50 protein-coding genes and 1 riboswitch (2 of these 51 cut by a window edge) are annotated in these 56,802 nt (G+C 61.9%); of the genes, 20 read left to right on the top strand and 30 right to left on the bottom strand.

What is annotated here, in order from left to right:
- On the bottom strand, positions 1-1,078 hold the 5' portion of the coding sequence (gene cckA, locus LPJGGPFB_RS11835; protein WP_173420081.1) for a cell cycle histidine kinase CckA. Its footprint begins 1,544 nt before the window's first position; 1,078 of the gene's 2,622 nt are visible here — the first part of the coding sequence; it begins with the start codon at positions 1,076-1,078; the stop codon falls past the left edge of the window.
- A gap of 276 nt (positions 1,079-1,354) precedes the next feature.
- On the opposite strand from cckA, the gene LPJGGPFB_RS11840 reads away from it, so the two are divergent.
- Positions 1,355-2,311: a flagellar biosynthetic protein FliO gene (locus LPJGGPFB_RS11840; RefSeq protein ID WP_173420082.1), complete on the top strand. Its 957-nt coding sequence runs from the start codon at positions 1,355-1,357 to the stop codon at positions 2,309-2,311.
- A gap of 103 nt (positions 2,312-2,414) precedes the next feature.
- On the opposite strand, the gene dksA is transcribed toward LPJGGPFB_RS11840, so the two are convergent.
- The gene (dksA, locus tag LPJGGPFB_RS11845; protein WP_025427181.1) at positions 2,415-2,834 is read right to left on the bottom strand and encodes an RNA polymerase-binding protein DksA; all 420 of its coding nucleotides are present in this window, start codon (positions 2,832-2,834) and stop codon (positions 2,415-2,417) included.
- Positions 2,835-3,247: 413 nt separating this feature from the next.
- On the opposite strand from dksA, the gene LPJGGPFB_RS11850 reads away from it, so the two are divergent.
- The 3 genes from LPJGGPFB_RS11850 to LPJGGPFB_RS11860 all read left to right on the top strand — a co-directional run bounded on the left by LPJGGPFB_RS11850 (position 3,248) and on the right by LPJGGPFB_RS11860 (position 6,469).
- On the top strand, positions 3,248-3,769 hold the full coding sequence (locus LPJGGPFB_RS11850) for a SixA phosphatase family protein (protein WP_173420083.1): 522 nt from the start codon (positions 3,248-3,250) through the stop codon (positions 3,767-3,769).
- Positions 3,770-3,893: 124 nt separating this feature from the next.
- Positions 3,894-5,387 carry a YcjX family GTP-binding protein gene (locus tag LPJGGPFB_RS11855; RefSeq protein WP_173420084.1) on the top strand — a complete coding sequence of 498 codons (1,494 nt, stop codon included), beginning with the start codon at positions 3,894-3,896 and terminating at the stop codon, positions 5,385-5,387.
- Complete coding sequence (locus LPJGGPFB_RS11860; protein WP_173420085.1) at positions 5,384-6,469, top strand: YcjF family protein; 1,086 nt, start codon at positions 5,384-5,386, stop codon at positions 6,467-6,469. The genes LPJGGPFB_RS11855 and LPJGGPFB_RS11860 overlap by 4 nt, the downstream gene beginning before the upstream one ends.
- 9 nt (positions 6,470-6,478) lie before the next feature.
- Here the strand turns inward: LPJGGPFB_RS11860 and LPJGGPFB_RS11865 are convergent, their stop codons facing one another.
- Positions 6,479-7,270, bottom strand: coding sequence for a molybdopterin-binding protein (locus tag LPJGGPFB_RS11865; protein WP_173420086.1), 792 nt, complete (start codon positions 7,268-7,270; stop codon positions 6,479-6,481).
- Complete coding sequence (locus tag LPJGGPFB_RS11870; protein ID WP_173421024.1) at positions 7,267-8,130, bottom strand: cytochrome b/b6 domain-containing protein; 864 nt, start codon at positions 8,128-8,130, stop codon at positions 7,267-7,269. Before LPJGGPFB_RS11870 ends, LPJGGPFB_RS11865 begins: the two co-directional genes overlap by 4 nt.
- 246 nt (positions 8,131-8,376) lie before the next feature.
- Here LPJGGPFB_RS11870 and LPJGGPFB_RS11875 point away from each other — a divergent pair, with 246 nt between their 5' ends.
- Positions 8,377-8,928, top strand: coding sequence for a hypothetical protein (locus LPJGGPFB_RS11875; protein ID WP_173420087.1), 552 nt, complete (start codon positions 8,377-8,379; stop codon positions 8,926-8,928).
- Positions 8,929-8,998: 70 nt separating this feature from the next.
- Here the strand turns inward: LPJGGPFB_RS11875 and folK are convergent, their stop codons facing one another.
- From folK to folP, 3 genes are read right to left on the bottom strand one after another with little or no spacing between them, the layout of a single operon-like run.
- Complete coding sequence (folK, locus tag LPJGGPFB_RS11880) at positions 8,999-9,523, bottom strand: 2-amino-4-hydroxy-6-hydroxymethyldihydropteridine diphosphokinase (protein ID WP_173420088.1); 525 nt, start codon at positions 9,521-9,523, stop codon at positions 8,999-9,001.
- Positions 9,513-9,881: a dihydroneopterin aldolase gene (folB, locus tag LPJGGPFB_RS11885; RefSeq protein ID WP_053247535.1), complete on the bottom strand. Its 369-nt coding sequence runs from the start codon at positions 9,879-9,881 to the stop codon at positions 9,513-9,515. The genes folK and folB overlap by 11 nt, the downstream gene beginning before the upstream one ends.
- A gap of 14 nt (positions 9,882-9,895) precedes the next feature.
- Complete coding sequence (gene folP / locus LPJGGPFB_RS11890; RefSeq protein ID WP_173420089.1) at positions 9,896-10,747, bottom strand: dihydropteroate synthase; 852 nt, start codon at positions 10,745-10,747, stop codon at positions 9,896-9,898.
- A gap of 105 nt (positions 10,748-10,852) precedes the next feature.
- Between folP and LPJGGPFB_RS11895 the strand changes: the two genes are divergently transcribed.
- Positions 10,853-11,482, top strand: a complete 630-nt coding sequence (locus LPJGGPFB_RS11895) for a DUF922 domain-containing Zn-dependent protease (protein ID WP_173420090.1) — start codon at positions 10,853-10,855, stop codon at positions 11,480-11,482.
- 463 nt (positions 11,483-11,945) lie between these two features.
- Here the strand turns inward: LPJGGPFB_RS11895 and LPJGGPFB_RS11900 are convergent, their stop codons facing one another.
- Both LPJGGPFB_RS11900 and LPJGGPFB_RS11905 read right to left on the bottom strand, forming a co-directional pair.
- Positions 11,946-12,266: a 2Fe-2S iron-sulfur cluster-binding protein gene (locus LPJGGPFB_RS11900; protein WP_025427192.1), complete on the bottom strand. Its 321-nt coding sequence runs from the start codon at positions 12,264-12,266 to the stop codon at positions 11,946-11,948.
- 178 nt (positions 12,267-12,444) lie between these two features.
- On the bottom strand, positions 12,445-12,813 hold the full coding sequence (locus tag LPJGGPFB_RS11905; protein WP_173420091.1) for an Hpt domain-containing protein: 369 nt from the start codon (positions 12,811-12,813) through the stop codon (positions 12,445-12,447).
- Between the two features lie 616 nt (positions 12,814-13,429).
- On the opposite strand from LPJGGPFB_RS11905, the gene LPJGGPFB_RS11910 reads away from it, so the two are divergent.
- Complete coding sequence (locus tag LPJGGPFB_RS11910) at positions 13,430-20,110, top strand: apolipoprotein A-IV repeat region-like domain-containing protein (protein WP_173420092.1); 6,681 nt, start codon at positions 13,430-13,432, stop codon at positions 20,108-20,110.
- Positions 20,111-21,292: 1,182 nt separating this feature from the next.
- Here LPJGGPFB_RS11910 and LPJGGPFB_RS11915 read toward each other — a convergent pair.
- The 5 genes from LPJGGPFB_RS11915 to LPJGGPFB_RS11935 form a co-directional block, all read right to left on the bottom strand.
- Positions 21,293-22,162, bottom strand: coding sequence for a cytochrome c1 (locus tag LPJGGPFB_RS11915; protein ID WP_173420093.1), 870 nt, complete (start codon positions 22,160-22,162; stop codon positions 21,293-21,295).
- A 32-nt stretch (positions 22,163-22,194) separates the two neighbouring features.
- Positions 22,195-23,475 (bottom strand): cytochrome b, encoded by a 1,281-nt coding sequence (locus tag LPJGGPFB_RS11920; RefSeq protein WP_077503654.1) that lies wholly within the window; start codon positions 23,473-23,475, stop codon positions 22,195-22,197.
- Between the two features lie 14 nt (positions 23,476-23,489).
- Positions 23,490-24,068, bottom strand: coding sequence for a ubiquinol-cytochrome c reductase iron-sulfur subunit (gene petA / locus LPJGGPFB_RS11925; protein WP_173420094.1), 579 nt, complete (start codon positions 24,066-24,068; stop codon positions 23,490-23,492).
- Between the two features lie 352 nt (positions 24,069-24,420).
- A complete protein-coding gene (locus tag LPJGGPFB_RS11930; protein WP_173420095.1) occupies positions 24,421-26,286 on the bottom strand; it encodes an ABC transporter ATP-binding protein in 1,866 nt (621 codons plus the stop codon).
- 119 nt (positions 26,287-26,405) lie between these two features.
- On the bottom strand, positions 26,406-28,259 hold the full coding sequence (locus tag LPJGGPFB_RS11935; RefSeq protein WP_173420096.1) for an ABC transporter ATP-binding protein: 1,854 nt from the start codon (positions 28,257-28,259) through the stop codon (positions 26,406-26,408).
- 402 nt (positions 28,260-28,661) lie between these two features.
- On the opposite strand from LPJGGPFB_RS11935, the gene LPJGGPFB_RS11940 reads away from it, so the two are divergent.
- Positions 28,662-29,225 carry a GNAT family N-acetyltransferase gene (locus tag LPJGGPFB_RS11940; protein ID WP_173420097.1) on the top strand — a complete coding sequence of 188 codons (564 nt, stop codon included), beginning with the start codon at positions 28,662-28,664 and terminating at the stop codon, positions 29,223-29,225.
- Positions 29,226-29,240: 15 nt separating this feature from the next.
- Entirely contained in the window at positions 29,241-29,702 is a 462-nt protein-coding gene (locus tag LPJGGPFB_RS11945; RefSeq protein ID WP_173420098.1) for a TrmH family RNA methyltransferase, read from the top strand.
- Between the two features lie 75 nt (positions 29,703-29,777).
- On the opposite strand, the gene LPJGGPFB_RS11950 is transcribed toward LPJGGPFB_RS11945, so the two are convergent.
- Positions 29,778-30,353 carry an NADPH-dependent FMN reductase gene (locus tag LPJGGPFB_RS11950; RefSeq protein WP_173420099.1) on the bottom strand — a complete coding sequence of 192 codons (576 nt, stop codon included), beginning with the start codon at positions 30,351-30,353 and terminating at the stop codon, positions 29,778-29,780.
- 101 nt (positions 30,354-30,454) lie between these two features.
- Between LPJGGPFB_RS11950 and soxR the strand changes: the two genes are divergently transcribed.
- Positions 30,455-30,910, top strand: a complete 456-nt coding sequence (soxR, locus tag LPJGGPFB_RS11955; protein ID WP_427857952.1) for a redox-sensitive transcriptional activator SoxR — start codon at positions 30,455-30,457, stop codon at positions 30,908-30,910.
- A 37-nt stretch (positions 30,911-30,947) separates the two neighbouring features.
- Here the strand turns inward: soxR and LPJGGPFB_RS11960 are convergent, their stop codons facing one another.
- Positions 30,948-31,208, bottom strand: a complete 261-nt coding sequence (locus tag LPJGGPFB_RS11960; RefSeq protein WP_173420101.1) for a hypothetical protein — start codon at positions 31,206-31,208, stop codon at positions 30,948-30,950.
- Between the two features lie 298 nt (positions 31,209-31,506).
- On the opposite strand from LPJGGPFB_RS11960, the gene hemF reads away from it, so the two are divergent.
- Complete coding sequence (gene hemF, locus LPJGGPFB_RS11965) at positions 31,507-32,418, top strand: oxygen-dependent coproporphyrinogen oxidase (protein ID WP_173420102.1); 912 nt, start codon at positions 31,507-31,509, stop codon at positions 32,416-32,418.
- Positions 32,419-32,873: 455 nt separating this feature from the next.
- A complete protein-coding gene (locus tag LPJGGPFB_RS11970; protein WP_173420103.1) occupies positions 32,874-34,346 on the top strand; it encodes a S41 family peptidase in 1,473 nt (490 codons plus the stop codon).
- Between the two features lie 71 nt (positions 34,347-34,417).
- On the opposite strand, the gene LPJGGPFB_RS11975 is transcribed toward LPJGGPFB_RS11970, so the two are convergent.
- Positions 34,418-34,594, bottom strand: coding sequence for a hypothetical protein (locus tag LPJGGPFB_RS11975; protein WP_173420104.1), 177 nt, complete (start codon positions 34,592-34,594; stop codon positions 34,418-34,420).
- A 156-nt stretch (positions 34,595-34,750) separates the two neighbouring features.
- On the opposite strand from LPJGGPFB_RS11975, the gene LPJGGPFB_RS11980 reads away from it, so the two are divergent.
- Positions 34,751-35,029 carry a BON domain-containing protein gene (locus tag LPJGGPFB_RS11980; RefSeq protein WP_173420105.1) on the top strand — a complete coding sequence of 93 codons (279 nt, stop codon included), beginning with the start codon at positions 34,751-34,753 and terminating at the stop codon, positions 35,027-35,029.
- A 1-nt stretch (position 35,030) separates the two neighbouring features.
- Here the strand turns inward: LPJGGPFB_RS11980 and LPJGGPFB_RS11985 are convergent, their stop codons facing one another.
- The 4 genes from LPJGGPFB_RS11985 to LPJGGPFB_RS12000 form a co-directional block, all read right to left on the bottom strand.
- Positions 35,031-35,648, bottom strand: coding sequence for an ABC-type transport auxiliary lipoprotein family protein (locus LPJGGPFB_RS11985; RefSeq protein WP_173421025.1), 618 nt, complete (start codon positions 35,646-35,648; stop codon positions 35,031-35,033).
- Positions 35,649-35,741: 93 nt separating this feature from the next.
- Positions 35,742-37,112, bottom strand: a complete 1,371-nt coding sequence (locus LPJGGPFB_RS11990; protein ID WP_173420106.1) for an MlaD family protein — start codon at positions 37,110-37,112, stop codon at positions 35,742-35,744.
- A 92-nt stretch (positions 37,113-37,204) separates the two neighbouring features.
- A complete protein-coding gene (locus tag LPJGGPFB_RS11995; protein ID WP_077503668.1) occupies positions 37,205-38,014 on the bottom strand; it encodes an ABC transporter ATP-binding protein in 810 nt (269 codons plus the stop codon).
- Positions 38,015-38,027: 13 nt separating this feature from the next.
- On the bottom strand, positions 38,028-39,182 hold the full coding sequence (locus tag LPJGGPFB_RS12000) for an ABC transporter permease (RefSeq protein WP_173420107.1): 1,155 nt from the start codon (positions 39,180-39,182) through the stop codon (positions 38,028-38,030).
- 138 nt (positions 39,183-39,320) lie between these two features.
- Here LPJGGPFB_RS12000 and dgcA point away from each other — a divergent pair, with 138 nt between their 5' ends.
- Complete coding sequence (dgcA, locus tag LPJGGPFB_RS12005; protein ID WP_173420108.1) at positions 39,321-40,304, top strand: N-acetyl-D-Glu racemase DgcA; 984 nt, start codon at positions 39,321-39,323, stop codon at positions 40,302-40,304.
- Here the strand turns inward: dgcA and LPJGGPFB_RS12010 are convergent.
- Complete coding sequence (locus LPJGGPFB_RS12010; protein ID WP_173420109.1) at positions 40,256-41,476, bottom strand: MFS transporter; 1,221 nt, start codon at positions 41,474-41,476, stop codon at positions 40,256-40,258. The genes dgcA and LPJGGPFB_RS12010 overlap by 49 nt on opposite strands.
- A 104-nt stretch (positions 41,477-41,580) precedes the next feature.
- Positions 41,581-42,420 carry a UDP-2,3-diacylglucosamine diphosphatase gene (locus LPJGGPFB_RS12015; RefSeq protein ID WP_173420110.1) on the bottom strand — a complete coding sequence of 280 codons (840 nt, stop codon included), beginning with the start codon at positions 42,418-42,420 and terminating at the stop codon, positions 41,581-41,583.
- A gap of 175 nt (positions 42,421-42,595) precedes the next feature.
- On the opposite strand from LPJGGPFB_RS12015, the gene LPJGGPFB_RS12020 reads away from it, so the two are divergent.
- The 4 genes from LPJGGPFB_RS12020 to LPJGGPFB_RS12035 all read left to right on the top strand — a co-directional run bounded on the left by LPJGGPFB_RS12020 (position 42,596) and on the right by LPJGGPFB_RS12035 (position 47,883).
- Entirely contained in the window at positions 42,596-44,908 is a 2,313-nt protein-coding gene (locus tag LPJGGPFB_RS12020; RefSeq protein ID WP_173420111.1) for an NADP-dependent malic enzyme, read from the top strand.
- Positions 44,909-45,076: 168 nt separating this feature from the next.
- Complete coding sequence (locus tag LPJGGPFB_RS12025; RefSeq protein ID WP_173420112.1) at positions 45,077-45,814, top strand: helix-turn-helix transcriptional regulator; 738 nt, start codon at positions 45,077-45,079, stop codon at positions 45,812-45,814.
- 155 nt (positions 45,815-45,969) lie between these two features.
- Positions 45,970-46,614, top strand: a complete 645-nt coding sequence (locus LPJGGPFB_RS12030) for an acyl-homoserine-lactone synthase (RefSeq protein ID WP_173420113.1) — start codon at positions 45,970-45,972, stop codon at positions 46,612-46,614.
- Positions 46,615-46,803: 189 nt separating this feature from the next.
- A complete protein-coding gene (locus LPJGGPFB_RS12035; RefSeq protein ID WP_173420114.1) occupies positions 46,804-47,883 on the top strand; it encodes a DUF2865 domain-containing protein in 1,080 nt (359 codons plus the stop codon).
- Here LPJGGPFB_RS12035 and bluB read toward each other — a convergent pair.
- The 3 genes from bluB to LPJGGPFB_RS12050 all read right to left on the bottom strand — a co-directional run bounded on the left by bluB (position 47,792) and on the right by LPJGGPFB_RS12050 (position 51,052).
- Positions 47,792-48,583 carry a 5,6-dimethylbenzimidazole synthase gene (gene bluB / locus LPJGGPFB_RS12040; RefSeq protein WP_173420115.1) on the bottom strand — a complete coding sequence of 264 codons (792 nt, stop codon included), beginning with the start codon at positions 48,581-48,583 and terminating at the stop codon, positions 47,792-47,794. The genes LPJGGPFB_RS12035 and bluB overlap by 92 nt on opposite strands.
- A 45-nt stretch (positions 48,584-48,628) precedes the next feature.
- A riboswitch (cobalamin riboswitch) is annotated at positions 48,629-48,836 on the bottom strand.
- Positions 48,837-48,948: 112 nt separating this feature from the next.
- Positions 48,949-49,770, bottom strand: a complete 822-nt coding sequence (locus LPJGGPFB_RS12045; protein ID WP_173420116.1) for an SDR family oxidoreductase — start codon at positions 49,768-49,770, stop codon at positions 48,949-48,951.
- Positions 49,771-49,858: 88 nt separating this feature from the next.
- The gene (locus tag LPJGGPFB_RS12050; protein WP_173420117.1) at positions 49,859-51,052 is read right to left on the bottom strand and encodes a phytanoyl-CoA dioxygenase family protein; all 1,194 of its coding nucleotides are present in this window, start codon (positions 51,050-51,052) and stop codon (positions 49,859-49,861) included.
- A gap of 100 nt (positions 51,053-51,152) precedes the next feature.
- Here LPJGGPFB_RS12050 and LPJGGPFB_RS12055 point away from each other — a divergent pair, with 100 nt between their 5' ends.
- Positions 51,153-52,178 carry a LacI family DNA-binding transcriptional regulator gene (locus LPJGGPFB_RS12055; protein WP_173420118.1) on the top strand — a complete coding sequence of 342 codons (1,026 nt, stop codon included), beginning with the start codon at positions 51,153-51,155 and terminating at the stop codon, positions 52,176-52,178.
- 49 nt (positions 52,179-52,227) lie between these two features.
- Here LPJGGPFB_RS12055 and LPJGGPFB_RS12060 read toward each other — a convergent pair whose 3' ends face one another.
- Together LPJGGPFB_RS12060 and LPJGGPFB_RS12065 are read right to left on the bottom strand one after the other, a co-directional pair.
- A complete protein-coding gene (locus LPJGGPFB_RS12060; protein ID WP_173420119.1) occupies positions 52,228-53,193 on the bottom strand; it encodes a quinone oxidoreductase family protein in 966 nt (321 codons plus the stop codon).
- A gap of 12 nt (positions 53,194-53,205) precedes the next feature.
- Positions 53,206-53,694 (bottom strand): 2,4'-dihydroxyacetophenone dioxygenase family protein, encoded by a 489-nt coding sequence (locus LPJGGPFB_RS12065; RefSeq protein WP_112834168.1) that lies wholly within the window; start codon positions 53,692-53,694, stop codon positions 53,206-53,208.
- 111 nt (positions 53,695-53,805) lie between these two features.
- On the opposite strand from LPJGGPFB_RS12065, the gene LPJGGPFB_RS12070 reads away from it, so the two are divergent.
- Entirely contained in the window at positions 53,806-54,477 is a 672-nt protein-coding gene (locus LPJGGPFB_RS12070; protein ID WP_173420120.1) for a helix-turn-helix domain-containing protein, read from the top strand.
- A 4-nt stretch (positions 54,478-54,481) separates the two neighbouring features.
- Here LPJGGPFB_RS12070 and LPJGGPFB_RS12075 read toward each other — a convergent pair whose 3' ends face one another.
- Positions 54,482-56,002 carry a diguanylate cyclase domain-containing protein gene (locus tag LPJGGPFB_RS12075; RefSeq protein ID WP_173420121.1) on the bottom strand — a complete coding sequence of 507 codons (1,521 nt, stop codon included), beginning with the start codon at positions 56,000-56,002 and terminating at the stop codon, positions 54,482-54,484.
- A 163-nt stretch (positions 56,003-56,165) separates the two neighbouring features.
- A protein-coding gene (locus LPJGGPFB_RS12080; protein ID WP_173420122.1) for an ankyrin repeat domain-containing protein crosses the window boundary here: on the bottom strand, positions 56,166-56,802 show its 3' portion. Its footprint extends 1,097 nt past the window's final position; the window shows 637 of its 1,734 coding nt (coding positions 1,098-1,734); its start codon lies off the right edge, out of view; its stop codon occupies positions 56,166-56,168.

Consider the following 56,802-nt stretch of genomic DNA (forward strand, 5'->3'; position numbering starts at 1 on the left):
CCATCGGCGTGTTGTTGAAAAAGCGGGTGAAGCGCATCGCAGCGCTCGACGCCGACTGGTCCTCGTCCTCGCCGCCGTCACGCGACATGACGATCGTCCGGCTTTCGCCCGGCGCGCCGTCGCGTGCCGACGACACTCGGTGCACCATGCGCACCGGCAGGCTCTGGCCGTTGGACCTGCGCAGATCGAGGTCCAGAACCTTGGTCTTCTTCAGGCCAGGTTCGGCCTGCACCGACTGCACCAGCGTCAGCCCCTCGCCGGCAACGAGGTCGCCGATGCTCATCGAGCCCGGCTGGAACTTCGTCAGATCGATGCCGAGCCAATCCGCAAGCGTGGCGTTGATGTAGAAAATCTCGCCCTTTCGGCCGGCGGAGAAGAATCCGGCAGGCGCATGGTCGAGATAGTCGATGGCGTTCTGCAATTCCTTGAAGAACCGCTCCTGATCGTCGCGTTCGGTGGTGATATCGGCGATCTGCCAGAGGTAGAGCGGATTGCGGTCGTTGTCTTCGAGCGGCAGCACGCGGGCCTTCAGGCGGAACCAGTGGGCACCGGAGCCGCTGGCGGTAGCGCCCGTGGCCAGCGGCTTCAGCAGGCGAAATTCTTCGTGCCCCTGCTTGCCTTCGTGCAGGCCGTTGGTGAGGCGGTAGATCGCTTCGGTCGCCTCGCGGTTCCGCGACAGGATCGTTTCAAGCGACTGGATGCCGGCGGCGTTCTTCGCGCCGGTCAGTGCGCCGTAGGCGGCGTTGGCATAGATGATACGGCCCTTGCGGTCCGTTACGATCGTGCCGTCCTCGTGGCCGTCGAGAAAGGCGCGCGCCAACTCATCCGGCCGCGATTGTGGCATCACCTCGATGAAGCCGATGACCGAGGAAACGAGGAAAAAGATCCCGACCATGGCGAGAACGCCAAGAATGCCGAGAACGATCTCATTCTCCAACTCGTTCTTGAAGACCACGAAGGCGATCGCAGAGACGGTCAGAACGATCGCAAGCAGGACGATCCGCATGACGGTTCCTGGCCTGACACCACGGTCAACAACCGGCATCTGGTAGTCACCTGACTGCCGCAATTTCGTCATCGGGTCCTCATCTGCCGCCAATACCGCCCGGCGCAAAACCGATACGGTCCGGCGCTCCGGCCGGCATCCGCGCAATCCGCCAGGTGAATTCGGCCAATACCGACACGCCCTCGATCATTCGGATAGGAATCATCTTTAACGATCAGAGATAACAGCAAAAAGCACCTGTGCGGAAGCGTAGCGCTCAATTCACAGGGAATGTCGGCGAAGTCCTTGTCCAGGCCCGAAAAAAGCCGTCAAATACTGCCACTCGAAAGGCTACAAGGAGTTCAGCCTATGATGGAAACGATCGTCGGAGACAACGGTAGCCGATTCATTATCGCCGCCGGCGCCGTTGCGATCGGGCTTCTCTGCCTCGTAGCGGTGCTCTGGATCATGCGCAACCGGCCGTCTTCGCCCTTCATCCGCGGCGGCAAGAACAGGCAACCGCGCCTTGCGGTGCTCGATGCCGCGGCGGTCGACACGCGCCGTCGCCTGGTGCTGGTGCGTCGGGATGACGTCGAGCATCTGATCATGATCGGCGGGCCGACGGATATCGTCATCGAAAGCCGGATTGCACCGATCGACGAGAGCGCTTCCGTGAATGACGGCCCCGCTGTCGTCGAGCGCAAGCCCATCGAACCGGCAGTTGCCAACGGAACCGAGATGAAGGCCGCAGCGCCGGCGCAGTTGCGTCCCGCCGTCGCCCAGCCGGAAGTGACCGTCGCAACGCCGGTACGCCCGGTGGCGATGCCTCAGGAGCAGCCTGCGGTGCGCAGTGAACCGGCCCCGGCGGTTCGCGCTGTCGCCGAGCAGCGCCCGGTCGCAAGGGTCGCGCCACCGGCCCCAGAAATCGTTCCCGCAGAAGTCGTTCCCCAGGTGAGCCCGATCGGGGTGCAAGCAAATGCCGCCGATAAGGTCGAAGGCATCTTCGACGCGGCGCGCAGCCGGGTGCTGCCGGCCCAGCCGCCGGTCCAGGAACGGCGCCCCGCGCCAGTTGCTCAGTCACAGCCCGCAGCTCAAAGTGCGCTTTCCGACTTTGAACGCATCCTCGATGCGGAAATCAGCGGAGACCTGCAACGGCTGACGCCGTCTTCCGCGGCGGCGCGTCCGGAAAACCGGGCGGCGGTGTCCGCCACTGGCCGCCAGGAGCCGCTGCTCGGTGCACCACTCGACGATGCCCGCAAGGAGCCGACGATCGAGGAAGAGATGAACCGTATGCTGGCCGACATCTCCGCTGGGCGTAAGCCCTGACGCAGGTTGCTGCGTCGCTCGGTTCGAACAGGAGCACAAAAGAAGAAGGCGCGGTCAAACCGCGCCTTTTTCTTTCTCTGATGACTGATCCGGAAACCGGATCTTATTCGTCCCTGTAGACCTTTTCCCGACGCTCGTGGCGCTCCTGCGCCTCGATCGAGAGAGTGGCAATCGGTCGGGCGTCCAGACGCTTCAAGCCGATCGGTTCTCCCGTTTCTTCGCAATAGCCGTAGGTCCCTTCATCTAGCCGCTGCAAAGCAGCATCGATTTTCGAGATCAACTTCCGCTGACGGTCGCGGGCTCTCAGTTCAATTGCCCGGTCTGTTTCGGAAGAGGCCCTGTCGGCGAGATCGGGATGATTGGCGCTCTCCTCGGCCAAGTGATCCAGTGTCTCGCGTGCCTCGCGAAGGATGTCGTTTCTCCAAGCATTTAGCTTGGCCCGGAAATAGGCCCGGTGGGTGGCATTCATGAATTCCTCGTCCTCGGAGAGAACAAAGGTACTAAGATCGATCTTCTCACTCAACGCGATTCTCCTGAAGAACATCTCATTGCGGCGGTGTATAGCCCCATGGAAGCCGCGATTCAAGCCTCGGATTAAACACTCAACCGTATTTTAACGATGCTTGCAATTCAGGCTAACTGGCGAATATTTCATCAAAATTACAGATGAGATCTTAATCGTAGAGATAATCACCTACCCGCCCTCAAGAAGACCGGTTGTAACTTGGATGTCCTTGCGCTGGCGCGACGCCGTCCTCGATCCGGTTTTGCCGCTCCGTACGGCAAGAGGGCAATCCCCTGAAAAAAGCGCCTCGCAGCTTGATCTTTGCATCATCGACAGGAAAAGGTGGTGATCCGCCGGCAGACGCGCAAGACCTGTTTCGGCGATACACGATCCGGTCGCGCCCCGCGACCGGCAGCGACCGGAACTCATGCATGCAAGACAGTGCCGCCAGGCCCTTCCGTCTCCTCCTTCTGCGTCATGCCCGCTCGGGCTGGGCTCTGCCGGGACAACGCGATTTCGATCGTGCGCTGGACGATGTCGGATTTGCCGAGGCAGAACTGATCGCGGAGCTGGCTGCCGATCGCGGCATCCGGCCGGACCTGATCCTGTGCTCAACGGCGGTGCGTTGTCGCCAGACCGCGGAACCCTTCTTCCGCACCGTCAGTGAAAACATCGACATCCGATATGTGGACGAGCTCTATACGGGCCCGGCCAGTATCTACACCGACATCATCGACGCAAACAGGCATCTGAATTCGCTGATGATCGTCGGACACAATCCGATGATCGACGAACTGTTCCACCGTCTTGCCGGAAACGAAGCGGCGGCCGAAGCGCTTCCGCATGGATATCCACCCGCAGCCCTCGCGGTTCTGGACGTCCAGGCAGGGATTGGCAGCGCAATCACCGCGACGCTGGTATCGCTGATGCTGCCGACCAGGGAAGTGAAATGACATGCCATTGTTGCGGTGCGGGAAATATTTCCTATATCGCCAAGGCAGCAAGGGCCCGTCACACGTCTCGGCTCCAGACATTCGCATGAACGAAAGCGGCACGGTCCGCGAGGGATAGCACGACTTGGCGCCAAATCTGACCAGCTTCAAAGACGACGCCCTGATTGCATTCGACAATCTCACCGATCGTGCATCGGGGCTCGTCAATCCCTCCATCCGGCTTGGTGTCACAGGCCTTTCGAGGGCCGGAAAGACCGTCTTCATCTCATCGCTGGTGCATAATCTCCTGAACGGAGGACGGCTGCCGGTGTTCGAAGCCGTGCGCTCCGGCCGCGTTTCGAAGATCAGGCTTGAGCCACAGCCTGACGACGCCGTGCCACGCTTTCAATACGAGGATCACATCGCCGCTCTTGTGCGCGATCGTATCTGGCCGGACTCGACGCGCGCGATCTCCCAGCTTCGCATCACCCTCGACTTCGAGAGCGCCAGCGGCTGGAACAGGCTGTTTTCGGCCGGTCGCCTGTCGCTCGATATCGTCGACTACCCCGGCGAATGGCTGCTCGACTTGCCGCTGCTCGCGCAGAATTTCAAGGAGTTCAGCGACAATTCGGTGGCCCGCGCTCGGGCGCATGGCCGCGCCAAGCTATCGGCGGATTGGCTGACGCTTGCCCAGTCGGCGGGGCCGACGGCGATTGCGGATGAAAGCAGCGCGCGCCGGCTCGCCGAGAGCTTCACAGCCTACCTCAAGGCCTGCAAGGCGGATGCGAGTTCGCCTTCGACGCTGCCGCCTGGTCGGTTCCTGATGCCAGGCGATCTCGAGGGCTCGCCTGCCCTGACCTTCTCGCCCTTGCCCGACCTGCCCGAGGGCCGTGCTCCCAAAGGCTCTCTCTGGGCTATGATGGAGCGCCGCTACGAGGCCTACAAGAAACACGTCGTCAGCCCGTTCTTTCGCGAGCACTTTGCGCGGCTCGACCGACAGATCGTGCTCGTGGATGCGCTGCAGGCGATCAACGGCGGACCGGAAGCCCTGCTGGATCTGGAGCAGGCGCTGGCCGACGTGCTGGCCTGCTTCCGCCCAGGCACCAACAGCTGGCTCTCTTCGTTCCTGACGCGACGGATCGACAAGGTGCTGATCGCCGCAACAAAGGCGGATCACCTGCATCACGAAAGCCACGACCGTCTGGAGCGCATCACGGCGCGTCTGGTCAGCCGGGCGGCTGCCAGCATCGGCATGAGCGGTGCCGGGCTCGAGGTCATGGCGATAGCCTCGGTCCGGGCGACGCGCGAGGCAACCGTCGATCATGGCGGGCATACGCTGCCGGTTATCGTCGGCACACCGATCGCCGGTGAGAAGATCAACGGCGACACGTTTGACGGGGAGCGGAAAACAGCTATATTTCCCGGTGACTTACCGGACGATCCTGAAGTTCTCTTCAAGGCCGTTGATGCGGATGCATCGGCAACGACCTTCGGCGATGCGCATCCGATGCCCGAACTCAGTTTCGTCCGATTCCGGCCGCCGCATCTGGAGGAGACCGGTGGTGGATTGAAACTGTCGGTGCCCCATATACGGCTCGATCGGGCGATGCAGTTCCTGTTCGGAGATCGGCTGGCATGAGCGATGATTTCAACAGCCGAGGCAGAAAGCCCGGTGCCTTTTCGGTCGCCCCCGATCCGGAGCCGAAGGCCTCCGAAAGCGCCCGGCCCCGTCGGGCGCCGGCGAGTTTCGACGACAAGGTCGTGATGACGCCGGACGCAGAGGATCCTTTCCGCGAAACCACGCTCGCGGTTGAGAGCCTTGCGTTGCCCGAGGCAAATCCCCGCAAACGCCGCCTGTCCGTCGGCAAGATCGCCATGGGCGCGCTCGGCATCGTGTTGTCATTGGCGGCTGGCCTTTGGGTCGATCGCCTGATCCGCGACCTGTTCTCCCGCGCCGACTGGCTGGGCTATGCCGCGATGGGTGTGGTTGCCGTCGGACTGCTGGCGCTGCTGGTGATCGTTGCCCGCGAGCTTTCAGGCATGATGCAACTGACAGCCGTCCAGAGCTTGAAGGCGGAGGCGGAAAGTGCGGCGGCCTCCGGCAACACCAAGCTGGCACGATCGGCCGCGGAAAAACTCGTGCATCTTCTCGCCGCCAATCCGCGCACGGCTCGCGGCCGGGCACGTCTCAAGGAAACCGAAGGGGAAATCATCGACAGCCCCCACCTTTTGGAGCTGACGGAGCGCGAATTGTTGACGCCGCTCGATCGCGAGGCGCGCCGCATCATCCTTGCCGCATCCAAGCGGGTATCGATCGTCACTGCCGTCAGCCCGCGCGCGCTGGTCGATCTCGGCTATGTGCTCTATGAATCCGCCAGGATGATCCGGGCCATGGCCGAGCTTTATGGCGGCCGCCCGGGCACGCTCGGCATGATCAGGTTGATGCGCGACGTCGTCGCCCATCTCGCTGTGACCGGCTCGATCGCCGCCGGCGACAGCCTTATCCAGCAGGTGCTCGGCCACGGCCTTGCCTCAAAACTCTCGGCGCGGCTGGGCGAAGGCGTGATCAATGGGTTGATGACGGCGCGCATCGGCATCGCCGCCATGGATTTGTGCCGCCCGATGCCGTTCAAGGCGCTGAAGCGACCCGGGATCGGCGACTTTCTCTCCGACCTCGCACCCGGTGCCGGCCGCGCGCTCGGTCAAAATGGCGACACCTAGAAGCCGGAACTAGATGCCCGCGTACCAGTCGTAACCGAGATCTTCCCAGAAGCCGCCGTTGCCACGACCGAATGTCGAGAGCTCCGAAACGACCTCGATGGAGCTGAGATATTTCGCCATCTTGTAACCGAGTTGCCGCTCGACACGCACGCGGAGCGGCGCGCCGTTGGCGACAGGTAGCGGCTTTCCGTTCAATCCATAGGCAAGGATCGTCTGCGGATGGCGCGCATCGATGAGATCGATCGATTCGTAGTAGGCCACCGAGCCGGAAAGCCCAAGGTTCATGCGATCGAAACAATGGAAGACGACATAGCGCGCATCCGGCTTGACCCTGGCCTCATCGAGGACCTTGGAAAGCGGAACGCCGGTCCACTTGGCAACACAGCTCCAGCCCTCGACGCAGTCATGACGGGTGATCTGGGTGCGCGACGGCATGTTGCGCAATTCGGTCAAGGTCAGGCTGAGCGGCTTTTCGACAAGCCCGGCAATAGCGAGACGGTATTCGGAGAAGTCCTGCTGTTGGAGGGCAATGTACTGTGGGTCGGTCGGATCGGTCGAGCCGTTCGGCCGTTGCCCCTGTCTGATGTCGCTTTCGCCGAACTCAGGTGCCAGCCGGTCGGCATCCATCAAGAGCCTCTGCACGCGATAAGTCAGGTCGTTCGCCGACGCTAGGACATCGCGGACAATGCCTCTGCTTTGCAGAATGGCATCGAATGCATCACAGCCGACAAGTGGCAACGTCGCGGCGGCGACGCCGGCGGCTGTCAGAAAGCGCCTGCGATTGATCAGAAGCCGGCTCATCGTCCTGCCTCCTCGCGCTGCGATTTGGCATCAACGCGGTAGCGCCCAGTTATCATCGAGCGCAGTTCGTTGATCGGTCCGGCGGCAAAAACCATGAAAATGTGGACCGCAAAGAAAAGAACGAGCAACAGCATGACGACGAAGTGGATCGTGCGCGCCGTCTGCCGGCCGGCAAAGATGTCGGGCAGCCACGGCCAAGCTGCATCCATGCCCGGCGACATCGTCAGTCCGGTGAGGGTCATCAACGGAAAGAAGACCAGCAAAACAGCGGCATACGAAAGTTTCTGCAAGCCGTTGTAACTGCGGCCGTGATCGAATCGGAATTGCAGGTGATTGATGACGCTTCGCGGCAAACCGCGCAGATCTGCGCCGGTTGGCAGGATGTCGCGGCGCAGGTGCCCGTTGACCATGCTCGCCCCCATCCAGACGACAAAGACTGCCGCAAAAAGCCACGCGAAGAAGAAGTGTACCACCCGCCCCGTCGCCAGGTCCTGGTAGGAGGGAACTGTCAGCCATGCCGGGAAGGCTCTGTATGCGCGCCGATCGAGGGGGCCGCTGACACCGAAAATGCCAGTCGTGTCGAAACCCTGACCGAGCAGCGTCGTCACGCCCCTGACATCGCCATCTTCCGTGCGCAAGGCGCTGATGGACAGCACACCATTGTCGAAGTCAAAACCCGATTGTTGCCCGAGATAAAGCGAGGGATGGGCGTTGAAAATCTGCAGGCCGCTCAGGAGCAAAAAGAACAGGGCGAGTGCCCAGAGCCAATGGGTCAGCCGGGTGACAAGTCCATGACGGCGGATGATCAGTGCCATCGGGACGTCTGCTTCCGAGGTGGTGTTGTCCGTCGCCGCCATCATGAAACCTCCGCGTTTCAAGTGGATACGTACGCCGATGCAACAGAGTTTCATAAACACGTTTGCGCCCATCGAAGCACATGACGGTGAGAACGCGGTGCACGCCTTGCGGCCGTGCGATCTGTGTCGCCCGAAGAGGCATCGCCGACACAAAGAAGCCTTGATATCCGCCCGAAAGAAACCGTCCATTAACCATTTGCGCGCAAATGTGGCTTCTAGTTTCGGACGTTGACCCATCAAGGATCGTTTATGTTCTCGCGCCCTTCTTTGATCGCTCGCGGCGCTGCCGCTTTCGCGCTTGCAGCAACCGTCGGCGTTGCGACGCCGGCCTTATCCGGCGGCAAGGACAAGGCTTTCTTCGAGAGAGTCTCCGGCCAATGGACAGGCCCCGGCGAGATCGTCGCCGGCAAATACAAGGGCACCAAGTTCACCTGCGACCTCGCTGGTGAACCGGCCGCCGGCAATGACGCCGGCATAAAGCTCGATGGCTTCTGCCGTGTCGGCGTGTTCAAGCAGCCGATGTCGGCGCTGATCACCCAGAAGGGCAACAGCTACACCGGGAAATTCCTCGATGGCGCCGACGGCAAGGGTCTCGATATCGTGTCCGGCAACGTCGCCAAGGACAAGGTCGTTGTCGGCATCAACCGCAAGAAGCTGAACGGCGCGATGATCGCCCGGCTTCAGAACGACAAGACGATGAACATCACGATCTCGGTCAAGGTCGAGAACACGATGGTGCCGGTAATCGGCGTCAGCCTCAATCGCCAGGTCGACAACATCGCCGTTGGCTCGATCAAGTAGACGGCAATTCAGATCAACGACAAAAGCCCTGGCCGAACGCCGGGGCTTTTGTCGTTTATGCCGCTCGATCTCAGGCCTGTGCCCGCCACCAATGCGTGTCTTCGTCCGCCACCTCGATGCCGGTGACGTCGGCATCCGCCAGCCACTCTTTGACCCGCCGTCCGTTCACGCTCATGCCGGAAGCGAAGTCCGCAAGGGGCATCAGCACGAAGCCGCGCGCGGTCATGCGCGGATGCGGCAGTTCCAGCCTGCTCTCGGACAGGGACATGTTGCCGAAGGTCAGGACATCGATGTCGATTGTTCGCGGGCCCCAGCGCTCGTCGCGTACCCGCTTCATCTGACGCTCGATATCGAGGCAGGCTTCGAGCAATGCTTCCGGCCCGAGCGTCGTCTCGACTTCGGCACAGGCGTTGAAGAACCAGGCTTGATCGATCTTGCCCCAGGGTGGTGTGCGAAACAGGCGTGAAACGGCCCGAACCGCGCAATCCGGCCTTGCGTCAAGCATCTGCAGGGCATCGGCCATCGCCCTTCGCGGCTCGCCCAGATTGCCGCCGAGCCCCAGTGTCGCGATCGATCCGCTCATATCAGGCGACATGCTCGACAGTCACCTCGACATAGTCGAGCACGCCGGGCACAGGCGCATTCGGCTTGCGAACCGAGACCTTCGCCCGCCGGATCTGCGGGAAGCGGACGCAGAGCGTCTTGGCGACCTCAAGCGCCAGTGCCTCGATCAGGTAGCGCCGACGCCCGGTGACGATGCGCTCGATCTCGGTAAAGGCGATCCCGTAATGCACGGTGTCGTCGATCGAATCGTCGACCAGCGCCGTGCCCTGCTCCACTTCAAGTTCCGCATCGACGAAGAACCGCTGCCCGAGGAACTCTTCCTCGTCGAGAACGCCATGGCGCGCGAAGAAGGCACAGTTTTTCAGGGTGATCGTATAGGTGGCGCTCATGGTTTTTCGTCCCGTCAGCTCTTCTTTGCAGCCAGCATAGCATCCGCCATCATCAGCGCATCCCTGCTGTTTGCGACATCGTGTACGCGGAAAATAGCGCCGCCCGCCAGCCGCAAGAGCGCCGTCGTTGCGGCGGTGGCGGCGTCACGGTCAGCCGGCTCTCGTCCGGTGACCGCGCCGAGGAAACGCTTGCGCGACGTGCCGACCAGAAACGGCAGTTCGAACCGGTGCAACTCGGCAAACCGCGCCATCAGTTCCAGGTTCTCTTCCGTATCCTTGGCAAAGCCGAAACCCGGATCGAGCACGATCCGTTCGCGTTCGATACCGGCTTGCGTCGCGATTTGCAGCGAGCATGCAAGAAAGTGAAACTGGTCCTCGATCACATCGGCAAGCTTTTCGCGGTCACGGCCGGTGTGCATGATGCAAAGCCCTGCTCCGGTCTGCGCCGCGACGTGTGCGATATCGGGTTCGCGCTGAAGGCCGTGCACATCGTTGACGATATGAGCCCCTGCCTCGACGGCAAGGCGTGCGGTTTCCGCCCTGTAGGTATCCACCGATATGAGCGCATCGGTCTCGCGCGCAAGAGCTGCAATGACCGGGAGGATGCGGCTCTGTTCCTCGTCGGCACTCACCGGTGCGGCATCAGGTCTGGTCGATTCACCGCCGACATCGAGGATCAAGGCGCCATCGCTAAGACAGCGCTTGCCCTGCGCGACCGCAGCTTCCGTGTCGCTGAAACGACCGCCATCGGAGAAAGAATCCGGGGTAACATTGATGATCGCCATCAAAACGCCACGCGGCCCCAGTTCGAGGCTACGGCCATGCGCCAGCGTCCAATGAAAATTTTGAAACGGATTGTAATTCATTCCACCTCACGATGGGCAGCAACCAACCATTTCGATTTGCTGTTGCACCCGCGCTGGCTATGCCCCAAGCTTGATTGAAGTTCAACTAAAGAGAACTACGCATTGATGTCTCGAGTACGCGTCCCGCTCAAAGCCGCCCTTCTTGCCCTTCTGGTTGCCATGCCCTTGGGCTCAGCGTCCGGCGAAACGGTGATGAGCAAGAGCTTCTCCTATTTCTCGATCGGCGGCCGCACGGCGGCGGATCTCGACAAGGCCCTCTCCAAAGGCGGGCCGATGATGAAGTCGACTGGCGCACGCCATCCGGGCGCAACGCGCATCAAGTTTGGCGGAACCATCACCTACGTCAACCGTGGGGGGCGCTGCGCTGTCGGCGCGGCCGTCGTGACGCTCAACACGCGCATCATTCTGCCGCGCTGGAAGTATCGCAAGCAGGCGAGCCGCGACCTCGCCTTGGTTTGGGATACGCTGTCGAGCGACATCAAGCGCCACGAGGAACGCCACGCCGAGATCGCGCGCAACCATGCCCGCAAGATGGAGAAGACGTTCCTGGCGCTCAAGCCACAAGCGGACTGCGAAAAAATGCAGGAAAGCGTGACGCGCGCCAGCGCAGAGGCCATCGCCGCCCACGACAAGGACCAGGCCCGGTTCGACCGGACGGAGGCGGCCAATTTCGACAAGCGTATCATCCGGCTGCTGCAGTACCGGCTGCAAACACTGCAGAAAACACAGGAATAGACAGGGCGGCGTTCCGTCCTCGTGACCGGCATAAGCATAGCGGGAATATACTTGACCGCTACCTGTTTAGCGCGGGCGCACCCACAGTATTTTATTGGTGAAATCTAGCGATAGCTGAAGCGGAACGACTCGCTTATATTCAAAATATGAAACGTGAGGGCGAGATGAAATCCAACCCTCCGTTGTCGGAAGCGATTTGGCGGGCCATGATGATCTCGCAGGACGTATAAATATTGTCGTTACTTGAGTTCGCCAGCGTCGGTTTGTTTGTTGAAGAGCAAAAGCCGATGCCGCAGCAGTACAGGTTCTCCTGGCGTGTCTTGATGCAGCAGATGTTCCCTCCCTCATCTGCGTGCGATACGCCCTCCTAGCCTCGCTCGTCACACGACCAGCGAGGCGCTTTTTTGGCAAATACGGCATCGGTGGATCGAAAAGCAGCAGCTGCGGCGCCGACGGCCGGCGATCAGGCCTGGCGTTCGGGCACGTGCACGACGAGCCCATCAAGCGCATCGCTGACCTTGATCTGACAGGAAAGCCGCGAGGTCGGACGCACGTCGTAGGCAAAGTCCAGCATGTCCTCTTCCATCGCTTCCGGCGCGCCGACGACCGCCGTCCAGGCATCGTCGACATAGACATGACAGGTTGCGCAGGCGCAGGCCCCGCCGCACTCGGCCTCAACACCGGGAACCGAGTTGCGAACGGCGTTCTCCATGACGGTCGAGCCGTTCTCGACATCGAGTTCGTGGCGCGTGCCATCAAAGGCAACGATCGTAAGTTTTGTCATGTCACTTTCCGGAATAAGCTGATGGGACTGGCCGATCGCGCAAAGCCGCGCGGTGCGGCGGGCGCAAATTCAGGGAAGGTTCTTCCAACAATTCGGCCATTCAGTCAACAACAGCCAGTGAGCGCATCGCGGACGCGGCGTTTCAGCGTGCGCGATGCGCCTTTCCAGCCGGTTGCGATCAGCGGCAGAGTTTGAGGATGAACAGCTCGGCCTCAAGCACGCTCGTTGCAAGCACGTCGGGCAGAGTTGGATCGGTCGGACGCTGCTCGATTGCGCCCGCGGCGGCCGCGACATCGACGGCGCCGACGGCAAGGGCTGCCCCTTTCAGTTGATGGGCGGCCTGCGCGCGTCCATTCCCCTCGCCTTCGGTGATTTCCTTCATCACCTTGCGCGCCTGACGCGCGAACAATTGCAGCACTTCTATTTCAAGCGCCTTGTCGCCCATCGTCTGCGCGGTCAGATGGGCAAAGTCGATGGGCTTCCTGCCGGAGGAAGAAGAGCTACCCGGAGTATCGGGAGCTTCAAAGGCAATTCTGAGGGCCGCCATCAGCCAATTTCCCTATTGTTTGTATAGTGTTGTCCATGTCCGCTGCCGCCTTGCCGTCGCGCATAGTTTGCGCATTGACTGGAAAGGGTGGCACGGGCGCCATGCCAGACCGCGCCTGTTCACCAGGCGTCGTCACAGGACGATCGCTGCAGTTTCTGCAGCTATCATCCTCCACGGGCGGGCGCTGCTATCGGCTTAAAACGGGGCGCAATATAGGCAGGAATCTGGGAAAATGGTTAATGACCGTTAAACCTGCTGTTTTCCTTGTCTTTTCCGCCCTAACCCCCTCTATCACATTAAGAATTCATTAGGATTTTAATGAAGCCGGAGTGCTCTTAATTGTAAGAACCCGGCTAATGTGTCACTACGATACGGTTAGGAACGGGCCTGCGTACGAAAATGGCAACCGTTCCGGTGGATAAGCGTTGCGGGTGGTGCCCTCGGGGCACAATTCCGACTATCCATCGAGGAAATGATGTGGGTGTTGAGTAGGGTATTGCGTAGATGTGATGCGCGTATCTTGCCGTCACCGCCCCGGTGAAGAGGGTGCCCGGCCGCAGTCGCGGTTTGAATGGGCACGCTTCGGCGGAGGCAAAAGGTAATGAGGCGTATCCCTATGGCGACGAAGAAGAGCAACGAGTCGATTGACGAAAAGGCCTTCCAGGCTCTGGAAGCGGCCCTTAAGATCGATTTTGACGAGCTTAAGTCGAGCCCTAACGACAAGACTTCCTTGGATGATCCGGAGGAAAATGTGTCTGACTCCACCCATCAGGCTGCCCAGCCCGATCACAGTCGAAATGCCAAGCCTCAGCAGGAACCACCCCGCGCCGCGCGAGCCAATGACGCCGCACGCGGGCTCGCTCCCGAACCTGCGCCTAAGTCGCCTCCCCTTTCCCCGGCAAACGACGATGGCCGCCGCTCGCCGGCAGCCATGTTGCGCGCCCTCGACGTACGCTCGAACCGTGCCGCCATCCGGGTCGCAGCCCTCGTCTCCATCGTCTGGGCCGTCGCCGGCCTTGGTGTCGCAAACCTGCTCTATGGTCCGCAGATCTGGCAGATCCGCACGCTGAGCGATCTCGCCGCCACCCCGGGTGCAGTCGGTGTTGCCATCGGCATCCTGCTGCCCATCATGCTCTTCTTCTCCTTCGCCATCATGATCGCCCGCGCGCAGGAACTGCGTAACGCCGCGCGTTCCATGGCCGAAGTGGCACTGCGCCTGGCCGAGCCGGAAACTGCAGCCGCCGACCGGGTCATGACCGTCGGTCAGGCCGTTCGCCGCGAAGTCTCCGCGATGAACGAAGGCATCGAGCGCACGATTGCCCGCGCTACCGAGCTTGAAACGCTGGTTCACTCCGAGGTCAACGCACTCGAGCGCAGCTACAGCGAAAACGAACTGCGCGTACGCACGCTGGTTCAGGAGCTGGGCCTCGAGCGCGAAGCCATCATCGGTCACTCCGAGCGTATCCGCTCCACCATTGCCGGTGCACACGGCAAGCTGAAGGACGATCTCGACCAGGCGGGCGAAGACATTGCCTCGCGCATCGCGATCTCTGGCGAAGCCTTCGCCTCGCTGATCGATACGCGCGCCGCGGCTCTCAGTGAAAAGTCCGATGCTGCCCTGCAGAACATCGGCACCATGTTGACGAACCGCACGGACTCGCTGCTATCAGGCCTGACCGCTGCCGGCCTCGGGCTCAGCAGCGAATTCGACACCCGCCTCGATCAGCTGAGCGATACGTTGACCAAGCGCGGCGAGCAGCTGCTCGGCCAGTTCGAGACCCGCGCCTCCTCGCTCGACGCCAACACAGAAAAGCTGAATGCAGCCCTCAACGAGCGCGCCCGCCAGCTCAATGAAACGCTGATTGCCCGCACGCGCGATCTCAACGAAAGCCTGAGTGTCGGCCAGAGCGCGATCGCCGGCGGTCTTGAGGACGTACTTGCAACGCTCAACGCCACGCTCGACGAAAAGGGTGCACATTTCCGCCAGAGCCTGCGCTCCAGCGCCGACGACGCGATCATGGATCTCGACCTGCGCGGCGGCTTCTTCGAGGAGAAACTGCAGACGACGGTCGGCCAGCTGGCTACCGCGTTCGACGAACGCTTCCACGAGTTCGCCTCGGCCTTCGACAAGCGGGCCAGCATGCTCGACACCAAGCTGATGGAAAGCCTGCACCGCATCAACGAAACGGTGACCGGCGGTTCGGATGCCATTGGCAGCGCTCTTGACGGCAGCATCGAGAAGATCGGCTCGGCCCTTTCGGATCAGTCGTTGTCGCTTGCGACCGCGCTCGGCGCCACGCACGACTTCATCGAGGAAACGATCGGCAGCCGCACATCCGACCTCAGCAACCTGATCGGCGGCGCTCACAGCCGCATCGACAGCGTGCTTTCCGAAAAGACCAGCAGCCTGATGGGTGCTCTTTCCGAGGCACAGGATCGCATCGAAAACGGTTTCGGCCAGCGCGCCGATGCGCTTGCCAATGCCCTGACCTCGAGCGAACAACGTCTGACCGAGGGCCTCGACACCCGCACGGCGCAGTTCGTCGACGGCTTGCAGGCGGCTCACGCTCGCATCGAGCAGACGCTGACCGGGTCGACCGACGAGATCACCAGTGCCATCGCTGCAAGCCAGCACCGTCTCGACAACACCCTGTCCGAGCGCACCCTTGCCCTTTCGACCGTGCTGTCGACCGGCACGGACGCGATCGAAGGCGCCGTCGGCGAAACGGCCGACCGGCTGGAGCGCGTTCTGTCGGAACGCAGCCAGGCGATTGCAGAAACCCTGTCAAACCAGACATCGGCGCTCGACGGCGTTCTTGCCGCCCGGTCTTCCCACATCACTTCGACAATGACGGCCCGCGCCAACGAGATGGCGGAGTCCTTGAGCCGCCATGCCGAAGACGTCGCCGACAACCTGACGTTCCGCGCCACGGCCGTTGCCGAGACGATGACGGACCGCGTCGGCGAAATCGAACAGAAGCTGTCGGACAGCGTTTCCGTGATTGCCGAAAACCTCGGCGGCCGCGTCAGCGAGATTTCCGATACCCTCACCAACACCAGCGCCCGCATCGCCGAAGACCTGAGCGGTCGCGTCGGCAAGATTTCGGATGCGCTGACCGCCACGAGCGCACAGATCGCCGAAGCGCTGACGGCGCGCACGACCGAGGCGACCGCCTCGCTTGCCGGCAAGGCAACGGAAATCGAACAGACGCTCACCGGCCGTGCCGAGCACTTGCGCGAAACCCTGTCGTCGACCCACGAGCAGATCCGCGCCACGCTCGACGACCGGATCAACGCGATCAACCTCGCCGTCGATCAGGGCCGAGATCAGCTGGAAGGCATGCTGTCCGACCAGTCCATGTCGATTGCCACCAGCCTTGCCACCAGCGCCAGCATGCTCGAAATGTCGCTCGAAGAGCGCCAGGCCGCTCTTGCCGGCATCATCGACCGCAGTGGCGAAACGCTGGAAGCCCGCATGCGCTCGACCACCGGCAACATCGCCGAGCGGCTGGCGGAGACAGCGGGCCAGATCAGCCTTGCTGCCGACACTTTGACCAATCGGGTCGATATGTCGATCAACGGTCTCAACGACCGTCTCGACGACACCGGCCTGCGCATCGAGACGAGCCTTGGCGCGCTTGAAGAACGCATGCGCGACAGCGCAGAAAATGTCGGCATCATTGCCGATACGGCAGGTGTTCGTGTCGAGACCCGCTTGGGCTCGCTCGAAGAGCGCATGCGCGGCGGCGTCGATAATGTCAGCGCGATTGTCGACGATACGGCAGCTCGCATCGAAGCGCGCCTCGGCTCGCTTGAAGGCCGGATGCACGGCAGCGTCGACAAGGTTGGCGCCATCGTCGACGAAACCGGAAACCGCATCGAATCCCGTCTCGGTACGATGGAAGACCGCATCCGCGACAGCGTCGGCAATGTCAACGCCATCGTCGACGACACCGGCTTCCGCATCGAGGCCAGCATCGGCACGCTTGAGGATCGCATCCGCGATAGCGTCGGAAGCGTCAACGCCATTGTCGACGATACCGGCGCCAAGATCGAGACAAGTCTCGGTTCTCTGGAAGGCCGTATCCGCGGCAGCGTCGGCAGCGTCAACGCACTCGTCGATGACACGGGCCTGCGTCTTGAAACGAGCCTCGGCTCGTTGGAGGATCGCGTCCGCGAAAGCGTCAACGGCGTCAACGCGATCGTTGGCAGCGCTGGACAGCGCATTGCCGATAGCCTTGGCGAACGCGCGGGCGAAATCGACCGCGCCAGCGAGGAAGCCGCAAGCCGTATCTCCAGCGCCATCAATGCCGGCACGGACCGCATCGAAGAGCGCCTGGGCACCATGGACCGTGCCCTCAACATCGGTCTCGAAAACGTCAACCGGACCATCGAAGGCAAGGCAGCGGTGCTCGTCACCAGTCTGCGCGGCGCCGTAAGCGACGTAACGCACGAGATCGACGCCGAAGCCGGCCGCATCGAGGGCAAGACTGCGGACCTCGTCACCAGCCTGCGCGGTGCCGTCAGCGAAGTCACCCAGGAGATCGACGCCGAAACGGGTCGTATCGAGGGCAAGACTGCCGACCTCGTTAGCAATCTTCGCGGCGCCGTCGGCGAAGTCACACGGGCGATCGACGCCGAAACGGGTCGCATAGAGGGCAAGACTGCCGACCTCGTCAGCAACCTTCGCGGCGCCGTCGGCGATGTTGCCCAGGAGCTCGACGCCGAGGCAGCCCGCATCGGGGGCAAGGCCGCGGGTCTGGTCAGCACCCTTCGCGGTGCCGTCAACGAGGCAGCACAGGAACTCGACGCGGAAGCTGCCCGTTCCGCCGGCCTTCTTTCCAAGGCTGGTCAGGACTTTGCAAACGTACTCGCATCCCGCAACGCCGACTTCGCAAACGCGATCGAGCAGACCGCAGCGGCAACGGCCTCACGCCATGCCGAACTCGCCCGGTCGGTCGCCGACGCCTCCGACAGCGCCACTGCGCGCCTTGCCGCCACCCATGGTCAGGTCGCCAGCCACGCCCAGAACATCCAGCAGGGTCTTGCCGATGCGGAGAAGGCATTGGAAGCGCGCAGCGAAGCAATCCGCAGCACGCTCGACGATCGCACCCGCGAACTCAATTCGATGCTCGCAGGTCGCTCGATGGAGCTGTCACGCATCATCGACGAGCAGGCTCGTCCGGTTATCGATCAGTATGCTGCAACCGGCCGAGAGGCTGCTGAGCGCATCGCCAGCGTGACGCAGGACAGCACCGACCGCCTGCGTGCGGAAAATGCAGCGCTGGTCAACGCCATCACCGAACGCACCGGCGAGACGCTCAATGCCATTTCGCTGCGCGCCGAAGAGACGGCGAAGGCGATGAAGATGGTCGAGAACCGTCTGCAGTCGACGGCCCTCGGCCTGATCGACCAGCTCGCTGCCAACAACACAGCGATTGCAACCGTCATCGACCAGGCAAGCAACAACCTCGGTGACATGGATCAGCGGCTCGAGGCGACGGCCAGCCGCTTCTCCGAAACCACGCGCCAGGCCTCCGACATGTTGTCGACCTCCACCCGCCTCATCGAAGGCAAGGTCGACAAGCTCTCGGACATCTCCGCTTCCACCCTGTCGCAGATCGGCGGTATCGTCGGGCGCTTCGAGGATCACTCCAAGGTGCTCGGCCAGGCTTCGGATCTCTTGGGCGCCGCCCAGTCGAACCTCGTCAGCACGCTCGAAGAACGTCAGGATGCCTTGCGCACCCTCTCCGTCGGCCTCGTGCAGCGCTCGGAGGAAATCGAGCGCACCATGCGTGCCCTCGAAGGCTTCGTCGATGGCGCCTTCCAGCGCGCCGAAGAGCGTTCGGGTCTGGTTGCCGGCAACCTGCGCAGCGGCATCCAGCAGTCCTTCTCGGATGTCGGTCGCCTGCTGTCGAGCACCGAACAGCGTGCAGCCGAAGCCGCCGAATCCATGCGCAATGCGCTGGCACAGGCCGGCGACGAAGCGGGTGCGTCTGTTGAAGCCGTCTTCTCGCGCGCCGAAGAACGGTCGCGCCAGATTGCCGATACGCTGCGCTCCGGCGTCGAAACCTCGTTTGCCGACGTCAACAAGACACTCACGGCGGTTGAAGGCCGTGCGCTCGGCGCCTCCGAAGCGCTTCGTCAGGCGATTGCCAAGGTTGGCGAAGATGCCGGCTCCTCGATCGAAGGTGCCTTCGCAAACGCCGAGGAACGCTCCAAGGAAGTGGCGAACCGTCTGCGTGGCAGCGTTGCCTCGTCGGTCTCCGATGTCGAGCGCATGCTCAACGAGAGCGGCAAGAAGTCGGACGGCGTGGCAACCCAGCTGCGCGACGCCGTTCGCATCGCGATCGACGAAGCCATCGGCCGCTTCAGCGGTGCGACCGACGACATCCGCCGCTCGGCTGGCGAGATCCGCAAGGAACTCGATATGACCCGCGAAGAACTGAAGCGCAGCGCCTTCGACCTGCCGGAAGAAGCCAAGGAAAACGCCGCCGTCATGCGTCGCGCCGTGGCCGAGCAGATCAAGGCATTGCAGGAATTGTCCGACATCATCGGCAAGTCCTCGACGCAGCTCGAAGTCGCCCAGCCGCTGCGCCAGCAGCCGGTTGCCGCCGCCCCCGTGGCTGCTGCACCTGTTGCTGTCGCCCGTCCGGTCGAGCAGCCGGCCGCGGAGCCGCGCCGCCAGGAACCCGCACCGACGCTGCGCGGCAGCCTCGGCATCGAGCAGGCAACCATTCAGCAGCCTGCCCCCGTCCAGCAGCCCGTCGCAGTCCAGCCTGTCCGCGCCCAGCCGGCCACACAGGCCGTCACCAGCGAGGTCGCAGAAGGCGGCGGCTGGATGCGCGACCTGCTGCGCGCCGCTTCCCGTGAGGAGGCCCCGGCGGCCGCACCGCAGCGCCCGGCTGAAAGCCAGCCTGCGACCCGCAGCGGCGACACCCGCAATCCGCGGCACGTGGTGGAATCGCTGAACTCGCTGTCGGTCGATATTGCCCGCGCCATCGATCACGATGCGTCGGTAGACCTGTGGCGCCGCTACCAGCGCGGCGAGCGCGACGTCTTCACCCGTAGGCTCTATACGCTGAAGGGCCAGCAGACCTTCGACGAGATCAAGCGCAAATACGACCGCGAGCCGGAGTTCCGCACCGCCGTCGATCGCTACATCGCCGACTTCGAAAAGCTGCTCGCTGACGTCGCGCGCAACGATCCGGACAAGCGCATCACCCAGACCTACCTCACGTCCGACACGGGCAAGGTCTACACGATGCTCGCCCACGCAGCCGGCCGCTTCAACTGAGGCAGCGTCAATCGGAAAGATCAGACGGCCCCATCGCAAGGTGGGGCCGTTTTCGTATCAACAGCCAGAGCGGGAGCCAAAGCCTCGTTGGCACTGGTTTGGCTGTCGCGAGAGCAGCATCGGCAATTGCGTTTCCGCTCCGGCCGAGAATGCCATATCTTACTCTGGTACCACAGAGTATCTTGATACCACATGCACTGCCGGTGCCCTTCCCGCGTCCTCACCGCCATAGAACTAAGCCCGACCGGTAGGCCGACCCTTGGGTTGCAGCACCTCCGACGGAATTGGGGCATTGGAGAACGACCGCGATCGGCCTAAAAATTGCGATCGGTGCAGGCTCTCTGCCCACTGCTCTGAGCATTTATAGATTGCGAGGTCGTTGTTACGGACCTTCGATCCTGCGAGCGACGTCTCATGCCGATACCGGCACGGCGCTCTGGCATCGCGCTTCACCGCCGCCGCCGTGCCAGTTTCTGTTGCGCAAGCTGTCATGCCGCTTCGGCAGTGGTGCGATTAAGGGCGAGCCAGACAAAGCGTCCGCAATGGATGGCAAATTCACGGAAAACCATCGGTGGCAAGCTCCGCCTGCCGCCAAAACGCGCAGCATCCTTCCGGGGATCGGAACGCGAACTCTACCGCGAATTCCCACCGATAGGATTGCGTCTGCAGTCGGGACTAGATCTTGTGATCTGAACGCCGAACGACCATCAGACGCACCACGGATGCTGTTTGAACGACGGAAACAACCTTGGTCTCCGCTCCTTGCGGCACTGTTGCGCGCGTCATTTGCATCTGTCGGTTGCCTGATGCGGCTACCCTACGCTCGCTCTTGCGCAGCTGTGAACGGAACGGCGGTCCACCAACGCTTTGACCTCACCTTCCCACTGACTGCGCGTGCTTGCGCCCAGATCGACGGTTGAGGCGTGACATGCTGCTGACGCTGCTCGTGGAAACGACAGCATCACCGCGTGGCATGGATCCGCAGCGCGAGGCGGATTGCGGCGCGAGAGCAAACAACGCTTAACGATGGTGCCGCGGTAGGCACGTCGCTGTGCAGACAGGGCAGCCCAGATGCCTTTCGCGGCGACGGGCGAAAACCACATCGCACAAAAGAAAAGGCCCCGGACGAACCCGAGGCCTTTTCCTGGATTTCGATCACATGCCGGCCGAGCCGGCAGAAGATCAATGTTCCTTGTTGGCGTAAACCGACTTCTTGGTCAGGTAGATGAGACCGGTGAAGATCAGCAGGAACACAATGACCATGAAGCCGGTGCGCTTGCGATCTTCCAGGTGCGGTTCGGCTGCCCACATCAGGAAGGCCGAAACGTCCTTGGCGTACTGGTCCACCGTCTGCGGAGCACCATCGTCGTAGGTAACCTGATCGTCGGAGATCGGCTGAGCCATCGCCAGCGCCGAAGCGTTGGCGAAGTAAGGGTTGTAGTGTGTGCCTTCGGCGACCTGAACGCCTTCCGGCGGCTCATGGTAGCCGGTCAGCAGCGCGTGGATATAGTCCGGGCCGCCTTCCTGGTAGGGCACGAACATATCGAAGACGAACTGCGGGAAGCCGCGCTCGATGCCGCGCGCCTTGGCAATCAGCGAGAAGTCCGGCGGTGCAGCACCGTTGTTGGACGCAGCAGCTGCTTCCTTGTTCGGGTAAGGCGACGGGAAATGATCCGAAGGCACGGCCTTGCGGGTGAACATTTCGCCGTCTGCGTTCGGGCCGTCCTGAACTTCGTAGTTCGCGGCGAAGGCCTTCACCTGGGCGTCGGAATAACCGAGACCCGAGAGCGTGCGGAATGCCACCAGGTTCATCGAGTGGCAGGCCGAACAGACTTCGGTGTAGACCTTCAGGCCGCGCTGCAGCTGGCCCCTGTCATAGTTGCCAAACGGGCCGGCAAACGACCAGTCCTGCTGCTCGGGCTTGTGGATCGGATAGTGGGGCGTGCCGCCGCCATGCTCCGCGCCACCTGCAGCCTCTTCAGCGACAGCAGCTCCGAGACCGAGGCCAGCGACGACAGCAAGTGACAGAATACCTGTTACAAGCTTTTTCATTGTTGTGAGTTCCTTATCAATCGCTGTTCTGATCAGGCGCGTGCGGTGGCCGGCTGAGCCTTCGCATTCTTCTTTTCCAGCACCGCTTCGGTGATGGAGTTCGGAATGCGCTTGGGCGTCTCGATCAGGCCGAGAACCGGCATGATGACGAGGAAGAAGCCGAAGTAGTACAGCGTGCCGATCTGCGACATGACGACATACAGGCCTTCTGCAGGGCGCGAACCCAGCCAGCCGAGCATGATGGCGTTGACCACGAAGATCCAGAAGAACAGCTTGTACCACGGACGGTAGACAGCCGAACGGACCTTCGACGTATCGAGCCAGGGCAGGAAGAACAGGATGATGATCGAGCCGAACATCACCAGAACGCCGCCGAGCTTGGAGTCGATCGGGCCGACATTGAAGGTGATGGCGCGCAGCATCGCGTAGAACGGCAGGTAGTACCATTCAGGAACGATGTGAGCAGGCGTCTTCAGCGCATCAGCCGGAATGTAGTTGTCCGGATGGCCGAGGAAGTTCGGCTGGTAGAAGACGAACCATGCATAGATCAGCAGGAAGATGGAAACGCCGAGTGCGTCCTTCAGCGTCGCGTAGGGCGTGAAGGGAACAGTATCGGTCTTCGACTTCACTTCGACGCCGGTCGGGTTGGTCTGGCCGGTGACGTGCAGGGCCCAGACGTGAAGCACGACGACGCCGGCGATCATGAAGGGCAGCAGGTAATGCAGCGAGAAGAAGCGGTTCAGCGTCGGCTGGTCGACGGCAAATCCGCCAAGCAGGAACTGCTGGATCCACTCGCCCACCAACGGGAAGGCCGAGAAGAAGCCGGTGATAACCGTCGCGCCCCAGAAGGACATCTGACCCCAGGGCAGAACGTAGCCCATGAAGCCGGCAGCCATCATCAGGAGATAGATGACCACGCCGAGGATCCAGAGGATTTCGCGCGGCGCCTTGTACGAGCCGTAGTAGAGGCCGCGGGCGATGTGCAGGTAGACGGCGATGAAGAAGAACGACGCGCCGTTGGCGTGCATGTAGCGCAGCAGCCAACCGTGGTTGACGTCACGCATGATCTTTTCGACCGAGTTGAACGCAACGGTCGTGTCGGCAGCATAGTGCATGGCAAGCACGATGCCGGTCAGGATCTGGACGACCAGCATGACGGAAAGCATGGCGCCAAAGGTGTATGCGTAGTTCAGGTTCCGGGGAACCGGATAGCTGATGAAGCTGTCGTGAATCATACGCGGCAGCGGAAGACGGGAATCAACCCATTTCTCAATGCCAGTCGTTGGCGTGTAGGTTGAATGTTCAGCACTCATTATCAGTAGTCCCCTCAACCGATCTTGATAACTGTGTCGGAAACGAACGAGAAGGTCGGCACGGGGAGGTTTTCCGGCGCCGGACCTTTACGGATTCGGCCAGCCGTATCGTAGTGCGAACCGTGGCAGGGACAGAACCAGCCACCGAAATCACCGGCCTGACCAAGCGGCACGCAGCCGAGATGGGTGCAGGAACCGATCATTACGATCCAGTTTTCCTTGCCTTCGCCGGCGGAGCGATCGAGATCGTTCGCCTCGGCGCTGGTCGGAAGGTTGGCGTTGCGCGCAACCGGGTCCTTGAGGTCGGCAAGAGCGACCGCCTTGGCCTCTTCCACTTCCTTCTCGGTACGGTTGCGGATGAAAATCGGCTTGCCGCGCCATTTGGCCGTCAGCGACATGCCGGCCTGAAGGCTCGACACGTCGACCTCGATCGAGGCGAGCGCGAGCGTCGAGGCATCTGGACGCATCTGGTCGATGAATGGCCAAGCGACCGCGCCGGCGCCAACGACGCCCGCCATGCCGGTGGCCAGGTAAAGGAAATCGCGGCGAGTGGGCTCGCCCGAGGTCTCGCTTGAAATGTCGTGTTCGCTCACGGCTAAACCATCCTCTCACGCAATGTTGCGGAAACCGCATCCGCCCAGCGAGATCCCTGCCCTTGCGGTTTGACCTAGGTCAAGGAAACACGCCCAATCAAAGTGCTGACACCTTAGCCGGTTTGCTGCTGCAAACACACTTTAGGCGCCAGAATCCGTAAATTTCTGCGCGCGCACGGCTCGCAGATTCCCCGTCAATCCGGCGCGTTCTATGCTTGATCGCAAATTATGTCCAGCCTTGACAAGGGTGGGTGGGCAGATTGTCGCGGGGAAAAGCGCGGCCAATTGGCACAAGGACTTGACGGTTTGCGCTACGGCCGTCGAACCACCTTGAAAAGGCAGTTGGGCCGCCCTACTCCGCCGCCTCTTCACGCGCCAGAAATCCGCCGGATTGTCGCGACCAGAGATCGGCGTAAAGACCGCCACGCGAGATCAGTTCGGCGTGGGTTCCGTCCTCGACGATCCGACCCTTGTCCATGACGACGAGCCGGTCGAGAGCGGCAATCGTCGAGAGCCGGTGCGCGATGGCCAGAACCGTCTTGCCCTGCATCAGCCGGTCGAGATTGGACTGGATCGCCGCTTCCACTTCGGAATCGAGCGCCGAGGTCGCCTCGTCGAGAACGAGGATCGGCGCATCTTTGAGCATGACACGCGCAATGGCGATGCGCTGCCGCTGTCCGCCCGAAAGCTTGACGCCACGTTCGCCGACATGGGCATCAAAACTCTTGCGGCCGCGCTGGTCCTCGAGGTCGCGGATAAACTCGTACGCCTCGGCCTTCTCGGCGGCCATGATCAGTTGTTCTTCTGTCGCATCCGGGTGTCCGAAGAGGATGTTGTCGCGGATGGAGCGATGCAGAAGCGATGTGTCCTGGCTGACCATACCGACCTGCGCGCGCAGCGATTCCTGCTTCACCGTCGAAATATCCTGGCCGTCGATCAGGATGCGCCCGCCCTCGAGGTCGTAGAAGCGCAGAAGGAGATTGACGAGCGTCGACTTGCCTGCGCCCGAACGGCCGACGATGCCAACTTTCTCTCCTGGGCGAATGACGAGCGTGAAGTCGTCGATGACGCCTGCACCCTTGCCATAGTGAAACTTGACATGCTCGAAGCGGATCTCCGGCTCGCTGACCGACAACTCCATGGCATCCGGCCTGTCGACCAGACCGATCGGCTGCGAGACGAGTTCGGCCGAATTCTGGATCGTGCCGATGTTGCGCATGATCGAGTTGAACTGCGTCATCATCCGCCCGAGCAGCATGTTGAGCCTGAGCACCAGCGCCAGCGTGAAGGCGACCGCGCCCGAACTGATCGAACCGCCAAGCCACAGGTGAATGGCATAGATCGCGATCGCCGCAATCATCATGCCCGACAGAAGCGCCAGCGAGGCGCGCACCGCCGTGAGCAGGCGCGTAAACGGAATGACCGCCCGCTGGAAGCGATCGAAGCCGGCGCGGATATAGCGGTCGTTCTCGTCGTCGCGCCCGAACAGCTTCAATGTCTGGATATTCGAATAGGCATCCACCATGCGTCCGTTCAGCATCGAGGCCATTTCGGCCGTATCGCGCGCATGCTTGCGGATGCGAGGAACGAAATAGCGCGCCAGCGCCAGGAAGATGACGATCCAGAACGCGACCATGGCCGCAAGCCGCCAGTCGAGTTGGGCAACCAGCGCCATGGTCGAGGCGGTATAGATGACGATGAACCAGACGACCTGCAGCAGCGACACGATCAGGTCGCTGGTCGCCTGTGCGCCAGACCAGACTTTTGTCACGATCCGGCCGGAAAAGTCGTTCTGGAAGAAGGAAAGCGATTGCCGCGCGACGTGCGTGTAAGACTGCCAGCGCACCAGATTGAGGAAGCCGGTGATGATCGACTGCTCCTCGACGAGCGCCGCCAGCGACACCGCGACGAAGCGGAACACCAGCACCGTCAGCAGCATGAACAGCAGTTCGGGCCCGTTGGCGGAAATCAACCCGCTCCAGCCCGCTTCGGGCTTCACGGTGTCCAGCAGATCGACAAGCCGCCCGACGAAGTAGAAGAGCCCCGCCTCGAGCATGGCGACAAGGCCGCCGAGGATGGCCATCGCCAGAAACGGTCCCTTGGCCTGGCGGGCATAGAACCAGGCAAATGCCCACAGTGACTTCGGCGGTTGCAATCGCTCCCGCGGCGCAAACGGCTTGATCCAGTTCTCGAAGATGCTGACGATGGCGCTGAGCATGGTTCCGATATAGGCGGTTCGGCGGCAACAGCAATCCGTTTCCACCATTGGGCGCATTACAAATGCGTAACGTCAATTCGGCAGTCCCGCCGCCACTGGGGCGGCGGGACTGCTGCGGATCACTCCGCCGCTTCTTCCTTCTCGGCATCGTCGGCGATGAAACCGCCCGACTGGCGCGACCAGAGGTCGGCATAGAGGCCACCCTTGGCGACAAGCTCTGCATGCGAACCGGTTTCAACGATCCGGCCAGCCTCGAGGATGACCAGGCGGTCCATTTCCGTCAGCGTCGACAGGCGATGGGCAATCGCGATCACCGTCTTGCCGGCCATCAGCGCGAACAGGTTCTCCTGGATCGCCTGCTCGACTTCGGAATCGAGCGCTGATGTCGCCTCGTCGAGGACCAGGATCGGTGCGTCCTTGAGGAAGACACGGGCAATAGCGATGCGCTGACGCTGGCCGCCGGAGAGCTTGACGCCCCTTTCGCCGACCTGGGCATCGAGCCCCTTGCGCCCCTGGTTGTCCTCAAGCGCCTGGATGAACTCCCAGGCGTTCGCTCGCTTCGCTGCCGCCGTGATCGCTTCGTCGTCCGCTTCCGGATGCCCATAGGCGATGTTGTCGCGAATCGAGCGATGCAGCAGCGAGGTGTCCTGCGTGACGACGCCGATCTGGGCGCGCAGGCTATCCTGCGTGACGGTGGCGATATCCTTGCCGTCGATCCGGATTGCGCCCGATTCCACGTCATAGAACCGCAACAGCAGGTTCATCAGCGTCGTCTTGCCGGCGCCGGACCGGCCAACCAGACCGATCTTCTCACCCGGCTTGATGTCGAGCGACAGGTGATCGATGACACCCTTCGCCTTGCCGTAATGGAAGCGAACGTTGTCGTAGGTGATCCCACCCTTTTCAGCCTTGAGCGCCTTGGCATCCGGCTCGTCGACGATGTCGTGCGCCTTGGTCATCATGCCGATGCCGTCATAGACCGTGCCGATGTTCTCGAACAGCGCCGAGACTTCCCACATGATCCACTGCGACATGCCGTTGATGCGCATGGCGAGACCGACGGCGATCGCGATCGCTCCGACCGAGATGGCGCTCGTCAGCCACAGGTGAATGCCGAGCGCACTGATGGCAAACAGCGCGATGCTGTTGTTGGCATAGACCAGCACGTGGAACAGCGTCACCTTGCGCATCTGGCGATGCACGGTGCTGAGGAAGCCATCCATTCCGTCGCGCGCGTAGGTTTCCTCGCGGCCCGCATGCGAGAACAGCTTAACCGTACCGATGTTGGTATAGCTGTCGACGATACGGCCCGTCATCATCGAGCGCGCGTCGGCCTGCTCCTTGGAAATCTTCTGCAGCCGCGGCACGAAATAGCTGACGATACCGATGTAGATCACCAGCCAGACGGCAAGCGGCGTCACCAGCCGCCAGTCGGCGGCGGCAACGACGATCAGCATCGTGACGAAGTAACTGACGACGTAGACGAAGACGTCGAGGATCTTCATCACCGTTTCGCGAACAGCAAGCGAGGTCTGCATGACCTTGGTCGCGACGCGTCCGGCGAACTCGTTGGCGAAGAACGTCATGCTCTGGCGCAGCAGATAGCGGTGCATCTGCCAGCGGGCGATCATCGGGTAATTGCCGAGCAGTACCTGGTGCATGATCAGCGAATCGATTGCCACCAGCAGCGGCAGGCCGATCAACACCAGGCCGCCCATCCAGATGAGCCTGTGGCCCTCCGCTTCCAGGAAGGTGTCGCGATTGGCGCTCGACAGCCAGTCAACCATGTTTCCGAGAAACTGGAACAGCGCCACTTCGCCGATGGCGATAAGCATGGTGCAGACCGACATGATGAGCAGCCACGGAACCGCGGGCTTGGAATAGTGCCAGCAGAAGGCAAAAAGGCCTTTCGGCGGAAGCACGGGCTCTTCCGTCGGATAAGGATTGAGGCGGGATTCAAACCAGCCAAACATTGTCTAGCTCCTTCAGAGTATTTTGAAGGAAGGCGGGTGTCTCTCCCCGCATTCTTTATCGTGAAAATTTCAGTCCGGAAATGCTGTCCCGCAAAAGCGGGTCTATCTTCCGGAGTTCCGGAAGCGCGCATAAATCTCTTGAAAGATAGGTCGCGAAACCGGTCAGGCCAAACGGTGGCCCATCACTCCAGGAAGGCGTGTCAACATCAATACAGTCATCGTTGCCTCCGTCGGTTCGCGTTGAAGAGAGGTCCTGTCTACCTCCATTCGCGCGGAGATGCCAGATTGTCGCAGACACTTTCTTGCCTGTTTTTTCATCGCTTCGTCGGATGTTGCCAGTTCGGCACAGATTAGCGACTACAAAATCAGCGAGAACACGACCGACATGCGTAGGAAACACCCATGAATGCATCATCGACGCCCCCTATTGATTTGAAGGGGCAGGATTTCCTGCTGAGGCGCGCGCAGGAAAACGACGTCGAGGCGCGGTTGGCACTCGGGCGGGACCCGGAGATCTACCGCATGTTTGGCGGCGACGCATTCGTGACTCGCCCCTACACGCAAGCGGACGCCGAAGCGTGGTTGCGGGCCAATATCGAGCACCCGGCCGCCTGGATTATCGACCGCGGCGGGTTGATCGGCGAGGTCAGGCTCGACAATATCGATCGGCACGACCGGCGCGCCTCTTTCGCCATCGGCATCCTTGATCGGAAATTGCTGGGCCAAGGGATTGGCACTGCCGTTGCGAAGCTTGTATTGGGCCACGCATTCGGTGCACTCGCCCTGCACCGGGTTTCGCTGCGCGTTCTTGCTTTCAACGAGCGTGCCATTGCCAGCTACCGCAAATGCGGCTTTTCGATTGAGGGGCGCGAACGGGAGGCGGCGCTGGTCGATGGCGAATGGCACGATGACATCATGATGGGGATTCTCGCGCACGAGTTCTCCGCACCAAAAGACACACCGTAAGGAAAGTGACCAGACGTGAGTGACCTTCGCATTGCCCTCTACCAGCCGGACATTCCCGGCAACACCGGCACGATCCTGCGCCTTGCCGCCTGCCTGGGGCTTGCCGTCGATGTCATTGAGCCTGCGGGTTTCGATCTTTCCGACAGAAATCTGAAGCGCGCGGGCATGGACTACATCGCCTCGGTCACCCTCACCCGCCACATCAACTGGGAACGGTTCGAGGCATGGCGGGCCTCGACCGGGCGAAGGCTCGTCCTGGCCTCCACCAAGGCCGCCGAACCCTACACCCGCTTCCAGTTCCGCCCCGATGACATCCTGCTCTTCGGGCGCGAAAGCGCTGGCGTGCCAGACCATGTGCATGATCGCGCGGAAGGCCGCATCCTCATCCCGATGGCCGAGGGGCAACGGTCGTTGAATGTCGCCATGTCCGCGGCCATGATCGCCGGTGAGGCAATCCGGCAAGTGCAGCTGGTCTGAAAAGCTTCGCATCGCTCTTCCCCGCTTTCCCGATGAGGTTTTGATGGGCGCCACCGACGGCAGCGCCCATAAAAGTCAGGCAGCAATCTCGTTGTAGGGCGTCGACTTGCGCGCCTGCTTCAAGGTCCGCGCCCACCAGAGAAGCCGGTCCATCATCAGGAACAGCGGCGCGCGCATCTCCTCGGGTTTATAGAGGTTGCCGGCCGCATCGAATTTCGACCAGGCCTTGGCAAACTGGACGCCGTCGCGCAGCGTCACAGCGTGCAACTCGCCGAAGACCTGCCGCAGCTGTTCGACGGCACGGATACCGCCGGATGCGCCGCCATAGGAAACGAAGGCAATGGGTTTGGCATGCCAGGGCTCGTAAACTGAATCGATCAGCTCCTTCAGCGCGGCCGGGTAGCCGTGGTTGTATTCCGGCGTCACCACCAGAAAGGCGTCCGCTTCCGCGACCTTGCGCTCCAGCCACTCGCCGGGATTGACCGCAGCACCGACGCCGCGCGACGCCCGCAGCCGCGCCGGGTCGATGACCGTGAGATTGAACACGGTCGAATCCGAAATCTCGCGGATCAGCCAGTTGGCGACCGTATCGCAGAAGCGTCCCTGCCGGGCGCTGCCGTAGATCACCGCAAGCGTCATTTTCTCTGTCATGGGGATCAGCTCCTTGTTGTGACTTCCATTGAGCTCATGCTATAAAACCTCAACATTAGTTGAGGTCAATAGGCGTCATGACGATTGTCAGAAGCAGCGAGATGCGACGTGAACTCACGGTCGGCGAAGTCGCCGAGCGCAGCGGCGTCGCCGTTTCCACTCTCCACTTTTATGAAGCCAAGGGGCTGATCAGCAGCAACCGCAGCCGCGGCAACCAACGTCGTTATCCCCGCAGTGTTCTGCGTCGCGTGGCAGTAATCAAGGTCGCGCAGCGCACGGGGATTCCGCTTGCGGAAATCCAGGCGGCGTTAACGGTCCTGCCGGACGATCGTCCCTTGACTGTTCAGGATTGGGCGCGCCTGTCGGAGAGCTGGCATGAGCAACTGAACGAGCGCATTGCGAGCCTGATGGCGCTGCGCGACCATCTGACAAGCTGCATCGGCTGCGGATGTCTGTCGCTGCGGGAATGTCCGCTACGCAATCCGCACGACGTGCTTTCGATGGAGGGCGCCGGCCCGCGGTTGATGGATGCAACCGAAGAGGACGGCCAGCCTTAGAAGACTTGACTGTCCGAAGCTGTGCTCGCCGGGAGCATCAATCCGCGGTCGGGAGGCGGCGCATGGTAAATTCGATCTGGTCGCCATCAAGCTGACGCCAGCTTTCCACCTCGGTCCAGTAGGCGGCTTTCGGCCAGGTATCGAACCATTCGCGTGCCTTGGCACGGGCAGCACTTCGATCGAGCCGAAAGGTCTCACGCACGAAAAGGCCATCGCCTCGGGCTGGATTGTCCCGGCGATGCCGGGCGATCTGACGCCGCAAACCATCAAGCGGCGGAGCTGCGGGTATTCTCGCCATGGACCATACCTCTGAGGGTAAAGATAGTGTGGGTATGGATCCATTGCGAGTCCGTTTTACACCGTCCATCCGATGCGGCAGACTACAGCGCCGCGCGTCGAATATGATGCGCTAACGACGCTGTAGCACTTTAGACTTGCTGCATAATTTTCGCCTTGAATCGAATCCGATTTAAGGAATCTTGCAGCAACCCGATACGCCAACCGCCGTTGCCAATCCGGCGGAAATATGAACTGTGGCGCACATCAACGAATCGGCGGCTTTCCGGCGCGCAAAGCCGCGAACAGGACAAATTTTCATGGAACGACCGCAACTGCCCCAGGGGCTGCCTGCCGATATCGAAGACAAGAAGGCCGCAGCCAGGGCCTGGTTCGAAAGCCTGCGCGACACGATCTGCGCCGCCTTCGAAGCGGTCGAAGATGACCTGAGCGGGCCGTTGTCCGACCGTGAACCGGGCCGCTTCGTCGGCAAGGAGTGGAGCCGGGACGGCGGCGAAGGCGGCGGCGGTCGCATGTCGATGATGGAAGGGCGCGTCTTCGAGAAGGTCGGCGTACACACCTCGACCGTCTTTGGCGAATTCTCGCCCGAGTTCCGCGAGCAGATCCCCGGCGCCAGTGAAGACCCACGCTTCTGGGCATCGGGCATTTCACTGATCGCGCATCCCGTGAACCCGAACGTGCCTGCCGTTCACATGAACACCCGCATGGTCGTTACCACCAGCAACTGGTTCGGCGGCGGCGCCGACCTGACGCCCGTGCTCGACCGCCGCCGCGTCATGACCGATCCGGACACGCAGCTGTTCCACCGCGCCATGGAGATCACCTGCAATCGCCATGCGGTCGCCGATCACGCCAAGTACAAGCAGTGGTGCGACGACTACTTCTTCCTGAAACACCGGAATGAGCCGCGAGGCACGGGTGGCATCTTCTACGATTGGCTGCGTTCCCCGGATGAGCAGGGCGGCTGGGAAGCCGACTTCGCCTTTACGCGCGACCTCGGCAAGGCTTTCGCTCTCGTCTATCCCAAGATCGTCCGCAGCAATTTCAACACGCCATGGACCGAGGAAGATCGCGACGAACAGCTCGTGCGCCGGGGCCGTTACGTCGAGTTCAACCTGCTTTACGATCGCGGCACCATCTTCGGGCTGAAGACCGGCGGCAACGTCGAGTCGATCCTCTCGTCCCTGCCCCCGGTCGTGCGCTGGCCCTGATATGCTCCGTGGCCCGACCGATCTGGGAAGAGATCGGTCGGGGTCAGTCTTGTGATGGGCGCTGGCAGAAAGCCGGCAGGACCGGCTTCCAGATTGCGAGTTGGGGCCAGATGCCTTTCCGCCTTTTTTGCCGAACGCATCGGCGTCGCCAATTGAAACTCTCTCCGAACACTTCAACGTGCTGGTGACGACCAGTTCACCGCGCCCTGCGCCGTGAAATGCGCTCAGGCCCTTGTGCTTTTCCAGACCCATGAACATCTACTAGACGTGGTGTCGTAAAATCTCTTCGCGCCGCTACGCAAGCATGCCGTTCTACCGAAATCCCAGTCCCAATCTGTCCGTCCCCATCGGGTCCGCTGCAATATTTGGATCTGGTGCATGATCCGGGTGGCGACGCCAGTCCCCAAAATGGCATCGACGGATGACAAGTCATCACCACGCGAGAAGGACAACGCATGTCGAACGAGAACACGGCACCCGCTGCTGACCGACGCAAGAAGCGCGTCCCGCGGTGGCTCAAGTTATCCGCGATCACGATCGCGCTGTTGGCCCTTCTCATACTGACACCGCTTGCGCTTATCGTTTACCCGACGCTGAAGACCTATCCGACGGCTCCTCCCGTCCAGGCAGCCGTTTCGCAGCTGGACGCAAATAGGCAGGACCTCGCCCATTTGCGGCATTTTCCGGATTTCGAACGGAGCTTCACGCCGGAATCCAAGGCCGCCTTCGCGCTCGCCCTCAGCGAGATGGAACAACGCGCCGGGGATCTCGACCGGGCTGGACTGGCAATGGCGACGGCGAAGGCAGTGGCGCTCGCCGACAACGGGCACACCAATGTTGTCGGGCTCGTCGGCGGTCGCAGCTTCAATGCCGTGCCTATTCGTTTCGGCTGGTTTGCCGATGGGCTGTTCGTGATCGCCGCAGCTGAAGGTCAAAGCCACCTGCTAGGGAGACAGATCCTCAGTGTGAATGGTAAGACGACGGATGCCTTGGTGGCGGCGCTGCGGCCATATGTTGGCGGCCCTGCCAATCTAGCAAAGGAGCTGGCGCCAAACATCCTGATCTCACCGGAGCTTCTCCACGCGGCCGGCCTTGCTGAAACGGCGGCAAGCAGCACCTATGACATGCGGCTGGCAGATCGGAGCATCGTTCCGGTGGAACTCGCCGCGATGTCCGGTACCCAAGAGCCCCAGAACACCAACTTCTGGCCCGCACGTGATCTGAGCCCAATCGCGCAAGCCGGCGGTACATCCGGGTGGCGACATGCTCTCGACGGTACAGTGCCGCCGCAATATCTCTCCCAACCCGATCGCAACTACTGGCACTCCTATCCTCTGCCGGACCTGCTTTACGTTCAAATCAACCGCGTCCGCGACCAGGCGCCGCTCGATCTCTCCGCGTATCTTTCCAACATCCTCGATGAATCCGCTGAGAAGCCAATTCGCAACGCCGTCGTCGACCTGCGCTTTAACAATGGCGGCAACTACGTGCTCGCGGCTGACTTTGGTCGACGTTTGCCGGAGATTCTGCCACCGACGGGGCGGCTGTTCATACTGACCAGCGGGAACACGTTCTCCGCGGCGATCAGCACCGCAGCTTGGCTGAAACATTACGGCGGAGCCCGTGTCACTATCATTGGCGAGCCCGTGGGCGATCGCATGCAGTTCTGGGGCGAAGGAGGCCTCGCCGTTCTGCCAAATTCCAAGCTTGCGATCCGCTATACCACTGGCTTCCATGACTGGAAGAACGGATGCAGCCTGGCGCAGCTCAGGACGTGCTTTCTGTTGAACTACATCTATGACGTCCCGGCAGGCTCCCTTGAACCGAACGTGCCGGTCAAGCCGACCTTTGCGGACTATGTCGCCGGCGAGGATCGGTCCATGTCCGCTGTCATGGAGATGCTCGCTACCGGCCGCACACCCGGGTAATCAGCCCGCCTGCTTGTCTCGGTGATGACGTGTCAAACCTGCCACAACATGCTACCGAGGCCATGCAGGCGTCACTTGCAGATGCGCACCTTCTTCATCACCACCCGACCATAGGCACCGTAGTTCTTTATTGTCTTGACGACACAGGTCTGTCGATAGCCGTAACTGTAGGTGCCAGCCTCGGCAGGCATAGTGACGGCAAAGACGGTCGTCATCGCAGTAGCGATGGCGATGAAAGAATGGCGCATGGATGTTCCCCGTTCGAATTCAGCGGCCAGGAATGACGTGCGATCCGCATGTCAGAGCCATCGCATGAAAACCGATTTCGCACTGTTTCGATTGGAACAGCTGAACAAATGACGGTCGCTGGCGTTGTCCTTGGCAAGGCACGGAGGGACCCGATCATGATCTTCAAGAAGCGTACATTCCACGGCATGGAGCCTGAGCGGACGGCGGGTGATCAGCCGGCGGAGCTGGAACGCCGCGTTGCTCACGGTCTGGCCGTGACACCGGGGCTCGATGCCGCCGATGTCATCGTCATTTGCACGGGAAATACGATCATGCTCTCCGGTCATGTCGCCACCCAGGCAGAGCGTGCGCGCGCCGAAGAAGCAGCAAGGTTGACAGAAGGTGTCGTCGAGGTCGTCAACCGCATCGAGGCGGCAGAGGCCAGACAGCGTTAACTCAGATCGAACTCAGCGTCCAACCGACGATCTCGGACGCGACGGTGGCGAATGCCTGGTCGAGTGCCTTGACGAAAGCCGGATTGCCGGTGCCGTTGACGCCGACTGTGGCACGGAACGGCTTCTGCGCTCGCACGGTACCGTTCCGGTCGTTGACGATCTTTGCGAAGATCTCGACCACTGCCGTGTCGGCCCCTTCGGTCGAGATTTCGAAGGATCTGATTTCACTGATCACCTGGTAGTCGATCGCCAGGCCTTCGCCCGGCTTGCCGACGCCGCCGACCTTGCCGGTATTCTCGAACGCCTGAACCAGCTTTGCCTGCACCATGCGTGGCAGGCGGTCGCTCCACTGCGCCTTGGAGAGATACTGCAGTTCCGAGCCGGACAGACGGATGACGATCTGGTCGCTGTCGAGTGCCTTCAAGGCCGTTGGTTCCGGCACCAGGATCTGCTTGCTGGTCGACACGCGCCCTTCGACGACGGGGGACGAGGACAGGTTGAACGTGTCGTTGACGGCGGCACCGGCTCCGCAGCCCGCCAGCAACACAGCCAGCGTGAAGATCATCGCGGAGCGTTTCGCTCCGGTCTTACGCACACACACCAGCCCCGGAAAATTCATACTGCCCAAACCCTTGTCCAATACGCAGCACCTTAGAGCGCTCTTTATTGAAAGCAACCCGCCCGGCCCCGCGCCGGCCTTGTCTTACCTGATTCACCGTCGGGTGCGACCATCATATTGCTTGACCGTTTCGCCGCCGAACAGCAGGCGTTGCGGGTTCTTGTCGAATGTCGAAATCGTATTCTCGAGGCTCTGCACCGTCCGGCGCGTATCGGACACCAGCGCCTCGACATCGCGAAGGCCTCCCCCGGAGAACCGCTTCAGATTATCGGCAATCGGTCCGATCTGGGCGTTGAGGTTCTCGGCCACCTTGCGGAACGATTCGAGCGTGCTGCGCGCCTCGGCCGAAAGCGATGGCGCGTCGGCATCGCCGAGGAAGCCATCCACCTTGACAAGAATGCTGTCGACCCGGTTCGATGCTGCATTCAGCTTGCTCGCCATCTGGGTCACGTCGGTGATGGTGCGATCGATGTCCTGCTGGCGCGCGGTGATCTTCGCGGCAAACTGTGTGATGTTTGCGACCGCCTTGCGGGCATCGGCACTTGCCGCCGAGATGTCGTTGACGACCAGTTCGACCTTCTGCTTGTCGACGGCAGCCACCAGCGTATCGACGCGCTCGAGCGTCTTCTGCGCGTTCTTGCCGAACTGGTCGTAGGTCTCGACCGTACGCTTGAACGCCGCAATGGTCTCCGAAACCCCGCCGGAGGCGGCCTTCAGGTCATTGCTCATCTGCTCGACATTGCTGACGATGCGATCGATCTTCTTCGGATCCACCGACTTCACCAGCACATCGGCAGAAGCAAGCGTCGAATCGAGCTTCTTCGATGCCGCATTGATTGACGCAGAAAGCTCGGTGACGCTCTTCAGGAAATCGTCGATCGCGCCGGAATTGTCGGCAAGCGCCTTGGAGAATTTTTCGGCATTGCTGATTGTGCCGGTCAAGGGACCGCGCACGTCCTTGACGAAGCCCTGAATGTCGGTGATCGCGTCGTTGGCGCGGTCCATGATCTTGTCGGCGGTCGCCAGAAGGCTGGTAACGCTCGACTGGTCGGCGAGGATGCGCGCCTGGGTGCCCTTCTCGAGAGCATTCCTCAAAATGTTCTCGTCGCCCTTGTTGCCGCCGCTGAGTTCGATGTAGGCGGCACCGGTCAGGCCCTGCACTTCCAGCGTCGCCTTGGTCGATTTCAGCACGGGTGCGTCAATGGAGACTTCCGTCACCGCGATGGAATAGCGCGGGTCGTTGGCGTCGATCGCCAGATTGCGGACCGAGCCGACGGGAATGCCGTTGAAGCGAACAGGCGAGCCGACGGAAAGCCCGTTGGCGGAGCCCGGAATGTTGACGACCAGCTCGACCATTTCGCCGCTGCGGCCATATTGCGACATCCAGTAGACGAAGCCGAAGGCCGCCGCGATCACGAACACCGTGAAGAAGCCGACAATGGCGTAATTCGCTTTAGTTTCCATTCGTTCCGACTACCTCAGTGGCCATCCTATCGGCCGTTCATCTGCTCCAGACATCCGGGAAGTCTCCCAAGCTGCCCGCCGGTTCCCTGGCGCTACTCGTCGTGACGCACGATCGACCGCGCCCGTTTCCCCCGGAAATAGGACTGCACCCAGGGATCGTCACAGGCCAGCATGTCCTCGACCGTCCCCTCAACCAGAACCTTCTTGTTTCCGAGCACCGCGATGCGATCGCAGACCGAAAACAGGCTGTCGAGGTCGTGAGTCACCATATACACGGTCAATCCGAGCGTGTCGCGCAGCTTGGCAATCAACTCGTCGAACTCGGCCGCACCGATCGGATCGAGGCCCGACGTCGGCTCGTCGAGGAAGACGAGATCGGGGTCGAGCGCCAGCGCCCTGGCAAGTGCGGCCCGCTTGATCATGCCGCCCGAAAGCTCGGATGGGTACTTGTCGGCCGCCTCTGGCGCCAGCCCCACCAATTCGATCTTCACGCGTGCCAGCTCGTCCATCAGGCTCTGCGACAGGTCGAGATACTCGCGCATCGGCACCTGGATGTTTTCGCGCACTGTCAGCGCCGAAAAGAGCGCGCCGTGCTGGAAAAGCACGCCCAGACGCATGTCGAGCGCGATCCGGTCGGCCTCCGACATCTTGTCGTATTCCGCGCCGAGGATCTCGATCGTGCCGGAGCGCTTGGCAAGAAGCCTGAGGACCGTCCGCATCAGTACCGACTTGCCGGTGCCAGACGCCCCCACGAAGCCGAGGATTTCGCCGCGGTAGATCTCCAGGTTGAGCTTGTCGAGCACGATATGGGAGCCGAAGCCGACCGTCAGGTCGCGCACGGACAAAACCGATTCATGGCCGTTCGCGGCGTCTGGCTGTCTTTCTGTGGCTGTTGTGTCCATCGTCCCATCCGCCTCAGAATTCGATCGCCGCGTAGAACATGGCAAACAGGCCATCGATCAGGATCACCACGAAGATCGATTTGACCACCGAGGAGGTCACGTGGCGGCCGAGCGATTCGGCGCTGCCGCCCACCTTCAACCCTTCGACGGCCGCCACCACACCGATGATCAGCGCCATGAACGGCGCCTTGATCATGCCGGCCGCGACCGATGAAAAATCGACGGCCTCCTGCAGGCGCGACAGAAAGGTCGCAATGGTAATGCCGGAATAGGTCCAGGCGACCAGCGCCGCACCGGTCAGCGCCGCGAAATTGGCGATGATGGTCAGAAGCGGCAAAGCGATCGTCAGCGCCACAAGGCGCGGAAATACCAGGACGCCAACGGGGCTGAGGCCCATGACCTTCAGCGCGTCGACCTCTTCGCGCATCTTCATTGAACCGATTTCGGCTGTAATCGCGCTGCCCGAACGCCCTGCGATCATGATCGCGGTCAAGAGCACGCCGATTTCACGCAATTGCAGGATACCGACGAGATCGACGACGAAGACTTCGGCGCCGAAGTAGCGCAGCTGAAATGCACCCTGCTGCGCAATGATCGCGCCGATCAGGAAGGACATCAGCATGATGATCGGAACGGCCTTGACGCCCATGCGGTCGATCTGGTGGACGATGGCCGCCGGCGAGAGGCCGCTGTGTCGCCCGAGCTTGAGCTGCGCACCACGAACCGCCGAACCGAGAATGTACATTGCAGCGACGATATCGTTCCAGGTGGCGATCATCACTTCGCCGATCGGCGCGAAGAGCCGTTGGAACAGCGGAATCTTGTCGCTTTCGTCCTCCGGTGTCGGCAGTTCCGCCGGCAGCGCGCCGATCAGTTCGACATAGCGCTGTCCGCCATCGACAAACTGGATCCCGTCCTTTTCAGGGCCGGCGATCTTCGTCATGAAACGCCGGATGATCCATGCCCCCGCCGTATCCATGGCAGTGACACCCGACAGATCGAACTGCTTGACGCTACTACCCTTGCGCGCAAGCTGGTCGAGCTTGGCAGCCATGGCTTCAGCCGTCTCGTGCCGCCAGACGCCCGAAAAGACGTAAGTGCCATCAGAGCCTTCGGCGTCTCCGCCGAGCGCGACATCCGCAACGATCTTGGTCTGGGAACGCGTCACCTGGTCTCTGTCATCCCGATTTGCTAACCGCTCGTAAAAGCTTGCTCCGTCATAACGGCTCACATCCTTGATGTCATCCGGACGAAGCCGGTAACATCGCCACCAATGTGCCAGATAGCCCCCGCCGGAGAAGATTTCATGTCCACTGTGCTCGAAGCGACAACCGAAGACTTCCCGATTGCGGGCACTTTCACGATTTCACGCGGCTCGAAGACCACGGCGAGCGTGGTGACCTGCCGAATCACCGCGGGCGGCAGCAGCGGCTGGGGCGAATGCGTGCCCTATGGCCGCTACAACGAGACGATTGCCTCGGTGCTTGCAGAAATCGAAGCGATTCGCCCGCAGATCGAGCAGGGTCTGACGCGCCAGCAACTGCAGTCGGCGATGAAGCCGGGTGCTGCCCGCAACGCCGTCGACTGCGCACTGTGGGACCTCGAAGCAAAGCAGAAAGGCAAATCTGTCCGCGAGCTTGCCGGTCTTTCCTCACCAGAAACATTGACGACGGCCTATACGCTTTCGCTCGCCGAACCGGACGTGATGCGCAGCCAGGCCGCGCAATATGCCCACCGCGCCCTGCTCAAGATCAAGGTCGGGACGTCGGACGATGCCTCTCGCATCCGCGCCGTGCGGGAGGGCGCGCCGGAGAGCCGCATCATTCTCGATGCCAATGAGGGCTGGACGCCGGACAGCCTCGCCTATCACTTCGCCATCTGCGCCGAACAGCGCATCGACCTGATCGAGCAGCCGCTGCCGGCCGGCCGAGATCAGGCGCTCGCCACGATTGCCCGCCCCGTTCCCGTGTGCGCTGACGAGAGCGTGCATGCGACCGGCGACCTCTCCGCCCTTGTCGACCGGTATGACGCGGTCAACATCAAGCTCGACAAGACGGGCGGCCTGACGGAGGCCCTCCGCATGCGCGATGCGGCGACATCGCTCGGCCTTAAGGTGATGGTCGGCTGCATGGTCGGAACCTCGCTCGGCATGGCACCGGCGATCCTGGCGGCGCAGGGCGCGGATTTCGTCGACCTCGACGGCCCCCTGCTCCTGGCGCGCGACCGCACGCCGGGCCTGCGCTACGAGGCCTCGCTGGTCTTTCCGCCCGAGCCGCGCCTCTGGGGCTGAAGGTACCGGGCGGTCAGGGCAAAGCAGCAGCCGGCAAAGGCGACCACCGACATCGAATAGAACCCGTTCACCCCGTACCAGGCATAGAGATAGCCTGACAGGAACGTGAAGATTGCCGTGAAGATGCCGGTGTAGAAGAAGTAGAGGCCCTGCGCCGATGCTTCCTGCTCCTCGACCACGCGCTCCACCAGCTTGTTCTGCATGCCGGTGTGCATGATGGCATAGGTGAAGGCGTGAAAGCACTGCAGCACGAAGTATCCGGAAAAACCTAGATCCATCGGGAAGATGATCCAGCGCAGCACGGCCAGGAAACAACCGGACAGGATCATCGTCCAGACGCTGAAACGCCGAATGATCGCCTTGGCGAAGATGAACATCGTCACTTCGGCAGCAACGCCCGCACTCCAGAGAATCCCAATCTCCGTGCCGCTATAGCCAATATGCTGCCAGTAGATCGCCGAGAAGGCGAACAGCATGGCGTGGCTGGCGTTCACCAGTGTCACGCCGATCAACAGCAGTTGCAGATCGAGCTGGCGCAGCGATTTCGGCGGGGGCTCGGTCAAGGCCGTGATCGGCGACGGACGTCGCGGCCGACCGACCTTGGGCGCCGCGAAGGCCATCGCGATCGTCAGGCCAAATCCGATCGCCATCGCCGGCAGCACCATGTCGCCACCGAAGATGCCGATCAACCAGCCGCCGAGCATGGTTGCGCCGATGAAGGCAACGGAGCCCCACAGCCGCATCTGGGCATAGTCAAAACCCCAGCGCCTGACACCGGAAAGCGCAATCGCCTCGACGATCGGCACATAGGGTGAATAGACGGCCGATTGCAGCGTGTAGATGATCAGGATCGGCCAGAACTCGCGGGCATAAAACAGCACGAACGCCGTCGCCAGCGACAGGAATCCGGACCAGATCAACACGATCGTGCGCTCTCCGAGCCGATCGGCGATCACACCCGCGATCGGCGCCGTGAACACGCGCACGAACATCGGCAGGGCCAGCACGACGCCGATCTCGAAATCGCTCATGGAAAGCGTCGTCAGCCAGACCGGAAAATATGGCATGGCGAAACCGTTGACGATCAACGGCGCGCAGAAGAGCAAGGCTGTGCGAAGCGTAAAATAACGCGGCGGAGGGCCCACTGCAGCGGGCGCTTGGGAGGGAATCATGGGAGGACCTGATGGCTATGGGCCAGCAATAGCATAGCCCACTGCAGGATCGCCATAACCTAGATTTCGCTACAAGCGCGGTTCGTAGGTTGCTCGCAGCCTCTTCACGCTGCCCGCTGCGTCAGCAATTGCGCCAGCAGACGCTCAGCTTCTGCAGTTCCCTCCGCTTCGGCGGCGCCACCGCGCATCTGATGCCAGGTGATCAGCTCCATGGTGCCGTCGTGGTGCTCGGCGATCGCCGTGCAGCTTTCGACCCAGTCGCCGGTGTTGATGTAGCGGATGTCGCCGATGTCTTCGATGACGGCATGGTGGATATGGCCACAGATCACCCCTTGGGCGTCGTGACGTCTGGCCTCGTCGGCGACCACCTTCTGGAACTCGCCGATGAAGTTGACGGCGTGTTTCACCTGCAGCTTCGCCCAGGAAGAGAACGACCAATAGGGCATGCCGAGCCGGCGGCGAATGGCGGCGAGACCGATATTGATGGCGATTGCCGTGTCGTAGGCCCAGTCGCCGAGATAGGCGAGGATGCGGGCATTGCGCACGACCACGTCGAACTCGTCGCCATGCAAGACCAGATAATTGCGGCCGTCGGCGCCCTTGTGCATGTGGCGCTGCGCCACCTCGATGCCGCCAAAGTGAACGCCCGGAAAATCGCGCATGAATTCGTCGTGGTTGCCGGGGATATAGATGATGCGCGTGCCCTTGCGCGCCTTGCGCAAAAGCTTCTGGACAACGTCGTTGCAGTTCTGCGGCCAATACCAGCTGCGCTTCAACCGCCAGCCATCGACGATGTCGCCAACGAGAACGATGGTTTCCGCCTCGTGATACCGCAGGAAATCAATGAGAAAGTCGGTCTTGGCCGCCTTGGAGCCGAGGTGGACGTCGGAGATGAACAACGTCCTGAGATGTCTTACGGAGTTGTCTTGCGGCGCCGCCATCATACCAGCCTCGTCTTGATTGAGCCTTCTGGGGCCCGTCAAAACCAGACTCGTGTTTCAGGAAGATGACACGGACGCCGGCCGCTTCGTCGCACCGGCGCAAAAGAACCGCGCAAAAACTGTACGCGGTTCGCAATTCGTGCCACAAGGCCACGTCCAAAAAAGAGGAATGCAGACTATGAGCACGGGCGACAAAAACAAATCCCACACCGGTCCGGCCAGCGGCGATATCGACCAGCAGGCTCTTTTCTTCCATCGTTACCCGCGCCCGGGGAAGCTCGAAATCCAGCCCACCAAGCCGCTCGGCAACCAGCGCGACCTCGCGCTCGCCTATTCGCCCGGCGTGGCTGCGCCCTGCATCGCCATCCGCGACAACCCGGAAACGGCAGCCGACTACACGGCGCGCGCCAATCTTGTGGCGGTTATCTCCAACGGCACGGCCGTTCTCGGCCTCGGCAACATCGGTCCGCTTGCCTCCAAGCCCGTGATGGAAGGCAAGGCCGTCCTTTTCAAGAAATTCGCCGGCATCGACGTCTTCGACATCGAGATCGATGCGGCAAGCATCGAGCGCATGGTCGACGTCATCTCGGCGTTGGAGCCGACCTTCGGCGGCATCAACCTCGAAGACATCAAGGCACCGGAATGCTTCGAGGTCGAGCGCCAGCTGCGTGAAAAAATGCAGATCCCCGTCTTCCATGACGACCAGCATGGCACCGCCATCATCGTTGCGGCCGCGATCCTCAACGGCCTGGAGCTGGCCGGCAAGGACATCGCCAAGGCCAAGATCGTCACCTCGGGTGCCGGTGCTGCAGCGCTTGCCTGTCTCAACCTGCTCGTCACGCTGGGCGCCAAGATCGAAAACATCTGGGTGCACGACCTCGAAGGCCTTGTCTACAAGGGCCGCGAAGTTCTGATGGACCAATGGAAATCGGTCTACGCCCAGGAAAGCGACAACCGGGTGCTTGCAGACAGCATCGGTGGCGCCGACGTCTTCCTCGGCCTGTCGGCGGCCGGCGTGCTGAAGCCGGAACTACTGGTACAGATGGCGGAAAAGCCGCTGATCATGGCACTGGCCAACCCGACGCCCGAGATCATGCCGGAAGCCGCCCGTGCGGCACGCCCCGACGCCATGATCTGCACCGGCCGTTCGGACTTCCCCAACCAGGTCAACAACGTGCTCTGCTTCCCGCACATCTTCCGCGGTGCGCTCGACTGCGGCGCAAGCACGATCAACGAAGAAATGAAAATGGCGGCCGTCCGCGCCATCGCCGGCCTTGCCCGCGAGGAGCCATCGGATGTCGCTGCCCGCGCCTACTCCGGCGAGACGCCGGTCTTCGGCCCTGACTACCTGATCCCCTCGCCCTTCGACCAGCGCCTGATCCTGAGGATCGCGCCGGCCGTCGCCAAGGCTGCTGAAGAGAGCGGTGTCGCCACTCGTCCGATCCAGGATTACGACGCCTATCTCGACAAGCTCAACCGCTTCGTCTTCCGCTCCGGCTTCATCATGAAGCCGGTCTTTGCCGCCGCCAAGAACGCGCAGAAGAACCGCGTGATCTTTGCCGAAGGCGAAGACGAGCGCGTGCTGCGCGCAGCCCAGGTGCTGCTGGAGGAAGGCACAGCCCGCCCGATCCTGATCGGCCGTCCGCAGATCATCGAGACGCGCCTGCGTCGCTACGGCCTGCGCATTCGTCCTGATGTCGATTTCGAAGTGGTCAACCCCGAAGGCGACCCGCGCTATCGTGACTATGTCGAGGACTATTTCGCCCTTGTCGGCCGCCTCGGCGTCATTCCGGAAGCAGCCCGTACGATCGTGCGCACCAACACCACGGTCATCGGGGCGCTTGCCGTCAAGCGCGGCGAAGCCGACGCACTGATCTGCGGTGTCGAAGGACGCTACAGCAAGCACCTGCGCGACGTCTCGCAGATCATCGGCAAGCGCGAAGGCGTTCTCGACTTCTCGGCACTGAGCCTGCTCATCTCACAGCGCGGCGCAACGTTCTTCACGGACACCTATGTCAGCTATTGCCCGAGCGCCGAAGAAATCGCCCAGACGACAGTCATGGCGGCACAGGAAATCCGCCGCTTCGGCATCACGCCGCATGCCGCCCTTGTCTCGCACTCGAACTTCGGCTCACGCGATTCCGAAAGCGCCACCAAGATGCGTCAGGCATTGCAGCTCGTGCGCGAACTTGCGCCCGACCTCGAAGTGGATGGCGAAATGCATGGTGATTCGGCCATCTCCGAGGTTCTGCGCCAGCGCGTCATGCCCAACAGCACGCTTTCGGGCGAAGCCAACCTGCTGGTCTTCCCGAATCTCGATGCCGCCAACATCACGCTCGGCGTCGTCAAGACGATGACGGACAGCCTGCATGTCGGCCCGATCCTGCTTGGCTCGGCACTGCCGGCGCACATCCTGTCGCCGTCCGTGACCTCACGCGGCGTCGTTAACATGGCAGCACTCGCTGTCGTTGAAGCCAGCCATCCGGGTTGAAACTTTTTGCAGGGCCGTCGTACCCGGCGGCCCTGTGTTTCCGATCCGATCCTGGCAACAACCATTGTTTGTAGGATCGACAATCCACAGCAAATGCGGATGACGGTTCTGGACAAAAGGTGAACCCCCAACCATTGTGGGGTTCAGGGCAAGAATCGGTGTTGTGGCATGACTGAACAACAGGCTGTCCTCGACATGCTGGAAATCCTGGAATGCGGAGGCTGTGTCGAGCCGGCCCATTTTTTTACGTTGATGCGACGTACCTTTCGCATCGCTCATCTCCTTTATCTTGAGGCCGAGCCCTATGCGGACGAGCTCAAGATCTGCCGCCTGCACCACACATTCGGTGCCTACGCGGCGGAGCTTTATCTGACGCGTGGGCTCTATCGCATCGATCCGATCCTCAAGCTGGCGCTCGGCGGCGTCAGACCGGTCGAATGGACGACGGCGCGCCATCGCTTTCCCGAATGCGAGCCGTTGTTCAAGACGGCCGAAGAGATCGGGCTCTCTAGCGAAGGCGTCGCCCTGCCGCTACCCTCGCCGGCCGGTCGCATGGCGTTGCTTGCCATCAACGTCAACATGTCGGCGGCCGAATGGTCGATCTATCGGCGCAATCATCTGCGCGACTTCCAGCTCGCCGCCAACCTGTTTCATGCCGGCATGCTCGAGAATGCGGCCATGACGAGTGGCGCGGCAACGCGCGAGATGCGCTTGACCGGCCGTGAAACCGAGGTTCTCACCTGGTCGGCAGCCGGCAAGAGCTATTGGGAGATTGCCACCATTCTCGGCATTTCCGAGCGCACCGTGCGCTTCTTCATGACCAATGCCCGCCGCAAGCTCAACGTCGTCTCCAACACGCAGGCCGTGGCCCAGGCCGTCCGCCATGCGCTGATCCCCACAGTTTGATCCGGGCTAGAGCCGCTCCCCCCACGCTCTTCCGGAAACCCATCGAAATTTAGAGTAAAAAATCCGTTACCGGTACTGTCACTAGTGCCAGTTTCTTCTCCGCCGCCGGACTGACAGCATCACGCCATCCCCCAAAGACAAGGATGGAGAGAACGATGATCAGGATCCTCAACGGCAGGACACGCGGACAGCACCCACAGGCCATCGACGAGATGTTCAAGTTGCGCAAGCGCGTCTTTCACGACTTCCTGAAATGGGACGTTCAGACCGATGGGGACTGGGAGATCGACAACTACGACAAGTCGAACCCGCTCTACATCCTGTCCTATTCGCCGGACACCGGAAAGCTGCGCGGATCGCTGAGGCTGCTGCCGACGCTTGGCCCCAACATGCTGGACGATACGTTCCCGATCCTGCTTGGCGACAACCCGGAGATCCGCAGCGCCTCGATCTGGGAATCGAGCCGCTTTTGCATCGATCCGGAAATTTCCCAGGACCGTGCTTCCAATCAGGTCACGGTTGCCGCCGCAGAACTGATGTGCGGCGTCGGCGAACTCGGACTTGCCTCCGGCATCAGCCACATCGTTACGGTCACCGACGTCTTCCTCGAGCGGATGTTCCGTCGCATGGGTTGCCCCGGCGAGCGCATCGGTGAACCGCACCGGATCGGCTCGGTCTTTGCCGTGGCGGTCGCCTGGGAAGTGACGCCGTCGCTGCTGAGCGCCATGAAGGCCGTCGCCGCGATCGAAGGCACCGTGCTTGAGCGGCCGATGTCGCTGGAAACCGCACGCGCAGCCTGACACCGGATCGGAGCCGTCCATTCGTCCGAGAGGACGACACTGTTAACGCATTACGAGGCTTGTCGTTGCACACGCAGTGACAAGCCTTATGATAGGGCTGAAACAGGAAATGCCGACGGCGACCGATCCCGGACAACAAGGGCGGCGCAGCGCGGTTGCAGAAATGGACGTTCGCCCTTGTTCCGGAACATGAAAACCCTTGCCGCGGCGACTTTGCCGCTGCTTCTGGTTCTTGCCGATCAGGCGCTGGCCTCCAGCGTGTGCGACCGCCTGAACACCCGGCTTGCGCAATTGCCCGAGGCCATCACCACCACGGCCGATACGCGCGATTACGCCAGCGCGATTTCGCGACAGAACATTGAACTGCGTCGAGCGCGCAACGATCGCCGCCGCGCCGGCTGCGGCACAGGCAGCGTCGTCGTGTTCAATGGCGGCGACCCGGATATCTGCGCTGATATCAACAGCCTGATCGCCGAGATGGAAGACAATCTCGCTATCCTCAAATCGGAACGCCAGCAGCTGATATCGGGCGATGGCGACGACACGCGTCGGCGCATCCTGGCTGCACTTGAGATCAACGGTTGTTATGGCGACCGCGAGGAATTTGCCAGCGCCGACCCGGACGCGCCGGAAACGCATCGCAATATCCTGCGCGATCTGCCGCCGGAGGAATCCTACGGGCCGTTGTTGCGCGATGGCGACGCAGACGGATACCCTCCGGAAAGCGGCGTCTATTCCGGCACGCTTCGCACCATGTGCGTGCGCACCTGCGACGGCGCCTTCTTCCCCATTTCGTCCGAGGCGAGCCCGGCGGACTTTGCTCGCGACGAGCAGGCCTGTCGCGCCCGCTGCCCGGGTGCCGAAACCGAGCTCTTCTTCCACGAGCTTGCGACCGAAGAGAGCGACCAGATGGTTTCCGCCTCGACTGGACGCCCCTATCGGGAATTGCCGAACGCCTTTGCCTACCGGACGCGAGACGTCGGCAAGCCCGGCATCTGCGGCTGCCAGATCCCGAAGACGGTGGCAACAGCGCCCAAGGCAGGCGGCGGCAATTCCAGCGATAGTCGGTCCTCGATCATCGTCATCGAAGGCAATAAGGGGGCAGATGCCCCTTCTGCCAAGGTGACGGTTCCCGCTGAAGAGCGCCCCTACGATCCCGCCAAGAGCAAGGTGCGGGTCATCGGGCCGACGTTCCTGCCCCAGAAGGAAACGTCGATCGACCTTCGCCACCCCACGGGTCCGGCTTACCAGCCCGTTCAGAGCAACTGATCGCGGCGTCAGCCTTCCGGCAGGCTCCCCAACCTTCCTCGAATACCAGTTCCTCCAGCGGCAGGCGCTGGCGCCAGCCTTTTACCGCCAGTTCCGGCTCACGGTAGAGGTGGTCGACGAAGCCCAGGCAAAGCCAGGCGACGATCACGACATGATCGGGTATGCCGAGGATCGCCTTGATCTCGTTCTCATGAAAGATGCTGACCCAGCCGACGCCGACGCCTTCAGCGCGCGCGGCAAGCCAGAGATTCTGGACGGCGCAGACGGTGGAATAGACATCCATGTCAGGATTGTGGGTGCGCCCGAGAACGACCGAGCCGCCGCGTGTGCGATCGCATGTCACGCAGATACTGAGCGGTGCCTTGCGGATACCCTCCAGTTTCAGCGAGCGGTATTTCGCCCGCTGATCACCATCGAACATCAGCGCAGCTTCGTCGTTGGCGCGGGAAAACGCCTGCCAGACCCGCTCGCGGGTTTCCGCCTGGCGCACGACGACGAAATTCCATGGCTGCATGAACCCCACCGATGGCGCCCGGTGCGCTGCATTGAGCAGGCGCATCACCAGATCGTCAGGCAAGGGGTCGGGCAGGAACTGATCCCGCACGTCCCGGCGTGTTTCGATGGCGCGGTAGACGGCTTCGCGCTCGTCAAATGAAAAGGCTTCTGCGGCCGCAAGGCCGCCATTCGCGTCAGTCAGCATCGTTCGATCCCCAACAATGCACAACCTTCCGCCGTCCGCGCGGGTTTCGGTCTATCTTGCCAGGCCGGTCTTCTGACTTCGGATCCCCCGGCCGCTCCGCCTTCCCAGATCCGATGAAGATCCAGTGGCAAGACTTTGAGAAAACTCAAGATCCCTGGGGCAGCCGTCCCCGTCACAGCGTTGGGCACGTTCCGGAGTGACACCGGATTCCCGATTCTCCCGCGTCGCGGGCACCTGACGACGCCATAAGTGCACAGCCAATCGGGAATGACAAGCAACTCGGTGGGTGCCCGCCGGCACCGTGCGAGCCTTTCGGCAGCGGTCGACATCGGAGACCTTTCGACCGCTGCCCTTGCGGCTCACTATCAAAGCGGGGCGACGGGATGTGGCGAACCGTCATAGCCGCCCCAGACCGACTGGTCGAAGCAGATGACCGACCCCGTCATCAGGCCGGATTCGTTCGAGGACAGATAGGCGCAGGCGCGCGCGACTTCCTTGGGATCGACAAGCCGGCCGAAAGGCTGGCTGGCGGCCGCCTTTTCCAGCCAGTCGGCTGCAGCACCGTGAAACTCTCGCTGGATGCGATCTTCCCCCTCTGAGGCCATCCATCCGATATTGAGACCGTTGACACGAATACGGTTGCGCAACAGCGCGTAAGCCGTGTTCTTGGTCAGCGTCTCCAGCGCGCCCTTGGACGAGCAATAGGCAGCGATGAACGGCTGCCCGGCCATGGCCGACATGGAACCGATGTTGACGATCGTGCCCTGAGTACCCTCCCTTCGCATGACCTTGACAGCCTCCTGGATCAGGAAGAACGGTGCCCGCACATTGATGGCGAACATCCGGTCGAAGAGTTCGGGGCTTGTATCGAGAATGGTGCCGCGGTCGGTGATCGCCGCCGCGTTGACCAGCGCATCGACCCGCCCGAAGGTGGCGTCGCAGGCGTTGACGACCTTTCGGGCATCCTCGACCTTTTCGAGATCCGCTTCGACATAAAGCACCTGCGCGCCGCTCGCCTTGCGGATCTCCTCGGCTTTCGCCTCTCCCTTGGCAGTGTTGCGCCCGCAGATGACGATGCCTTCGGCCCCGCGTTCCGCAAACAGGCTGGCGATCGTTGCCCCCAACCCTTGCGTCCCACCGGTGACGATGGCGACCTTGCCGTCAAGACGGCCGTGTTGTTCGGTCATGAAATTCCTCCCAGAGTGAAAGTGTCATCGAAACAGGAACGGCCCCCGGCGCCCTGCGCCGGGGACCTGACATGGCGATATCTTCCGTTCAGCTCAGCTTGCGCTGTGCCTGCTCTTCAAGCGCTTTGCGGAAATCCGCCTCGCTCCACCCGCCCGCCAGCGCCTCACGCATCAGCTGCGCCTGTGTTTTCGGCGCAAGGCCTCCGAGCGGCGGGTCGCGATCGAGATTGGTCGGGAAGGAATAACCTTCGGCACAGGACGCAATCGCATTGGCGACCTCACCCTTAGAAAGTGCGCCGGATGCGATAAGAGCTGTCAGCGCCGGATAGAGCGCCGCGCTCATCTTCACGCGATCCACGGTCTCCATCGCTCGCCCGAAGGCCGACGAAACCTGCAGCAGATTGGCAACGCGCTTGATATCGGTCGAACGGTTGCTGCCGGCGGCGTGGAACAGAGCCGGATTGAAGAAAACGACATCGCCCTTTGCAAGCGGCAACTGCACGTGATGTTCGTCGAAATATGCGCGGAACTCCGGCCGCTTCAGCGCGAGATAGCCGGAAACGTAGGTCTGGCTATAGGGCAGGAACAGCGTTGGGCCGCTTTCAAGCGGCATATCGCAATGAGCAACCGCCCCCTGCAGCGTCAGGACAGGTGACAGCCGGTGCACATGAGCCGGATATTGCTCGATGACATCAGAGCTCTGGAAGCCGAGGTGGTAGTCGCGATGCGCCGCCTGCGACGCCCCACCCGGATTGACCCGATTGACCTGCGCCGTCATCTGATAGTTCGGACCAAGCCAGGCTTCGCTGACAAGTGCAATGATGGCATTGGCATAGTAGGCGGCAAAATTTTCAGGGCTCTTCAGGCAGTGCTTTTCGAGCGAGTTCCAGATCCGGTCGTTGGCGCCGGGCTTGGCAAAATGGTCGCCGCCGCCGCTCTTGGTGCGGTGCTGCTCCTCGATGATCGCATCGAAGATGCCGCTGGCGGCATCGATGACGGTTGTGTCGGCGTAGGCGTGCTTGAACACGGCAACACCTGGACCGGTCGCCAGCACTTCGCAGATCTCGGCCAGTGCCGCGCGGCGCCCCTCGGCCGTCGCGCAGGCTGAAACCAGGCTGGCGCTGTCATAGATCAGCACGTTCTTCTCGCAGGCGAGCGCATGCGGATAGTCCGCAAGGTTCGTCTGGCGCTCCACCTCGGCACGAAATTCTTCGATGTCGCAGCCATCTTCGCTCAGCCACACGCGGTCGAGGCGCTGGCGCGCATTGTTGTCGGTCTTCATCCCGTTCCTCCTCAGAAACATTCGATGCCCCGACTATAGGCGCCGTCCAATCATGATATAGAGCAGGAATCCATCAAAAAACCATCAGGAGAGATCGCCGTTGGCTCATCCGTTTCTGGTCAAGGATATTGCTTTTCAGGCCGCGCTCAGCACCGCGACCGTCGATCGCGTCCTGAACGGGCGCCCCGGCGTGCGCCAGCAGACCGAAGCGCGCGTGAAGGCCGCCATTCGCGAGCTGGAAAAGCAGCAATCCGGATTGGAGATCCAGGGCCAGAGGCGGACGATCGACGTGGTGATGGAGGCACCGGAGCGTTTTACCGATGCGGTCAGAGAGGCATTCGAAACCGAAGCGCCGACCTTCATGCCAACGACGTTCCGTTGTCGCTTCCACTTCGCCGAGACGATGCGCCAGCAGGACATCGCCCAGCTTCTCGACCGCATTCGGTTGCGCGGAACCGATGGGGTGGTGTTGAAAGCGCCTGATATGCCTGAAGTCGCGGGCGCCGTCGCCCGCCTGGAACAGGCGGGTATCCCGGTGATTACGCTTGTCACCGACCTGCCGAATTCGGCGCGGACCGCCTATGCCGGCGCAGACAACCGTGCGGCCGGCGAAACGGCGGCCTATCTCATCGGCGAACGCTTCGCTGAACGCTCCGCGACCGTGCTCGTGACAATTTCAAGCAGTCGTTTCCGTGGCGAGGAGGAACGCGAAATCGGCTTTCGCCGCGTGCTGCGTGAACACTATCCGGCAATCCGCATTGTCGAGATCAGCGAAGGCCATGGCAAGGACACCGAGACCGGTGCGCTTGCGGCAAAGGCGCTTGCGGCACACGCCGACATCAATGCAGCCTATTCCATTGGCGGCGGCAACCGCGCTGTGCTCGCGGCGTTCGAGCGCGTCGGTCGCGATTGCACGTTGTTCATCGCCCATGACCTCGATCACGACAACCTGGCGCTGCTGCGCGAACGCCGGATCCATTTCGTCCTGCACCATGACCTGCGCAGCGACGCCCGCATGGCCTTCCGCGCCATTCTCGCCGGGAGAAGCGGCAACGGTCAGAAGCCGGCCGGGGCGCGGCTGTCGGCCGTGGAGGTGATTACGCCCTACAACGTGCCCGTCGCCTGAGCGGAGCGGCCCGCAATGACAGGCCCCGCGATGAAGCGGGGCCGGTCCGTCATTCGGGTAAAAGCACGATCTTTCCCGAGAACCGCCGGTCCTCGAGCCGCGCATGGGCCGCGGCCCCGTCCGACAGTGCGAAGGTCTCGATGCGCGGCCGCTCGATGACGCCGTCCCTGAGCGACTGGAACAGCCGCCCGGCCCGGCTCAGCCGCTGCTGCCGATCGGTCAGAAAACCCCAGAGATCACCACCGACGACGGTTTTGGAATGCTCCATGAGATAGCGCGGATCAACCAGGGGTGCCGGCCCACCGGCCATGCCGAACGTCACAAGTGTGCCGCGCGAGCGAACCGCCGAAAGGCTGTCGAGCAGGGTTATGCCGACCGAATCGTAGGCGACATTGACGCCGCCGTCACTCAAGGCGCGCACCTTGTCCGGCCAGCCCTCGTCATAGCCGAGCGCATAGGCGGCACCCGCGGCCTTGGCGAGCGCCTGCTTCTCCAGCGTGGAGGCCATGGCAATGATGCTCGCGCCCCGCGCGATGGCAAGCCGGATCAGCAACTGTCCGACACCGCCGCCTGCCGCCTGCACCAGAACGGTATCGCCGGCCCGGACGCTATAGCTGTCCTCGACCAGATACTGCGCCGTCAGCCCCTGCAGCAGAAGGGCGGCAGCGGCCTCAAAGCCGATATCGTCAGGAAGCGGGATGGCCCGCTCCAGCGGCACGGTCACCCGCGTTGCATTGGCAAACGGCACGTCCGCAAACCCGATTCGGTCACCGACAGCGACGCCTTCGACGCCTTCACCGCTGGCGATCACCTCACCTGCCCCTTCGTAGCCGGCGATGTAGGGCGCCTTGCCCGCAAGCGTGTAGTTGCCCTTTCGCCGATAGATGTCGGCGAAGTTGAGCCCGATCGCCCGCATGGCCAGTTGGATGTGGCCCGGCGGCACGGCCGGGTCGGCAACCTCGCGGTAGCTTAAGACCTCCGGCCCACCGAACGTGTCGAATACCAATGCATGCATGGTTGCCTCCCCCTATCGGATCAGTGTGCGGACGAAATCTTCGCCAAGCCCGACCGACTTGCAGTGTGCCGCATATCTGTCCAGCCTGACCAGCACGTCGTCATAACCTTCGGCGTTGCCGTCGTCATCGAGATAGACCAGCGGTCCGAACACGTGGAACAGCGCCTTCATGTGGCCAGCCTCCGGATGCACGTAGAGCGTATGGATATCGCCCGCCGGCTCGAAGATGAAGGTGCCGGGCCGTGCGATCCAGTCGCGCTCACGATAGCCCCAGGTACCCTCCAGCGTCCAACCGGTGACCGGATTGGAATGCCGATGCCGCTCGATGGTGCCGGCGCCCTTGGCCTTGAAGATGCTGACCCAACTGCCGCCCCGCACATCGAACAGCAACGGCAATGTAAAGGCGCTGTCGCCGAAGGGCAGCCAGCGCCGTTCATCCGCCTCCGCATCGGCGACCAGCAACTCGTCAACTCCGTATCTGCTTTCCTGAATGTTGATCAAAGTCCATCCTCCCGTTAAGTTTCACAAGCGGGATTTATCTACTATAGTGGATTTCGTCAACAGAATTGAGAATCGTCGATTTTGCTCGTATGCATTGCCCGAGGAGACGCCATGCCCAAGCTGACCATCACCCGCCGACCTGCCGAACAGAGACTTCGCTCGACCGAAGAGCGACCGGCCGAACTTGGAGCCCGCGTGAAGGAGCTCCGGGTCGCACGGGAATGGACGCTCGAAGAAGCGAGCCAGTGCATCGGCCTGTCGCGCTCGGCGCTATCGAAGATCGAGCGCAACGAGATGTCGCCGACCTTCCACGCCATGCAGAAGCTGGCGGCCGGCTTCTCGCTTGATCTCCTGAGCTTTCTCGCCTCCGGCGAGGCAAGCCCGCCCGCCGGCCGGCGCAGCGTCACCCGCAAGGACGATGGCACCCGCCATGAAACGCCGAATTATGGCTTGCGGCTGCTGATGGAAGAGGTGCGCAACACGGCCTTCATGGTGGTCGAAGTGCTGGTCAGGGCACGGGGGCTCGACCAGTTTCCCGATTGGGACCGGCACGACGACGAGGACTTCATGTATGTCCTCGACGGCGAAATCACCCTCTATACCGAGCACTACGCACCAGCAGTGCTGAAGAGCGGCGACGCTGTCTACTTCGATGCACGCCTCGGCCATGCCTGTATTTCAACCAGCGACGGCGACGCCCGGCTTTTGTGGGTGACCGCTCCGCTCGGCGGACGCTTCAGCCGCTCGGATGAAGACCATGGCGATGGAAAGCTACCGGCATGAAAACTCAGCCGGCGTGGCGCCTTGACACCTCTGCACTCAGCGCAACCTTGTCTTCCGGGGAAAGGTCGTCAGCCGTCTGGACACGGTTGCGCCCGCGTTTCTTGGCGAGATAGAGCGCCTCGTCGGCAGCGGCCAGCAGCGCGCGGGCAGTGCTGCCGTGCTTAGGCGCAAAGGCCAGGCCGACGCTGCTGCCGACGCGCAACATCTGCCCCTCAAGCTCGACCGGCGTCTGTGCATCGATGACAAGGCCCGCAGCCACAGCCGATACGTCCGCATCCTTGCCTGACGAACGATGGATGACCGCAAATTCATCACCGCCCAGGCGGGCAACGGTTCCACGCGCCCCGACCCGCCGGCGGTACCGTTCGGCAATGGCCATCAACACCGCGTCACCCGCCGCGTGCCCATGCCGGTCGTTGACGGCCTTGAACTCGTCCAGATCGGCAAGGATCAGCGCGAATGGGCGGTTTTTCGCGTCGAGGAGCGCGGCGGCCAGCGCATCGTCGAAGCCGCTGCGATTGAGAAGCCCGGTGAGCCGGTCATGTTTTGCCATGTAGAGGTTTCGCGCCTCGCTCTGCTGCAAGGCGGCAAAGACACTGGAGAACCTGAGGGCTACAAAGGCCATCAAAAGCATTGCCAGGATCGCGATGGCGATCACGCTCGGCAGGATCTCCGCCCGCACGAAGCCGCCGGGCGATTTGGGCGTCCAGGCAACGACCAGGCAGGAGGCGTCCAAGCACCGGCCGACGGACACGTGCACGCTATCGGCCGGAAGTTGAGACAGCGGGACGAAGGCAAGGCCAGACACCCCAAGCTTTGCTTCGATCTCCCGCAGCGACTGCGCCGTCAGCGGGCGAACAGAAACCATGAACACCGGTTTGCGGCGATCGGCGGCAAGCTGCAGCGTTTCCGGGATCACCGCCTGGACGACCGCGATGCTCATCTGCCCTTGAACCTCGCGCATATCCACGGCGTGGATGCCGGGTACGATCGGCGTTACCGATTGCCGGTTCGGCTGGGGGATATCGAGCGTATAGGTGCCGCCATTGTTTCTCAGCGCATTGTCATAGCGGCGACGTGCCTCGTCGAGCAGATCATCGACATCGCGAAGCGGGCCTTCGGCCGCCTGCGCGGGGATGGCCAGACCGTCCTTCAATGCTGTCGAAACATGTCCATCGGCATCACCGAAGATCAGCCAGGAGAAACCGTAGTCCTCCCAGAGCCAGCCGGACAATTGTTCGGCCACGAAGGCGTCACTCAGCCGTCCGGTCGCAAGTTCGTCGTAAGTGTCGTCCCAGAAAGAGACCTGCGCCTGGAATTGCACGGCTGCTTCCATCTGGTGGCGCAATTCGTTTGTCACCAGTCTGCGCTCTGCAGAACGGCCGAAACGGTCCGCCTCGACGACGGAACGATTGAGAACGAAGATGAGGCTGGCGATTGTCAGGATCGCAACCAAGGTACAGGCAGCATGAATTGCCCAGACCGCCCTGTTCCGCTTCGGTTGCCGAAACTTTTCCTCGATCACGCCAACGCCCCCTCACCGGACCAGCCGTCAATGGCGAAGGGTGGCACCGATCAGACGCCACCCTAAAGATCAAAGCAGAAATTTAGTTTAAGCAAGCTGGTATTGAAAGCCTTAAAGACTTCAACCGCCTAGTATAAGCCAACAATCTGTAGTCGCACGACCACTAGTTGGGCGAAGAAGATCTACGCAACAGCGAGACGATTTCCTCGTCGCCTTCGTCGCGGGCGAGATCCCGGATCGACCGCGTGCCGCTGCCATCACGCCGATTGGCATCGGCACCTTTTTCGATGAGCAGCTTGACCACGGCGGACCTTCTGTTGACGACGGCGATGGCAAGCGGTGTCATCCAGTCGCTTTGCGGGTTTGGCCGCCCGCGCCCGCGGAATTGGCCGAAGGGTATGTCGAGGAGTTCCGGTTTTTCATCGACGATCGCCATCACCCGTTCGCTCTTGCCGAAGGCGGCGGCTGCAAACAGGTCGAGCGACTGGCTCTCGAGGAAACGAACCATGTCGCCCTTGCCGTTATACTCGGCCCAGCCGATCGGCGGTGCGTGATGATAGGGGTCGCGCGCCATGGCGTTGGCGCCATGCTCGAGCAATAGCTTTGCCATCTCGATATGTCCATGCAACGCCGCCTCGTGCAGCGGCGTTCGCGACGTCATGCGGTTGACGTCGAAGCCGAGCGACAGCATCAGCGCCGCTTGGACTTCACGGTTTTCGCCCGCAGCCTCATGCAGGATCGCGGGATGTGCCGACTGCGTGCGCGAAACGAGCGTTGCATCCCCAGCCACCAGCGCCTTC

It is taken from the genome of Ensifer adhaerens (genome assembly GCF_013283195.1).
Taxonomy (GTDB): domain Bacteria; phylum Pseudomonadota; class Alphaproteobacteria; order Rhizobiales; family Rhizobiaceae; genus Ensifer; species Ensifer adhaerens_G.

Bases quoted from the DNA above. Each gene is read 5' to 3' on its own strand.
- LPJGGPFB_RS11840 (WP_173420082.1), top strand. From the start codon at position 1,355: ATGATGGAAACGATCGTCGGAGACAACGGTAGCCGATTCATTATCGCC.
- LPJGGPFB_RS11850 (WP_173420083.1), top strand. From the start codon at position 3,248: ATGCAAGACAGTGCCGCCAGGCCCTTCCGTCTCCTCCTTCTGCGTCAT.
- LPJGGPFB_RS11860 (WP_173420085.1), top strand. From the start codon at position 5,384: ATGAGCGATGATTTCAACAGCCGAGGCAGAAAGCCCGGTGCCTTTTCG.
- LPJGGPFB_RS11865 (WP_173420086.1), bottom strand. From the start codon at position 7,270: ATGAGCCGGCTTCTGATCAATCGCAGGCGCTTTCTGACAGCCGCCGGC.
- LPJGGPFB_RS11870 (WP_173421024.1), bottom strand. From the start codon at position 8,130: ATGATGGCGGCGACGGACAACACCACCTCGGAAGCAGACGTCCCGATG.
- LPJGGPFB_RS11875 (WP_173420087.1), top strand. From the start codon at position 8,377: ATGTTCTCGCGCCCTTCTTTGATCGCTCGCGGCGCTGCCGCTTTCGCG.
- folK (WP_173420088.1), bottom strand. From the start codon at position 9,523: ATGTCGCCTGATATGAGCGGATCGATCGCGACACTGGGGCTCGGCGGC.
- folB (WP_053247535.1), bottom strand. From the start codon at position 9,881: ATGAGCGCCACCTATACGATCACCCTGAAAAACTGTGCCTTCTTCGCG.
- folP (WP_173420089.1), bottom strand. From the start codon at position 10,747: ATGAATTACAATCCGTTTCAAAATTTTCATTGGACGCTGGCGCATGGC.
- LPJGGPFB_RS11895 (WP_173420090.1), top strand. From the start codon at position 10,853: ATGTCTCGAGTACGCGTCCCGCTCAAAGCCGCCCTTCTTGCCCTTCTG.
- LPJGGPFB_RS11900 (WP_025427192.1), bottom strand. From the start codon at position 12,266: ATGACAAAACTTACGATCGTTGCCTTTGATGGCACGCGCCACGAACTC.
- LPJGGPFB_RS11905 (WP_173420091.1), bottom strand. From the start codon at position 12,813: ATGGCGGCCCTCAGAATTGCCTTTGAAGCTCCCGATACTCCGGGTAGC.
- LPJGGPFB_RS11910 (WP_173420092.1), top strand. From the start codon at position 13,430: ATGGCGACGAAGAAGAGCAACGAGTCGATTGACGAAAAGGCCTTCCAG.
- LPJGGPFB_RS11915 (WP_173420093.1), bottom strand. From the start codon at position 22,162: ATGAAAAAGCTTGTAACAGGTATTCTGTCACTTGCTGTCGTCGCTGGC.
- LPJGGPFB_RS11920 (WP_077503654.1), bottom strand. From the start codon at position 23,475: ATGAGTGCTGAACATTCAACCTACACGCCAACGACTGGCATTGAGAAA.
- LPJGGPFB_RS11930 (WP_173420095.1), bottom strand. From the start codon at position 26,286: ATGCTCAGCGCCATCGTCAGCATCTTCGAGAACTGGATCAAGCCGTTT.
- LPJGGPFB_RS11935 (WP_173420096.1), bottom strand. From the start codon at position 28,259: ATGTTTGGCTGGTTTGAATCCCGCCTCAATCCTTATCCGACGGAAGAG.
- LPJGGPFB_RS11940 (WP_173420097.1), top strand. From the start codon at position 28,662: ATGAATGCATCATCGACGCCCCCTATTGATTTGAAGGGGCAGGATTTC.
- LPJGGPFB_RS11950 (WP_173420099.1), bottom strand. From the start codon at position 30,353: ATGACAGAGAAAATGACGCTTGCGGTGATCTACGGCAGCGCCCGGCAG.
- soxR (WP_427857952.1), top strand. From the start codon at position 30,455: ATGCGACGTGAACTCACGGTCGGCGAAGTCGCCGAGCGCAGCGGCGTC.
- LPJGGPFB_RS11960 (WP_173420101.1), bottom strand. From the start codon at position 31,208: ATGGCGAGAATACCCGCAGCTCCGCCGCTTGATGGTTTGCGGCGTCAG.
- hemF (WP_173420102.1), top strand. From the start codon at position 31,507: ATGGAACGACCGCAACTGCCCCAGGGGCTGCCTGCCGATATCGAAGAC.
- LPJGGPFB_RS11970 (WP_173420103.1), top strand. From the start codon at position 32,874: ATGTCGAACGAGAACACGGCACCCGCTGCTGACCGACGCAAGAAGCGC.
- LPJGGPFB_RS11975 (WP_173420104.1), bottom strand. From the start codon at position 34,594: ATGCGCCATTCTTTCATCGCCATCGCTACTGCGATGACGACCGTCTTT.
- LPJGGPFB_RS11980 (WP_173420105.1), top strand. From the start codon at position 34,751: ATGATCTTCAAGAAGCGTACATTCCACGGCATGGAGCCTGAGCGGACG.
- LPJGGPFB_RS11985 (WP_173421025.1), bottom strand. From the start codon at position 35,648: ATGAATTTTCCGGGGCTGGTGTGTGTGCGTAAGACCGGAGCGAAACGC.
- LPJGGPFB_RS11990 (WP_173420106.1), bottom strand. From the start codon at position 37,112: ATGGAAACTAAAGCGAATTACGCCATTGTCGGCTTCTTCACGGTGTTC.
- LPJGGPFB_RS11995 (WP_077503668.1), bottom strand. From the start codon at position 38,014: ATGGACACAACAGCCACAGAAAGACAGCCAGACGCCGCGAACGGCCAT.
- dgcA (WP_173420108.1), top strand. From the start codon at position 39,321: ATGTCCACTGTGCTCGAAGCGACAACCGAAGACTTCCCGATTGCGGGC.
- LPJGGPFB_RS12010 (WP_173420109.1), bottom strand. From the start codon at position 41,476: ATGATTCCCTCCCAAGCGCCCGCTGCAGTGGGCCCTCCGCCGCGTTAT.
- LPJGGPFB_RS12015 (WP_173420110.1), bottom strand. From the start codon at position 42,420: ATGATGGCGGCGCCGCAAGACAACTCCGTAAGACATCTCAGGACGTTG.
- LPJGGPFB_RS12020 (WP_173420111.1), top strand. From the start codon at position 42,596: ATGAGCACGGGCGACAAAAACAAATCCCACACCGGTCCGGCCAGCGGC.
- LPJGGPFB_RS12025 (WP_173420112.1), top strand. From the start codon at position 45,077: ATGACTGAACAACAGGCTGTCCTCGACATGCTGGAAATCCTGGAATGC.
- LPJGGPFB_RS12030 (WP_173420113.1), top strand. From the start codon at position 45,970: ATGATCAGGATCCTCAACGGCAGGACACGCGGACAGCACCCACAGGCC.
- LPJGGPFB_RS12035 (WP_173420114.1), top strand. From the start codon at position 46,804: ATGAAAACCCTTGCCGCGGCGACTTTGCCGCTGCTTCTGGTTCTTGCC.
- bluB (WP_173420115.1), bottom strand. From the start codon at position 48,583: ATGCTGACTGACGCGAATGGCGGCCTTGCGGCCGCAGAAGCCTTTTCA.
- LPJGGPFB_RS12045 (WP_173420116.1), bottom strand. From the start codon at position 49,770: ATGACCGAACAACACGGCCGTCTTGACGGCAAGGTCGCCATCGTCACC.
- LPJGGPFB_RS12050 (WP_173420117.1), bottom strand. From the start codon at position 51,052: ATGAAGACCGACAACAATGCGCGCCAGCGCCTCGACCGCGTGTGGCTG.
- LPJGGPFB_RS12060 (WP_173420119.1), bottom strand. From the start codon at position 53,193: ATGCATGCATTGGTATTCGACACGTTCGGTGGGCCGGAGGTCTTAAGC.
- LPJGGPFB_RS12070 (WP_173420120.1), top strand. From the start codon at position 53,806: ATGCCCAAGCTGACCATCACCCGCCGACCTGCCGAACAGAGACTTCGC.